At 69.0% G+C, this 55,355-nt stretch carries 60 protein-coding genes and 1 tRNA gene (1 of these 61 running past the window's edge); 46 read left to right on the top strand and 15 right to left on the bottom strand.

Annotated elements, in window-relative coordinates; translation table 11 throughout:
• On the top strand, positions 1–144 hold the 3' end of the coding sequence (locus JL108_RS13925) for a peroxiredoxin (RefSeq protein WP_205198840.1). 318 nt of this gene lie to the left of the window's left edge; only the last 144 of its 462 coding nucleotides appear in the window; its start codon lies beyond the left edge, outside the window; it ends in the stop codon at positions 142–144.
• Between the two features lie 278 nt (positions 145–422).
• Positions 423–496 (top strand) — tRNA-Val (locus JL108_RS13920).
• 114 nt (positions 497–610) lie between these two features.
• On the opposite strand, the gene JL108_RS13915 is transcribed toward JL108_RS13920, so the two are convergent.
• From JL108_RS13915 to JL108_RS13905, 3 genes are all read right to left on the bottom strand, one after another.
• On the bottom strand, positions 611–1,144 hold the full coding sequence (locus JL108_RS13915; RefSeq protein WP_205198839.1) for an AAA family ATPase: 534 nt from the start codon (positions 1,142–1,144) through the stop codon (positions 611–613).
• Positions 1,145–1,228: 84 nt separating this feature from the next.
• Positions 1,229–1,879: an NAD(P)-dependent oxidoreductase gene (locus JL108_RS13910; protein ID WP_205198838.1), complete on the bottom strand. Its 651-nt coding sequence runs from the start codon at positions 1,877–1,879 to the stop codon at positions 1,229–1,231.
• Complete coding sequence (locus JL108_RS13905) at positions 1,876–2,784, bottom strand: EamA family transporter (RefSeq protein WP_307837273.1); 909 nt, start codon at positions 2,782–2,784, stop codon at positions 1,876–1,878. The genes JL108_RS13910 and JL108_RS13905 overlap by 4 nt, the downstream gene beginning before the upstream one ends.
• 78 nt (positions 2,785–2,862) lie before the next feature.
• Here JL108_RS13905 and JL108_RS13900 point away from each other — a divergent pair, with 78 nt between their 5' ends.
• Positions 2,863–3,738 carry a LysR family transcriptional regulator gene (locus tag JL108_RS13900; RefSeq protein ID WP_240191086.1) on the top strand — a complete coding sequence of 292 codons (876 nt, stop codon included), beginning with the start codon at positions 2,863–2,865 and terminating at the stop codon, positions 3,736–3,738.
• 32 nt (positions 3,739–3,770) lie between these two features.
• Entirely contained in the window at positions 3,771–4,157 is a 387-nt protein-coding gene (locus JL108_RS13895) for a VOC family protein (RefSeq protein WP_205198837.1), read from the top strand.
• 7 nt (positions 4,158–4,164) lie between these two features.
• Here JL108_RS13895 and JL108_RS13890 read toward each other — a convergent pair whose 3' ends face one another.
• Positions 4,165–4,923, bottom strand: coding sequence for a class I SAM-dependent methyltransferase (locus tag JL108_RS13890; protein WP_205198836.1), 759 nt, complete (start codon positions 4,921–4,923; stop codon positions 4,165–4,167).
• Between the two features lie 4 nt (positions 4,924–4,927).
• On the bottom strand, positions 4,928–6,013 hold the full coding sequence (locus tag JL108_RS13885; RefSeq protein WP_205198835.1) for a GNAT family N-acetyltransferase: 1,086 nt from the start codon (positions 6,011–6,013) through the stop codon (positions 4,928–4,930).
• A 37-nt stretch (positions 6,014–6,050) separates the two neighbouring features.
• Here JL108_RS13885 and JL108_RS13880 point away from each other — a divergent pair, with 37 nt between their 5' ends.
• Positions 6,051–6,656: a TetR family transcriptional regulator gene (locus JL108_RS13880; protein ID WP_205198834.1), complete on the top strand. Its 606-nt coding sequence runs from the start codon at positions 6,051–6,053 to the stop codon at positions 6,654–6,656.
• Positions 6,657–6,847: 191 nt separating this feature from the next.
• Here the strand turns inward: JL108_RS13880 and katG are convergent, their stop codons facing one another.
• Together katG and JL108_RS13870 are read right to left on the bottom strand one after the other, a co-directional pair.
• Positions 6,848–9,106: a catalase/peroxidase HPI gene (katG, locus tag JL108_RS13875; RefSeq protein ID WP_205198833.1), complete on the bottom strand. Its 2,259-nt coding sequence runs from the start codon at positions 9,104–9,106 to the stop codon at positions 6,848–6,850.
• 45 nt (positions 9,107–9,151) lie between these two features.
• Positions 9,152–9,586 carry a Fur family transcriptional regulator gene (locus JL108_RS13870; protein ID WP_143913390.1) on the bottom strand — a complete coding sequence of 145 codons (435 nt, stop codon included), beginning with the start codon at positions 9,584–9,586 and terminating at the stop codon, positions 9,152–9,154.
• Positions 9,587–9,690: 104 nt separating this feature from the next.
• Between JL108_RS13870 and JL108_RS13865 the strand changes: the two genes are divergently transcribed.
• The 8 genes from JL108_RS13865 to JL108_RS13830 all read left to right on the top strand — a co-directional run bounded on the left by JL108_RS13865 (position 9,691) and on the right by JL108_RS13830 (position 16,379).
• Positions 9,691–10,422 (top strand): SurA N-terminal domain-containing protein, encoded by a 732-nt coding sequence (locus tag JL108_RS13865; RefSeq protein WP_205198832.1) that lies wholly within the window; start codon positions 9,691–9,693, stop codon positions 10,420–10,422.
• 164 nt (positions 10,423–10,586) lie between these two features.
• Positions 10,587–11,594, top strand: a complete 1,008-nt coding sequence (locus JL108_RS13860; RefSeq protein WP_205198831.1) for an ABC transporter substrate-binding protein — start codon at positions 10,587–10,589, stop codon at positions 11,592–11,594.
• A gap of 3 nt (positions 11,595–11,597) precedes the next feature.
• The gene (locus JL108_RS13855) at positions 11,598–12,395 is read left to right on the top strand and encodes an ABC transporter permease (protein WP_205198830.1); all 798 of its coding nucleotides are present in this window, start codon (positions 11,598–11,600) and stop codon (positions 12,393–12,395) included.
• A 1-nt stretch (position 12,396) separates the two neighbouring features.
• Positions 12,397–13,179 (top strand): ABC transporter permease, encoded by a 783-nt coding sequence (locus JL108_RS13850; protein ID WP_205198829.1) that lies wholly within the window; start codon positions 12,397–12,399, stop codon positions 13,177–13,179.
• 13 nt (positions 13,180–13,192) lie between these two features.
• Complete coding sequence (locus tag JL108_RS13845; protein ID WP_205198828.1) at positions 13,193–13,975, top strand: ABC transporter ATP-binding protein; 783 nt, start codon at positions 13,193–13,195, stop codon at positions 13,973–13,975.
• Between the two features lie 9 nt (positions 13,976–13,984).
• Positions 13,985–14,779 (top strand): D-glutamate cyclase family protein, encoded by a 795-nt coding sequence (locus JL108_RS13840; RefSeq protein WP_205198827.1) that lies wholly within the window; start codon positions 13,985–13,987, stop codon positions 14,777–14,779.
• Complete coding sequence (locus tag JL108_RS13835; protein ID WP_205198826.1) at positions 14,779–15,684, top strand: alpha/beta hydrolase; 906 nt, start codon at positions 14,779–14,781, stop codon at positions 15,682–15,684. The genes JL108_RS13840 and JL108_RS13835 overlap by 1 nt, the downstream gene beginning before the upstream one ends.
• The gene (locus tag JL108_RS13830; protein ID WP_205198825.1) at positions 15,681–16,379 is read left to right on the top strand and encodes an SDR family NAD(P)-dependent oxidoreductase; all 699 of its coding nucleotides are present in this window, start codon (positions 15,681–15,683) and stop codon (positions 16,377–16,379) included. Before JL108_RS13835 ends, JL108_RS13830 begins: the two co-directional genes overlap by 4 nt.
• On the opposite strand, the gene JL108_RS13825 is transcribed toward JL108_RS13830, so the two are convergent.
• Genes JL108_RS13825 through JL108_RS13810 form a run of 4 tightly spaced genes read right to left on the bottom strand, consistent with a single transcriptional unit; the run spans position 16,333 to position 19,713 of the window.
• On the bottom strand, positions 16,333–17,058 hold the full coding sequence (locus JL108_RS13825) for an isochorismatase family protein (protein ID WP_205198824.1): 726 nt from the start codon (positions 17,056–17,058) through the stop codon (positions 16,333–16,335). The genes JL108_RS13830 and JL108_RS13825 overlap by 47 nt on opposite strands.
• Before the next feature lie 16 nt (positions 17,059–17,074).
• Complete coding sequence (locus JL108_RS13820; protein ID WP_205198823.1) at positions 17,075–17,830, bottom strand: SDR family NAD(P)-dependent oxidoreductase; 756 nt, start codon at positions 17,828–17,830, stop codon at positions 17,075–17,077.
• Positions 17,827–18,291, bottom strand: a complete 465-nt coding sequence (locus JL108_RS13815; RefSeq protein ID WP_205198822.1) for a nuclear transport factor 2 family protein — start codon at positions 18,289–18,291, stop codon at positions 17,827–17,829. The genes JL108_RS13820 and JL108_RS13815 overlap by 4 nt, the downstream gene beginning before the upstream one ends.
• A 33-nt stretch (positions 18,292–18,324) precedes the next feature.
• Positions 18,325–19,713: an MFS transporter gene (locus JL108_RS13810; protein WP_205198821.1), complete on the bottom strand. Its 1,389-nt coding sequence runs from the start codon at positions 19,711–19,713 to the stop codon at positions 18,325–18,327.
• Between the two features lie 29 nt (positions 19,714–19,742).
• Between JL108_RS13810 and JL108_RS13805 the strand changes: the two genes are divergently transcribed.
• From JL108_RS13805 to JL108_RS13720, 18 genes are all read left to right on the top strand, one after another.
• The gene (locus JL108_RS13805) at positions 19,743–21,068 is read left to right on the top strand and encodes an aromatic ring-hydroxylating dioxygenase subunit alpha (protein WP_205198820.1); all 1,326 of its coding nucleotides are present in this window, start codon (positions 19,743–19,745) and stop codon (positions 21,066–21,068) included.
• The gene (locus JL108_RS13800; protein ID WP_205198819.1) at positions 21,065–21,577 is read left to right on the top strand and encodes a 3-phenylpropionate/cinnamic acid dioxygenase subunit beta; all 513 of its coding nucleotides are present in this window, start codon (positions 21,065–21,067) and stop codon (positions 21,575–21,577) included. Before JL108_RS13805 ends, JL108_RS13800 begins: the two co-directional genes overlap by 4 nt.
• A gap of 79 nt (positions 21,578–21,656) precedes the next feature.
• On the top strand, positions 21,657–22,847 hold the full coding sequence (locus JL108_RS13795; protein WP_205198818.1) for an amidohydrolase family protein: 1,191 nt from the start codon (positions 21,657–21,659) through the stop codon (positions 22,845–22,847).
• 12 nt (positions 22,848–22,859) lie between these two features.
• Positions 22,860–23,435 carry an amino acid synthesis family protein gene (locus JL108_RS13790; RefSeq protein WP_205198817.1) on the top strand — a complete coding sequence of 192 codons (576 nt, stop codon included), beginning with the start codon at positions 22,860–22,862 and terminating at the stop codon, positions 23,433–23,435.
• Positions 23,432–24,103 (top strand): DUF4286 family protein, encoded by a 672-nt coding sequence (locus JL108_RS13785; RefSeq protein WP_205198816.1) that lies wholly within the window; start codon positions 23,432–23,434, stop codon positions 24,101–24,103. Before JL108_RS13790 ends, JL108_RS13785 begins: the two co-directional genes overlap by 4 nt.
• Before the next feature lie 2 nt (positions 24,104–24,105).
• Positions 24,106–25,119 carry a dihydrodipicolinate synthase family protein gene (locus JL108_RS13780; RefSeq protein WP_205198815.1) on the top strand — a complete coding sequence of 338 codons (1,014 nt, stop codon included), beginning with the start codon at positions 24,106–24,108 and terminating at the stop codon, positions 25,117–25,119.
• Positions 25,116–26,111, top strand: coding sequence for an ornithine cyclodeaminase family protein (locus JL108_RS13775; protein ID WP_205198814.1), 996 nt, complete (start codon positions 25,116–25,118; stop codon positions 26,109–26,111). The genes JL108_RS13780 and JL108_RS13775 overlap by 4 nt, the downstream gene beginning before the upstream one ends.
• Entirely contained in the window at positions 26,108–27,568 is a 1,461-nt protein-coding gene (locus JL108_RS13770) for an NAD-dependent succinate-semialdehyde dehydrogenase (RefSeq protein WP_205198813.1), read from the top strand. Before JL108_RS13775 ends, JL108_RS13770 begins: the two co-directional genes overlap by 4 nt.
• Complete coding sequence (locus tag JL108_RS13765) at positions 27,528–28,415, top strand: VOC family protein (RefSeq protein WP_205198812.1); 888 nt, start codon at positions 27,528–27,530, stop codon at positions 28,413–28,415. The genes JL108_RS13770 and JL108_RS13765 overlap by 41 nt, the downstream gene beginning before the upstream one ends.
• Before the next feature lie 503 nt (positions 28,416–28,918).
• On the top strand, positions 28,919–29,626 hold the full coding sequence (locus JL108_RS13760; protein ID WP_205198811.1) for a GntR family transcriptional regulator: 708 nt from the start codon (positions 28,919–28,921) through the stop codon (positions 29,624–29,626).
• 107 nt (positions 29,627–29,733) lie between these two features.
• Positions 29,734–31,443, top strand: coding sequence for a thiamine pyrophosphate-binding protein (locus tag JL108_RS20515; protein WP_205198810.1), 1,710 nt, complete (start codon positions 29,734–29,736; stop codon positions 31,441–31,443).
• 13 nt (positions 31,444–31,456) lie between these two features.
• Entirely contained in the window at positions 31,457–32,977 is a 1,521-nt protein-coding gene (locus JL108_RS13750; protein WP_205198809.1) for an aldehyde dehydrogenase family protein, read from the top strand.
• A 4-nt stretch (positions 32,978–32,981) separates the two neighbouring features.
• Positions 32,982–33,860: an SDR family NAD(P)-dependent oxidoreductase gene (locus tag JL108_RS13745; protein ID WP_205198808.1), complete on the top strand. Its 879-nt coding sequence runs from the start codon at positions 32,982–32,984 to the stop codon at positions 33,858–33,860.
• A 31-nt stretch (positions 33,861–33,891) separates the two neighbouring features.
• A complete protein-coding gene (locus JL108_RS13740) occupies positions 33,892–35,076 on the top strand; it encodes an NAD(P)/FAD-dependent oxidoreductase (RefSeq protein ID WP_205198807.1) in 1,185 nt (394 codons plus the stop codon).
• Positions 35,073–35,939 carry a xanthine dehydrogenase family protein subunit M gene (locus JL108_RS13735; protein WP_205198806.1) on the top strand — a complete coding sequence of 289 codons (867 nt, stop codon included), beginning with the start codon at positions 35,073–35,075 and terminating at the stop codon, positions 35,937–35,939. Before JL108_RS13740 ends, JL108_RS13735 begins: the two co-directional genes overlap by 4 nt.
• Entirely contained in the window at positions 35,923–36,456 is a 534-nt protein-coding gene (locus JL108_RS13730) for a (2Fe-2S)-binding protein (protein WP_205198805.1), read from the top strand. Before JL108_RS13735 ends, JL108_RS13730 begins: the two co-directional genes overlap by 17 nt.
• Entirely contained in the window at positions 36,440–38,818 is a 2,379-nt protein-coding gene (locus JL108_RS13725) for a xanthine dehydrogenase family protein molybdopterin-binding subunit (protein WP_205198804.1), read from the top strand. Before JL108_RS13730 ends, JL108_RS13725 begins: the two co-directional genes overlap by 17 nt.
• A gap of 2 nt (positions 38,819–38,820) precedes the next feature.
• Positions 38,821–39,090: a hypothetical protein gene (locus tag JL108_RS13720; RefSeq protein WP_205198803.1), complete on the top strand. Its 270-nt coding sequence runs from the start codon at positions 38,821–38,823 to the stop codon at positions 39,088–39,090.
• A gap of 74 nt (positions 39,091–39,164) precedes the next feature.
• On the opposite strand, the gene JL108_RS13715 is transcribed toward JL108_RS13720, so the two are convergent.
• Entirely contained in the window at positions 39,165–39,899 is a 735-nt protein-coding gene (locus JL108_RS13715) for an alpha/beta fold hydrolase (RefSeq protein ID WP_205198802.1), read from the bottom strand.
• Between the two features lie 73 nt (positions 39,900–39,972).
• Between JL108_RS13715 and JL108_RS13710 the strand changes: the two genes are divergently transcribed.
• Complete coding sequence (locus JL108_RS13710; protein ID WP_205198801.1) at positions 39,973–40,671, top strand: YafY family protein; 699 nt, start codon at positions 39,973–39,975, stop codon at positions 40,669–40,671.
• Between the two features lie 7 nt (positions 40,672–40,678).
• Here JL108_RS13710 and JL108_RS13705 read toward each other — a convergent pair whose 3' ends face one another.
• Positions 40,679–41,293, bottom strand: coding sequence for a TetR/AcrR family transcriptional regulator (locus JL108_RS13705; RefSeq protein WP_205198800.1), 615 nt, complete (start codon positions 41,291–41,293; stop codon positions 40,679–40,681).
• A gap of 166 nt (positions 41,294–41,459) precedes the next feature.
• Between JL108_RS13705 and JL108_RS13700 the strand changes: the two genes are divergently transcribed.
• From JL108_RS13700 to JL108_RS13635, 14 genes are all read left to right on the top strand, one after another.
• Positions 41,460–42,863, top strand: coding sequence for a UbiD family decarboxylase (locus JL108_RS13700; protein WP_205198799.1), 1,404 nt, complete (start codon positions 41,460–41,462; stop codon positions 42,861–42,863).
• Between the two features lie 17 nt (positions 42,864–42,880).
• Entirely contained in the window at positions 42,881–43,963 is a 1,083-nt protein-coding gene (gene fni / locus JL108_RS13695; RefSeq protein WP_205198798.1) for a type 2 isopentenyl-diphosphate Delta-isomerase, read from the top strand.
• 76 nt (positions 43,964–44,039) lie between these two features.
• Positions 44,040–44,522: a hypothetical protein gene (locus tag JL108_RS13690; RefSeq protein ID WP_205198797.1), complete on the top strand. Its 483-nt coding sequence runs from the start codon at positions 44,040–44,042 to the stop codon at positions 44,520–44,522.
• Positions 44,519–45,115, top strand: coding sequence for a UbiX family flavin prenyltransferase (locus tag JL108_RS13685; RefSeq protein ID WP_205198796.1), 597 nt, complete (start codon positions 44,519–44,521; stop codon positions 45,113–45,115). The genes JL108_RS13690 and JL108_RS13685 overlap by 4 nt, the downstream gene beginning before the upstream one ends.
• Before the next feature lie 120 nt (positions 45,116–45,235).
• Positions 45,236–46,096, top strand: coding sequence for an ABC transporter ATP-binding protein (locus JL108_RS13680; protein ID WP_205198795.1), 861 nt, complete (start codon positions 45,236–45,238; stop codon positions 46,094–46,096).
• Positions 46,093–46,872, top strand: a complete 780-nt coding sequence (locus JL108_RS13675; protein WP_205198794.1) for an ABC transporter permease — start codon at positions 46,093–46,095, stop codon at positions 46,870–46,872. The genes JL108_RS13680 and JL108_RS13675 overlap by 4 nt, the downstream gene beginning before the upstream one ends.
• Positions 46,873–46,874: 2 nt before the next feature.
• Positions 46,875–47,642: an ABC transporter permease gene (locus tag JL108_RS13670; RefSeq protein ID WP_205198793.1), complete on the top strand. Its 768-nt coding sequence runs from the start codon at positions 46,875–46,877 to the stop codon at positions 47,640–47,642.
• Between the two features lie 37 nt (positions 47,643–47,679).
• Positions 47,680–48,741: an ABC transporter substrate-binding protein gene (locus tag JL108_RS13665; RefSeq protein ID WP_205198792.1), complete on the top strand. Its 1,062-nt coding sequence runs from the start codon at positions 47,680–47,682 to the stop codon at positions 48,739–48,741.
• Positions 48,742–48,771: 30 nt separating this feature from the next.
• Complete coding sequence (locus tag JL108_RS13660) at positions 48,772–49,965, top strand: Rieske 2Fe-2S domain-containing protein (RefSeq protein WP_205198791.1); 1,194 nt, start codon at positions 48,772–48,774, stop codon at positions 49,963–49,965.
• The gene (locus JL108_RS13655; RefSeq protein ID WP_205198790.1) at positions 49,962–50,450 is read left to right on the top strand and encodes an aromatic-ring-hydroxylating dioxygenase subunit beta; all 489 of its coding nucleotides are present in this window, start codon (positions 49,962–49,964) and stop codon (positions 50,448–50,450) included. The genes JL108_RS13660 and JL108_RS13655 overlap by 4 nt, the downstream gene beginning before the upstream one ends.
• A gap of 10 nt (positions 50,451–50,460) precedes the next feature.
• Positions 50,461–51,198 (top strand): SDR family NAD(P)-dependent oxidoreductase, encoded by a 738-nt coding sequence (locus tag JL108_RS13650; RefSeq protein WP_205198789.1) that lies wholly within the window; start codon positions 50,461–50,463, stop codon positions 51,196–51,198.
• A 30-nt stretch (positions 51,199–51,228) separates the two neighbouring features.
• The gene (locus tag JL108_RS13645) at positions 51,229–52,104 is read left to right on the top strand and encodes a polysaccharide deacetylase family protein (protein WP_205198788.1); all 876 of its coding nucleotides are present in this window, start codon (positions 51,229–51,231) and stop codon (positions 52,102–52,104) included.
• Positions 52,101–52,346, top strand: a complete 246-nt coding sequence (locus JL108_RS13640; protein WP_240191084.1) for a ferredoxin — start codon at positions 52,101–52,103, stop codon at positions 52,344–52,346. The genes JL108_RS13645 and JL108_RS13640 overlap by 4 nt, the downstream gene beginning before the upstream one ends.
• A gap of 9 nt (positions 52,347–52,355) precedes the next feature.
• Positions 52,356–53,096 carry an SRPBCC family protein gene (locus JL108_RS13635; RefSeq protein WP_205198787.1) on the top strand — a complete coding sequence of 247 codons (741 nt, stop codon included), beginning with the start codon at positions 52,356–52,358 and terminating at the stop codon, positions 53,094–53,096.
• Between the two features lie 15 nt (positions 53,097–53,111).
• Here JL108_RS13635 and JL108_RS13630 read toward each other — a convergent pair whose 3' ends face one another.
• Both JL108_RS13630 and JL108_RS13625 read right to left on the bottom strand, forming a co-directional pair.
• Positions 53,112–54,254, bottom strand: coding sequence for an NAD(P)/FAD-dependent oxidoreductase (locus JL108_RS13630; RefSeq protein ID WP_205198786.1), 1,143 nt, complete (start codon positions 54,252–54,254; stop codon positions 53,112–53,114).
• On the bottom strand, positions 54,238–55,263 hold the full coding sequence (locus JL108_RS13625) for an FAD-dependent monooxygenase (RefSeq protein WP_307837279.1): 1,026 nt from the start codon (positions 55,261–55,263) through the stop codon (positions 54,238–54,240). Before JL108_RS13625 ends, JL108_RS13630 begins: the two co-directional genes overlap by 17 nt.
• Positions 55,264–55,355: the final 92 nt, after the last annotated feature.

Genomic DNA, 55,355 nt, shown 5'->3' with positions numbered 1-55,355 from the left:
TTCAACGAGGATCTCGGGTGCGCCGTGCGCGGCACCTACCTGATCGATGCCGAGGGTGTCGTGCGCTGGAAGGTCGAGAACCAGATCGGCGAGGCCCGCGAGCTGTCGGGCTACCGTGAGGCGGTCGCGTCGCTCGTCGGCTGAGAATCGCCTCAATCTTTGTGAATTCCGCCACCAGAGCGAGCGAACATCTGCTTTGATGGACTGACCGTGCCGCCAGGGACCCGAGACCTTGGCGGCACGGCCTTTTTCCCGGGGCCCGGGCGGTGGCGGTAGCTGATCAACCTCACCTCGCGAGCGGCGGTAGACGGTCAACCCCATGACCGCCTGGTGAGGTTGACCGTCTACCGCCGGTCGCCCCGGCTCGCGGACGACTGCAGGGTGAGGTGCGCTATCGTTGCGACCCGACCGTCAGGTCGCTCGGGCGAATAGCTCAGTTGGTTAGAGCATCCGGTTTACACCCGGAAGGCCGGGGGTTCGAGTCCCTCTTCGCCCACCGAGCGTCAGCGAGGCCCCGCGATCGGCCGGCGCAACTGTGCTCGAGCCCGAGGAGCACCCCACGGACGCGACAGGCAGTTCCGCCTGGTCGGCGTTCAGCCGAGCGCGGTTCTCAGTCCGCTCGGCCGCTCGCTTCGGCCCAGCCCGAGAGGTCGACGATCTGCTCGGCGACATCGAGCGGGGTCATCACATCGGTATCGAGACGGTGAACATCGTCACCCGCGGACCGTTCGAGACGGGCCGCCATCGTAGAACTGCGCTGTACGTGCCGTTCGAGGCTGTCACCGTGCTCGCGTCGCCCGAGTCGTTCGGCAACCGTCGAATCGCTTGCTCGAAGCAGCACCGATGTGACCTCACGTGCGTCGCCCATGGCTTCTGTCAGCGCCGGTACCTGGAGGATCGAGACGGTGTTCGTGTAGATGAGCCGCCGGTACCCCAGATCACGATAGTTCTCCCACATCGCAGCGAGATTCCGCTCGGCGAGGTGATGCTCCCCCGGGGCCGGATGCGCCAGGTCGAGACAGTCTCCCTCGATGACGGCATGCTGCACGTCTCGCTGGGAGAGGAGATCGTGCAGAGCGAATGCTACGGTCGATTTGCCTGCGCCGGAACGCCCGCCGATGAAGATCACATGTGAGCCAGACATACTCGATCGTCTCAGAGGTCTCGTGTCGGCCGGCTGCGTCCATCAACATCACGGCCGGGGCGGTCGCCGACTGACCGACCTGGGTCAGCGAGCGTCCGGTGCGCCCGCGACCGTGAAGTGGCGCTCCCCGCTCGGATGCTCGATCTCGTCCACGAGGGCAGTCGCGAGGTCGGGAACCGTGATGCGGGAGTCGCCGTCCGCGTCGAGGAGTAACGTGGTGCGGCCGCGGCGGTAGCGACCGGTGCGTGCGCCGGGCTCGAGGATCGCGGGTGGACTGAGATAGGTCCACTGCGCCTCCGGGTGACGCTCGCAGACGCGGAACTGGTCGAGACTCGCCGTGGCGATCGTCCTCCACGCCTCCGGCACGTACGCCGGATCGTCGACGACGAGCCGGTCCGGAGACGTCGGCGAGCGCAACGGGGCGGAGCCGCCCACGACGAACACGCGGACGCCGTGGCGTGCGGCGGCATCGAGGATGCGCCGGGTCACGGGCGCGAGCTCGGACTCTTCGCCCGGTGGGAGACGGACGGTGAGCACGGCGACGTCGACGTCGATGAGCAGCGGCCCGATATCGAGGGGGCCGGTGACATCGACGGCGAAGGCCGTCAGCCGCTCCTGACCGAGCGTCTCCATCGGGCGCCGTGAGAGCGCGGTGACCTCGTGGCCGCGGGACAGAGCCTCGGTGACGATGGCGCTGCCAGCCATGCCGGTGGCGCCGAAGATGGTGATTCTCATAGGTCCTTCCTGGTGACAGATGGGGAGAGCTGGCCGGCGACCATCGCGGTGAGGGCAAGGACGAATCCGGCGAGTTGCACGAGAGTGAGCGCCTCGCCGGCGATGACCGCGCCGAGGAGGGCGGCCATGAGCGGCGAGAGCAGCCCGAGCAGGGCGGTGGCGGTGACAGGCAGGCGCCGGATGCCGCTGAACCAGAGGGTGTAGGTGAGCAGCCCCCCGACGAGACCGAGCCATAGATAGCCATAGACGGCCGGCCTGTCGATGTCGGTCGGAACGCCGTCGACGACCATGGCGGGGATGAGCAGGACCAGTCCGGCCGCGGTGAGTTGCCAGCCGGCGAGGCCGATGGCCGATACGCCCTCAGGACGACCCCAGCGTTTCGTGAGGACGACGCCGGTCCCCATCGAGGCGGCGCCGGCGAGGCCGGCGAGGACGCCGATCGGGTCGAGACCGGCTCCCGGCCCGAGGACGACGAGGGCGACACCGGTCATGCCGACCATGCCCCAGGTGACCCGCCAGGACGAGAGCCGTTCCTGGAGGATCGTGACGGCGAGGAAGGCCACCACGATCGGCTGCGCCGCGCCCAGGGTGGCTGCGACCCCTCCCGGCAGATGCTGCGCGGAGAGGAACAGCAGTGGGAAGAAGGCCGCCATGTTCAGCACGCCCAGCACCAGGCTCTTCCACCACCACGAGCCGCGCGGCAAACGACGAGCGACCAGGAGGGCGATCAGTCCGGCCGGCAGCGATCGCATGAGGGCCGCGAACAGCGGATGTCCCTCCGGCAGCAGATGGGTGGTCACGATATACGTCGTGCCCCACACGGCCGGGGAGATCGCGGTCATGACCGTCCAGCCGACGCGCGTGGCCATCGTGTCGGGAGAAGGGGAGGCGGTGGTCGTGCTCACCTGTCCATCGTCGGCCGCGACTATCGATGAGTCCAACACATGTTTTTCATTTGAACGATGAAGAGTCATCATAGAAGGATGGAGCTTCAGCAGCTGCGGTACGTCGTAGCGGTCGCGGAGGAGCACAGCTTCACCCGGGCGGCCGAACGCCATTTCGTGGTGCAGTCGGCGCTCAGCCATCAGATCAAGGCATTGGAGCGAGAGCTCGGGGTGAGGCTGTTCGCGCGCACCAGTCGCAAGGTCGAGCTGACCGCCGCGGGCGAGGCCTTCGTCCCCGGCGCCCGCGCGAGCCTGGAGGCCGCGGAACGTGCCGCCGCCGACGCGGCCGCCGCGACCGGGCAGATCCGTGGCGACCTGACCATCGGCATGATCCCGACCGTGACGGCCGTCGACGTGCCTGCCGCGCTCCGCGAGTTCCGCCGAGCGCATCCGGCCGTCCGGATACGGCTCCGCGGTGGCGGGAGCGACGAGTTCATCGCCGCGGTCGCGGCGGGCGCGATGGACATCGCGATCCTCGGGCTGGCCGATTCGGCGGTGCCGCGCGGGGTCGCCACCCGGGTCCTCGCCCGTGAGCGCCTCGTCGCCGTCGTCGGCACCGGTCATCGGTTCGCGGATCGGCGTCGTCTGGGCCTGACGGATCTCGTCGACGAGACCTTCGTCGACTTCCCCGAGGGAAGCCCGGGCAGGCTGCCGTCGGACCAGGCCTTCGCCGCCGCCGGTCTGCGGCGGGAGGTCGCCTTCGAGGCCATGAGCACGGACCTGATCCTCGATCTCGTCCGGCAGGGCCTCGCCATCACGCTGTTGTCGGAGGCGGTGGTCCCGGCGGGCCGGGGGCTGAGGACCGTGGCCGTCACCGGTGGGCCGACCCGTATCGAGTACCTCGCCTGGAGCGACTTCAATCCGGGGCCGGCCGCGCTGGCGTTCCTCGGGTTCCTGGGCGCCGGCAAGGGGTAGTCCGTCATCGTCGCCGGTGCGACGATGAGGGCATGGAGGTACTGAGCAGTCGGATCTTGCTGCGACCGGTCGACCCCGAGCGCAGTCGCGAGTTCTACCGCGACACCCTCGGGTTGGCGGTGCACCGGGAGTTCGGCCCGCCGGACTCACCGGGCACGGTGTTCTTCTGCGGCAACGGCCTCGTGGAGGTCTCCGGACGTTCGGACGCCTCGGGAGCGTCGACGGCGGAGCTGTGGTTGCAGGTCCGCGATGTCGCCGCGGAGTACGACCGACTCGTCGCGGCGGGGGTGACCGCTCTGCGAGAACCGCGTACCGAGCCGTGGGGACTTATCGAGGCGTGGATCGCCGACCCCGACGGCATCCGGATCGTCCTGGTCGAGGTGCCCGAGGATCACCCGCTGCGCCGCGACCAGCGGTGATCGCCCGTCACGCCGGCCGGCGCGCCTCGATGAGGTGGCGGGTCGAATGGGCGATGAAAGGCCCATCGGTCTGGATGAGGTCGTGCAGCTCGTGCAATCGCTCGCGGTATCTCTCGACGGTGAAGTCGGGCACCCACCAGATCACCTTGCGCAGCAGATAGACCACGGCGGCGACATCGTGGATCTCGATGCGCAGCCTCGCCGTCCTGAGGTCCACGATCTCGAGTCCGGCGTCCGTCGCGGCCGCGGTCTCGTCATCGGGGTGCCGGCCGCGGCGTGCCTCCGGCTGGGGGCCGAGGAAGAACTCGATGAGTTCGAACACGCTGGCCGGGCCCACATGCTGGGCGACGTACATGCCGCCCGGGCGGAGCACGCGCGCGATCTCTCCCCACCAGATCGTGGCCGGATGCCGGCTCGTCACGAGGTCGAAGGCCGCGTCACCGAAGGGGAGTGGCGGCTCATCGGGGTCCGCGACCACGACGACGCCGCGCGGGTGGAGTAGTTGCGTCGCACGAGCGATATTCGGAGGCCAGGACTCGGTGGCCACAGCCGTCGGAGGGAAGCGGGTGGCCTCGGCGAGGACCTCGCCGCCTCCGGTCTGGATGTCCAGCGACGCCGATGCGGTGCCGAGTCGCTCGGAGAGCCGGCGGGCGTAGCGCCACTCCGGTCGCTCCTCCGTGGCATGCCCGTCCAGCCAGTCGAAGTCCCAACCGGACACATCGGCGCTCGCGCCCGCGGCGATCAGCTCGTCGAATCGGTCGGTCATGGTCCTATCCTCGCGGATGGACGTCGTCCGCGAGCAGGCCGTAGACGAGGGTGTCGGTCCACTCGCCCTTGCTCCACCAGTCCTGCCGCAGATGTGCCTCGTGCCGCATTCCGGCGCGTTCGGCCAGTCGGGCCGATGCCCCGTTGCGCGCATCCATCTGGGCCGTCACGCGGTGGACTCCGTAGTGATCGATCGCGAGGTCCAGTACCCGGCGGACCGCCTCGAGCGCGTAGCCCCGGCCGCCGTGATCGGGATCGAGCACCCAGCCGATCTCGGCGATCCCGTGTGCGGCGTCGGTCAGCCAGAGGGCGATATCGCCGATCGGTGAGGACTCGTGCTCGACGGCGAGGGCGAGAGCACCGGCATCGGACTCCAGGCCCGTCCTCGGGAGACGTTCGCTCAGGCGGCGCTCGGCCAGCTGCGGCGTCCACGGCGGGTCGAGCAGGTAGCGCGCGACGTCCGGTCGTTCGTAGATGCGGCGGAGCCAGTCCTCGTCGCCGGCACGGTGGAGACGCAGGACGAGTCGTTCGGTGGTCAGGGGGAGGGCGGGCATCGGCCGTGGCAGCCACCGCTCGTAGTGCACCGCTTCGATGCGCTGTCTGGAGGGGGCGGTGCTCGCCTGGCGCTCGGTCTCGACGAAGCCGGCGCCCTCCAGTACCCGTTGCGAGGCGGTGTTGTCGGTGACGGTCCTCGCGGTCAGTCCACTCAGTCCGCTGCGCCGTGCGAGGTCGATCGCGAGATCGAGTGCGGCGGCAGAGCGTCCGGCTCCCCGCGCGTCCGGTCGCAGCCAGAAGCCGGCCTCGGCGCTGTCCTCGGTCACGTCGAAGATCACCAGGCTGCCGAGGAAGCCGTCGTCTGCGGGGTCGGCGATGGCGAGCACCGCGAGGTCGCCGCGCTCCAGGCCGTCGTGAGCGGCGCCCTCGATCATCGCCCGTGCGGTGGCGGGGGTGTAGTGCGGCTCGGGGAGGTGGGCGTAGCGGCGCACGGTCGGGTCCTCGGCACCCTCGGCGTAAGCCGTGGCATCCTCCGCCCGTAGCGGGCGGAGGCGGACTCGATCGTTCGCGAGGGGGAGGAGCGAGGCATGCAGCATGGGACTAAACTAACATTGTTCGTATAAGGAGGTGTCGATGAGCTACTGGGACCACGTGAGGCCCGTGCGTCGCGCCCGAGCGGTCGCCATCGGCGAGCTGGCCCGCGAGGCCGGCAGGTTGCTGGACGAGGGGGGCGTCGACGCGCTCACCGTCCGTGCGCTGGCCGGCCGGATGGGCGTGGCCCCGGCCAGCCTGTACTCACGCGTCGAGTCGGCCGACGACCTGCTCGACCTCGCCCTCGATCATGCCCTCGCCGATGACGTCGATCTCCAGCGCGCGATGACCGAGGGCGGGCATCGGGGTCTCTATCTCGCGTACTACCGCCATCTGCGGCGTCACCCGTGGGCGCCGCGGGTCATCGGCCTGCGTGCTCCGCGTGGGCCGGCCTATCTGCGTCTCTCCGAGAGATTCTGCGAGCTGCTCGAGGGCGAAGGGGTCGACGATCCACTCACGATGACCTACGCGATGTCGAACTTCGTCATCGGCAGCGCCGCGACCGATCCCATCGTGGAGAGCGAGCGGGACAGCCCGATCGACGTCGACCTCGCTCCCGTCTACGCGCGCTTGCACATGCGCCACGAGGTGGATCCCGAGGCGATCGTCGCGGCCGGACTCCGCGCGCTACGCGATCTCTCGGCGTGACGAAGGATGTGCGTTCAGGGTCGCGGTGGCGACCGCCGAAACACATCCTTCGTGCCGAGGCGCCGGAGGATGTGGTTTCGCGGCTGCTATAGCAGCCCCAGAATCACATTCTTCGTCATCGGCGGGTGTGAGGGCTGAATGCGGAACGCCGCCGGGACGAGGACGTCCCGGCGGCGTTCTACGTGGGTGGCTCAGGCCAGATCGAAGCGATCCAGCTCGGTGACCTTGCGCCAGGCGGCGACGAAGTCGTGCACGAACTTCTCGTGCGCGTCATCGCTCGCGTAGACCTCGGCGAGGGCCCGCAGCTCGGAGTTCGAGCCGAAGACCAGATCGGCGCGGGTGCCGGTGCCGATGAGCTCGCCGGCGGCGTCGCGACCCTCGAAGGCGTGCGAGCCGGAGTCCAGCGGCTTCCACGTCGAGCCGAGATCGAGCAGGTTGACGAAGAAGTCATTCGTCAGCACGCCCGGTCGCTCGGTGAACACGCCGAGCGACGAGCCGTCGTAGGTCGCGCCGAGCGCGCGCAGGCCACCGACCAGCACCGTGGTCTCCGGCGCCGTGAGGGTCAGCAGGTTCGCCCGGTCCAGCAGCAGGTACTCCGCCGGCAGGTTCGCCTTGCCGCCGTCGTAGTTGCGGAAACCGTCGGCGGACGGCTCGAGGTAGGAGAACAGGTCCACATCGGTCTGCTCCTGCGTCGCGTCGACACGCCCGGGGCGGAAGGGCACCGTGGCGTCGACGCCGGCATCCTTCGCCGCCTTCTCGACCGCCGCATTGCCGGCGAGGACGATGAGGTCGGCCAGCGAGACCCGCTTGCCACCGGACTGCTCGGCATTGAACGTCTCCTGGATGTCCTCCAGGGTGCTCAGCACGGTCGCGAGCTGGGCCGGGTTGTTGACATCCCAGTCCTTCTGCGGGGCCAGGCGAATACGCGCGCCGTTGACACCGCCGCGCTTGTCGCTGCCGCGGAAGGTCGACGCCGCCGCCCAGGTGGTCGACACCAGCTGCTGGACGGTCAGATCCGAGGCCAGCACCCGATCCTTCAACGTGCGGGCATCGACCTCGTCGATCAGCTCGTGGTCGACCGCCGGCAGCGGGTCCTGCCAGATGAGGTCCTCGGCCGGCACCTCGGGTCCCAGGTAGCGGGATTTCGGGCCCATGTCGCGGTGGGTCAGCTTGAACCACGCGCGGGCGAAGGCCTCGGCGAAGGCCTGCGGATCCTCGTGGAAGCGTCGCGAGATGGCCTCATAGGCCGGGTCGAAGCGCAATGAGAGGTCGGTGGTGAGCATGCGCGGCTCGCGCTTGCCGTCGGAGTGGGCCATCGGCACCAGGCCGTCGCCCGCGCCGTTCTTGGGACGCCACTGGTGCGCACCCGCGGGGCTCTGGAACAGCTCCCACTCGTAGGCGAACAGGATGTGGAAGAACTCGTTGTCCCAGCGCGTCGGGTGATAGGTCCAGGTCACCTCCAGGCCACTGGTGATCTGATCGTCGCCCTTGCCGGTGCCATGGGTGTTCTTCCATCCCAGACCCTGCTGCTCGATCGGAGCGGCCTCGGGATCGGGGCCGATGTTGTCATCGGGCGCGGCGCCGTGGGTCTTGCCGAAGGTGTGACCGCCGGCGATGAGGGCGACGGTCTCCTCGTCGTTCATGCCCATGCGGGCGAAGGTCTCGCGGATGTCGTGGGCCGCGGCGACCGGGTCCGGCACGCCCTCGGGCCCCTCGGGGTTGACGTAGATGAGGCCCATGTGGGTCGCCGCGAGCGGCTTGTCGAGCTCGCGGTCTCCGCTGAAGCGCTGGTCGCTGCCGAGCCAGGTGGTCTCCGCGCCCCAATAGACATCGTCATCGGGCTCCCAGACGTCGGGGCGACCGCCCGCGTAGCCGAAGGTCTCGAAGCCCATCGACTCCAGGGCGACATTGCCGGCCAGGATCATCAGGTCGCCCCACGACAGCTGCTGGCCGTACTTCTTCTTGACCGGCCACAGCACCCGGCGGGCCTTGTCCAGGCCGACATTGTCCGGCCAGCTGTTCAGCGGAGCGAAGCGCTGCTGGCCGTGGCCGCCGCCCCCGCGACCGTCGCCGAGTCGGTAGGTGCCGGCGCTGTGCCACGCCATGCGGATGATGAGCGGGCCATAGTGGCCGAAGTCGGCCGGCCACCAGTCCTGCGAGGTGGTCAGCGTCTCGTGGATGTCGCGCTTGACCTCGGCGAGGTCGAGCCGGCCGAAGGCCTCGGCGTAGTCGAAGTCGCGGCCGTAGGGATCACGCTCGACCGAGTTCTTGGCGAGGATCTTGATATTCAGCCGGTTGGGCCACCAGTCGTGGTTCGCCTCGCCCTGGGTCGGGTGGGGGAGGGCGTCGTGCATGACGGGGCACGCCCCGGCCGCCTCGGTCTCCTCACCGGTGACCGTGGTGGACTCGGTCTCCTCATCGGTGAGCGGTGGATCGACGTGATCGTTCATCTGGCCTTCCTTATCTGTGACGACGGGATGGATGACAGGGCAAAATCAAGGCTCGCGTGAGCAGTCGGGGCACAGGCCCCAGAAGGTGACCTCGGCGGCGTGTAGTGCGAAGCCGTGGTCATCGGAGGGGGTCAGGCAGGGGGCCTCGCCGACGGCGCAGGCGACATCGTGCACCGAGCCGCAGGCGGTGCAGACGAGGTGATGGTGGTTGTCGCCGGACTGCAGTTCGAACAGGCCCGGATGGCCGGCCGGTTCGATGCGGCGTACGAGGCCCGCCCGGACGAAGTCGCCGAGGGCGTTGTAGACCGATTGCAGGCTGGTGTTCGGGATCGACTCCAGGACGGAGCGGTAGATCTCCTCGGCCCGGGCATGGGGGCGCTCGCCGAGCGCGTCGATGACCGCTCGCCGCGACTGCGTCACGCGCAGGCCGGCGCCGCGGATGGCCTCGGTCGTGGTGGGGGTGCGGTGTGCGGTGGACACGGAGTCACCCTAGCAAGACTTGAATCATTCAAATCAAGCTGGCTCGGGTGTCAGGGGCCGGGTGCTAGTTTCGTCGCGGCAACGTCGACGACAAGGGAGAGCGTGTGTCGAATCGAACCAGGCTGGTGGCGGTGCTGCTGGCCGCCCTGCTCGTGCTGGGTGTCCTGCTCGCGGCGGTGTTGCCGCGCGGTGGGGAGGATGGCGACGAGTCCGGAGACGAGACCTCGGCCCAGTCGGCCGACCTGTCCGGTATCCCCGACGTGGTTGCGGTCGTCAACGACGAGGACATCACCCGCGACGAGTTCGTGGCGATCTACGAGCCGCAGTTCGAGCAGACGGCCGGCCAGGCGGAGATGTCCGGTGAGCCCGTCGATCAGGACCAGCTCAAGCAGGAGACCCTCGACCTGCTCATCGACAACCGTCTGTTGGTGCAGGAAGCCGAGAGTCGTGGCCTGTCCGCCACGGACGAGGAGATCGACGAGCTCCTGACGACCTACGCCACCAACAGCGGCGTCGAGTCTCCCGAGGAGTACCTGGCTCAGCTGGAGGAGCAGCAGGACCTCTCCGCCGACGAGGTGCGCGAGCAGATCGCCGACGGTGTCACCGTCCAGTCGCTCGTCGACGACGAGATCGGCGACGCACCGGCGTCGGAGGAGGAGCTCCGCGAGCTCTACGACCAGGCGGTCGCCGCGCAGGGCGAGGGTGCCGAGCTCCCGCCCTTCGAGGAGGTCCGCGAGCAGCTCGAGGAGCAGGTCCGCAGCCAGAAGCAGCAGGAGACCTATCAGTCCCTCGTGGATGCGGCCCGCGAGGACGCTGATATCGAGACCCATCTCTGATCCACGCGCGTGAGCGCCCCGGATCCCCGCCTAGGGGTCCGGGGCGCTCTGCGTTTCGGCTGGATCAGGGCGGTGTGATTCTGCGGACGAAGCGTTGACAGCGTCAGCGGCGGAAGTGTATACAGTAGTCTATCGACCAGCCGCCCTAGGAAGAGGACCTCCCCATGTCCGGACTGTCTCCCCGCCATCGTTTCCTCCCGAAGAGACTGGGGGGCGCGGCGTCGATCGCCGCGGCGCTGGTACTCATGGCCGCTTGCGGCTCAGGTCCCGCCGATGACGAGGCGGCCGACGGCCCGAGTGAGGCCGAACCCGCCAGCGTCTCGATGGCTGTCGTGCCGGCAGCGACCTTCGCTCCGGTCTTCGTCGGGATCGAGCAGGGCATCTTCGAGAAGCACGGCATCGATCTGGACATCGACGTCGGCGGCCTGGCGCCGACCGTCTTCCCGCGCATCCTCTCCGGGGACGTGGACCTCGGCGCCAACACCTGGGGAACGCTCGTCACCTCGCGCGAACAGGGTCTGCCCCTCGTCGGCATCGCGCCGATCGACCGCGGAGGCGAGACCGCCGAGGACGACTATCAGGCGATCGCCGTCGGCCAAGGCGGTGCCGCCGACCTCACGGAGCTGGAGGGCAAGACGGTCGGTGTCCCCAGCCTGAAGTCCTTCACCGACTCCCAGGTGCGGTCGGTCCTGGAGGAGGCGGGGGTCGATGTGAGCACCGTCAGCTTCGTCGCGCTCCCGTTCCCCGACATGCCGGCGGCGCTCTCCGCCGGTCGCGTCGACGCCGTCGGGGTCGTCGAACCCTTCCTCTCGCAGATCAAACAGCAGGGAGGAACGGCGCTCGTCCCGCTCTCGCGCGGACAGCTCATGGGAGCGATCGCCGCATCGGAGGCCTTCGTACAGGAGAGCCCCGAGGTCGTGAAGGCCTTCCAGGCCGCCTGGCTCGAGACCCTCGAGTACTGCCAGGAGAACGAGCAGGCGGTACGCGACGCTCTCGCCGAAGGTCTGGGATTCCCCGAGGAGGCGGCCGCGTCGATCACCCTCCCCATCTGGATCACGGAGGCGAGTCGCGAGCAGGTCCAGGAGATCGCCGACATGATGCTGGCCGTCGGTGGCATCGATGACGAGGTGGACGCCGCGAGCATGATGACGGCGTTCCCTCTCGAGGACTAGCCGATGTCCGCCCAACTGGCGACCTTCGCCGGACGGCCGGCGGGTGCCAGGGTGCTCGGAGCCGCCGGCGTGGTGATCGCGCTGGTTATCTGGCAGGCGCTGCCGACCCTGGGGATCGTGTCCAGCGACGAGATCCCCGGGGCCGTGCCGGTGCTCCGTCACTTCGGTGAACTGCTCTTCACCGCGGACTTCTGGGGTGCGACCGGCGCCACGCTGGCCGGCGCCGGGCTCGGCTTCCTCCTGGCCACCGTCATCGGCGGGGTGATCGGCACGCTGATGGGATCGAGCCTGCTGGCCTCGCACGCGCTGACCCCCATCGTGGAGTTCCTCCGTCCGGTGCCGGGGGTCGCCTTGATCCCCGTCGCCATCTTGATGTTCGGCCCGGGTCTGACCAGCGATGTGGTGCTGGTGACCTTCGGCTGCGTCTGGGTGATGATCGTGCAGACCTTCTACGGGGTGCGCTCCGTCGACCCCGTGGCGCTGCAGACCGCCCGGTCCTTCGGGCTGTCCACCGGTGCCCGCATCCGCTTCGTGCAGGTGCCGAATGCCTTGCCGTTCATCGCCACCGGTATGCGGATCTCCTCGTCGATCGCGCTGATCATCGCCGTGACGGCCGAGCTGATCTCGGGCAATACCGGCCTCGGCAGCTCGATCGCGTTGATGCAGTCGCTCGGCCGGGTCGAGGACATGTACGCGTACATCATCGCCTCGGGGATCCTGGGGCTGCTCGCCCACACGGTCTTCGCCAGGTTCGAGCGCCGGCTGCTGCACTGGCACCAGTCACAGCGGACGGGGGTCTGAGATGAGGTGGCTGCAGTACAGTCGCGCCGGCAAGATCACCGTCGGCCTGATCGCCTCGGCGCTCTTCGTGTTCGCGATCTGGCTCTACACCGAGTCGAAGTCCGAGACGAGCTATATCTGGCCGAGCTTCGGCGACGTGGGCTCGGCCTTCGCCGACACCTGGCTGTTCGAGAACGTCGGCAGCGACGTCGTGCCGAGCCTGCGGCGGATGTTCACCGGCTTCGCGCTCGCGGTGATCGCCGGGGTCGCGGTCGGATTCATGCTCGGCTCCTCGTCGGTGCTCGACGCGCTGGCGAATCCCGTGGTCAACTTCCTGCGGTCCATTCCCGCCGCCGCCCTGCTTCCCCCGATGATCGTGCTGTTCGGCATCGGCGATCTCACCAAGGTCGCGGTCATCGCCTTCGTGTGCTGCTGGCCGATCATCCTCAACACCCGCGACGGCGTGCGCGAACTGGACTCGACCCTGCTGGCGAGCGCGAGCGTCTACGGGATCAGTGGTGTCCGGCGATTCGTGTTCATCGTGCTGCCGGCGGTGTCGCCGCGGATCTTCGCCGGCATGCGTATCAGCCTGTCGATCGCGATCCTCCTGCTGGTGACCAGCGAGATGGTCGCGAGCACGAACGGCATCGGCTACTTCGTGTTCCTCGCGCAGCAACGATTCGCCGTCGACGCGATGTGGGCCGGTGTCATCCTGCTCGGCCTGCTCGGCGTCGTCCTGAACTTCCTGCTCAGCGCGATCGAACGCAGGGCATTGCGCTGGAACCGATCCGAAGATCCGTCATGAGAGAGGACAGCACGTGCTAGAGGTAGTGGGACTCGGCAAGAGCTTCGGCTCCGGCTCGTCCGCGACGAAAGCCATCGAAAGACTCGACTTCACGGTGTCCGCCGGAGAGTTCGTCGGGATCGTCGGCCCCTCGGGAGCCGGCAAGACGACACTGCTCAAGTGCATGTCGGGCCTGCTCGCGCCGACGACCGGCGAAGTCAGGCTCAATGGCGCCACCGTGACCGGACCGCCCCCGGAGATGGCGGTGGTCTTCCAGGACTACAGCCGTTCGCTCTTCCCCTGGTTCACGGTCCAGCGCAATGTCGAGCTTCCGCTGAAGCACGGTGGCAAGCGCATGGTCGCTGATCCGGTCTCGGCCGCCGCCGAGGCGCTCGAGGCGGTGGGACTGAAGGGCTTCGAGAAGCACTTCCCGTGGCAGTTGTCCGGCGGTATGCAGCAGCGGGTGGCGATCGCCCGTGCGTTGGCCTACCAGTCGGAAGTGCTGTTGATGGACGAGCCCTTCGCGTCGGTCGACGCGCAGACCCGTGCGGAGCTGGAGGACCTCGTGCTGCAGGTCCGTGAACAGTTCGGTGTCACGATCATCCTGGTGACCCACGACATCGACGAGTCCGTGTACATGTCCGATCGGGTGATCGTGCTCAGCCGGCCGCCGTCGACCGTCGAGCAGGTCCTCACGATCGACCTGCCCTGGCCGCGGCATCAGACCACCACCAAGGTCCTTCCCGAGTACGCCAAGCTCCGCACGCAGGTCTACGAGTCGATCATGCAGCCGGGCGACCGGACCGGAACGATCTGAGGGCGCGACATGGAGCTCAGCGACTACCGCGACCAGGTGCGTGCGGGCGAGTGGTCCGGGCCCACGCGCGGTGTGGCCCCGGACCGGGTGCAGTGCAATCTGGTGGTCCTGCCCGCGGCGTGGGCCGAGGGCTTCGAGGGCTGGTGCGCGGAGAATCCCTCGGTCGCCCCGATCCTCGCGCGCGGTGAGCCCGGCGATCCGCGGCTTCCCGTCCTCGGCCCCGATATCGATCTGCGGACCGATCTCCCGCGCTACCGGATCTTCGAGCACGGGGTCTCGACGGGGACCCGCACCGACCTGAGGGAGACCTGGCGCGATGACCTGGTGGCCTTCGCCTTCGGCTGCTCGTTCGCGCTCGAAGAGGTCCTGAAGCGCCACGACGTGCCGCTGCGCGGCGAGGCCCGCGGTTTCGGCGGCGCCATCTACCAGACCACCAGGGCGACGAATCCCGTCGACAGTTTCGGCGGCCCGCTGGTGGTCTCGATGCGTCCGGTGCCGCGGTCGTCGGTGGACCTCGCGATCGAGGTGAGCCGCCGCCATCCGGGGCTCCACGGGGCGCCCGTGCACGTCGGTGATCCCGGTGCGCTGGGCATCGACCTCGACCGGCCGGTGGAGTCCTTCGGCGAGGTCTCGGTGGCCGACGACGAGGTACCGGTGTTCTGGGCCTGCGGCGTCACCACGCAGCGGGTGATGGAACAGGCCCGGCCTGAGTTCGCCGTGACCCATGAGTCCGCTCACATGCTGGTGGCCGATCTCCTCCTCACCGATACCGAGGTGCACCTCGGTAGGAGCGATGTCAGGTGATGCGCGCCGGACACGAGCCGACCTCGGGCCTCTACTACGAGACACTCAACGCCGGCGGGGGCGGAGATCGTCCGCCGTTGCTGATGATCCACGGCGGCGGAGCGACAGGGGCCTGCTTTCGCGGTGACCTCGACGGTGCGCCGGGATGGGCCGATCGGCTGGCGGACCTAGGTTACGAGGTGTGGGTCACCGACTGGCCCGGCTGCGGACGCTCCGGCGGGCGCCACCTGATCGACATCGACTATGCCGACGTGGTGGCGGGCTACCGGAGGCTGTTGCGGGACGTCATCGGTCGTCCGGTCGTCGTGCTCCCGCACTCGATGGGCGGCGCGACCACCTGGCAGCTTGTGGAGCACGAGCGGGACCTGGTCGTAGGCGTGGTCGCGCTCGCCGCCTCGTATCCGGGCAATGTCCCGCCGCGCTCGACCGTGCTGAGCGACGATGGCCGTGTCCTCGTGGCCCGCTTCGAGGAGACCGGCGTGGAGTTCGTCATCGACCGGATGCGCGGCTACATCTACGAGGACGGCTATGTCTACCACCAGGCGATCGCCACCAGCACCCGCTTCGACCGGGATAAGGTCGAGAGGCTGCGGGCCGGTTTCGTCGGGCTGCCCCCGTTGATGCTCCAACAGCGCATCGGCGTGATCCCGGGGCTCCCCGCCGTGACGGACACGTCCGCCTTCGCCGGCCTGCCGATCCGCCTGGTGTCCGGCACCGAGGATCCTGCGCACACGATCGAGACGGAGCGCGCCACCGCCCAGCAGTTCCGCGACTGGGGGGCCGATGCGCGGGTGGTGTCGTTCGGGGACCACGGCATCACGGGGAATGGTCACTTCTTCTTCTTCGAGGAGAATGAGGGGGAGTTGTTGCCGATCGTCGCCGAGCAGATCGCCGACGTGCGATGAGCCCGGTCGCCGTCGTCACCGGCGGGGCGGGAGACATCGGCCGTGGCGTGGTGACGGCGCTCGCCTCGGAGGGATATGCCGTGGCCGTACTCGATCTCGCGGTGAATCCCCGCGCCGATTACTCGGTATGCTGCGATCTGACCGACGAGGCCGCCGTCGCCGCCGCCGTGCGAACAGTCGAGGCCGAGCTCGGGGACCCGGAGCTCCTCGTCTGCGCTGCCGGCATCGTCGGTCGCGGCGCGGTGCGGGAGCTGTCTCTCCCGGCGTGGAGCCGGGTGGTGGACGCGTCGCTGACGGCGGCCTTCCTGGTCACCCGTGAGGTGCTTCCGGCGATGGTGCGCCGTGGCGGCGGCGCGATCGTGATGCTGTCCAGCGGGCTGGCGCGGAAGGGTTCCGCGCGGGGTGCGCCCTATGCCTCGGCCAAGGCCGGTATCGAGGCGCTCACCAAGTCCATCGCGCTGGAGCATGCCGCTGACGGCATCCGATGCAATGCGGTGGCGCCCGGCCCGGTGCGGACGACGATGACCGATGCGAACCCGAACTTCGACGAGGAGACGGCCCTGGCGGCCATCCCGCTGGGCCGGCTGGGAGAGGTCGACGAGGTGGTCGCGCCGATCCTGTTCCTGCTAGGCCCGGGAGCGAGCTACATCACCGGACAGGTGGTGCAGGTGAACGGCGGGATGCTGATGCCGTGAGCTCGGTCGCGGTCAGCACGTCGGCGTACTTCGCGTTCATCTCGAAGAGGTTGACCCCGTGGCTGAGCCGGGACCGGTCGAATACCGCGTCCTCGGCCACGAAGGTCCGATAGCCGTGCGAGTGGGCGTCGATGACCGTGGCCCGTACGCATCCCGAGGTCGTTCCGCCGGCCACGACGATCGAGTCCACCCCGCGACGGATGAGATGGGAGAGCAGGGGAGTGTCGAAGAAGGCGCTCGCCTTCGGCTTGGCGAGGACCACCGCCCCGGCCGGGGGAGCGATCTCCTCGGGGATGTCCTGGGCGCCGGGAAGGTCCATCGGCGATCCGAGGCCCTCCAGGTCGCCCTTCACCGTGCCGCCGTAGGCCTCGGTGCCCCCGGGCAGCCCCGTCGTGTAGACGATGGGCCAGCCGGAGGTGTCGGCGAGGTCGCGTAGGCGCTGGATCGCGGGCATCGCCTTCCAGGCGTGCGGACCGCAGGAGGTCGGATAGTCGGCGATCGCCGCGTCGAGGGACTGCCCTTCGGCGCCGGTGAAGGAGCGCACGACGTCGACGATCACCAGGGCGGGTCGGTCTCCCAGCGGGCGCGGTGCTGCCTTCCAATGACGTGCGCGGTAGGCGCCACCGTCGGCCTCCTCGACGAGCTGCTCCCACCAGCGCGGTGCCGCGGTCGGTCTCATGGGCTTCCTTTCATGGTCAGCCGTCGACACTGAAGCCTCCGTCCACGACGATCGTCTGCCCGGTGACATAGGCCGACGTGGGTGAGGCGAGATAGACGATCGCGCCGGCCACGTCCTCGGGGCGCCCCCAGCGGCCGAGCGGGATGCGTTCGAGGAGCGGCCCGGCGCGTTCGCCGTCGACGAGCGGGCGGGTGAAGGTCGTGTCGATATAGCCGGGGGTGACGGCGTTGACGCGGATGCGATGGGGTGCCCATTCGAGCGCCAGGGCGCGGGTGAGCCCCAGGAGGGCGGTCTTGCTGGCACCGTACGAGGCCGCCTGTCGTACCCCGAGATGGGCGCTGAGCGATGTGATGTTGACGATCGAACCGCCGCCGAGCTCTCGCATGAGCGGCAGCACGGTCGTGGCTCCTGTGGCGGCGGCGCCGAGATTCGTGTCCAGGATCCGCCGCCAGGACTCCTCGGTCAGCTCCTCGGCCGGCGATCGGTCGATGGCGCCGGCATTGTTCACCAGGATCGATGGCGCGCCCAGTTGCCCGGCGAGCTCGGTGATCGCGACCCGTAGCGACTCGGGTTCTGCCACGTCGGCGGCTCGGGCTGCCGTCGGAAGCCCGGTGGCCTCGCCGATCGCCGAGGCGGTGCCGGTCGCCGCTGCCTCGTCGCGCGCGATGATGCCGACCCGGGCGCCGGCTGCGGCCAGGGCGGCCGCGGCCGCGGCGCCGATGCCCCGCGAGGCCCCGGTGACGATGGCGGTGGTCCCGGCCAGCGAGCTCATCGAGGGGATCCTTCGGCGAAGAGGCGGGCCAGCTCCAAAACGTTGCCGGTCGGCACCGCGCCGATCTGCACGAGCGCCTCGAGCGGGTTGATGTGGACGATCTCCGCTTCGAGCAGCCCGTCCTCGGCGAGGGGAAACTCCGCCAGGGCGTGGGTCACGATCTCGTTCCCGGTGGGCGCGAACGTCCCCCAGGCCCCGAGGTGATGGCGCCGGACGACGATCCTGGCGAACACGCGGTCGCCGGCATCGTGGAGGGTGACGCTCTGGTTCACGAGATCGGGGAAGGACGAGAACAGTGCCGTGTAGTGCGCACGCACCGCCTCCTGTCCGCGCAGCAACAGGTCCTGTGTGGGGATCGAGTACCAGCAGTCCTCGGTGAAGGTCGCCATCGTCGCGTCGACGTCCTGGGCGTCTTCGGCCGCGAGATGGGCTCGTACCAGGGCGAGCGCGGCGTTCGTCATAAGTGAATACAGTATACGTTGATGGGGTCTCTGTCACGCGGTCGCATCGCTCGGCGACGGCGCCGGTTGACGTGCGAGCAGGGCGAGCCCCGCCGCGATGACGGCGACGATGCCGCAGACCCCGAAGGCGAGGGAGAATCCGGCGGCGGCACCCCAGGCCGGCGCGGTGATGAGCGCGGCCGCGACCTGGCTGCCGATCGAGCCGCCCACGGTCCGGGCGGCGGTGTTGACGCCCGTGGCCTCGCCGATGCGGTCCGGCGGCGCGTTGAGCGTGACCGTGCTCGCGATCGCGGCCAGCATCAGGTTCAGGCCGATGCCGTGGGAGAGGGCGACCGCGACGATGAGGAGCAGCAGATGATGCCCGGCGGCGATGGCGAGCGCGAAGCCGAGGGCCATCAGGATCGCGCCGGTGACGATCGGCAGGGCGGGACTCCTGCGGCCCATGACCGCGGCCAGATAGCCCGCCACCACGCTGAGCGCGAGGGCCGGCAGCAGGACGAGGCTCGACGTGCTGACATCGCGGCCCAGGCCGGCGGGGTGCTGGACGAACAGCGGTATCAGGAAGCCGTTGCTGTACATCATGAAGCCGAGCAGGATCGCCGTCAGGTGAGCAGGCAGGATCGAGCGTTCGACCAGCATCCTCACGTCGAAGACCGGATCGGATTGGCGACGCGCCTGCCACCACCAGACGACGAGCAGGCCGGCTCCGGCGAGTGACAGGGGAAGCGACGCGCGAAGCCAGCCGACGGCCTGACCCTGGGAGATCGCCAGCAGGAGGCACGTGAAGCCGATGGTCACGGTCAGAGCGCCTCGCCAGTCGAGTCGCCTCCGGCTCAGCGGTTCGTGGAGGCGCCGGGTCGGCCACAGGAAGCCGATGGCACCCACGCTCATCGCGAGACTCACGGTGAAGGTCCATCGCCACGAGCCGGCATCGCTCAGGAACCCGGCGATCACCAGCCCGAGACTGCCGCCGAGCCCGAAGCTCCCGCTGATGAGGCCCACCGCCATCGCCACTCGGGCCCGGGGGAGGACGTCTCGAGCCATGCCGAAGGCGAGCGGGAAGGTGGAGCCGCCGAGTCCCTGGAGGATCCTGGCGAGGAGCAGCAGGGTGAAGTTCTGGGCCGTCATCGCCAGCAGCGAACCGATCGCCGAGAGTGCCAGCACCGCGATCAGCACCCGGGAGCGCCCCACGACATCGCCGACCTGGCCGAGGAGCGGGGTGGACACCGCGGTGCAGAGCAGGAAGGCGCTGACCAGCCAGGCCGCGGCATCGGCGTCCACGCCGATATCGGCCGCCATGTCCGGGAGCATCGGCACCACCATCATCTGGGTGGTCGAGTAGCAGAGGACGGCCAGTCCCAGACCGGTCACGAGACCCCACGGGGTGGTCGTTGCGGGGGTGCGCGATGACGGGGGGTTCACACCGGAGAGTTTAACTGTATTCTGTCTACATGAGCCGTTACGACGTGCAAGGCCGCCATGAGCTGGAGGATCGGATCCGCGAGACCGTGCGCCCGGAGCGCGGGGAGATCCCCATGTTCGTCTATTCCGATCCCGGCGTCTACGAACTGGAGATCGAGCGCATCTTCGGGCGTACCTGGCAGTTCGTGGGACATCTCTCGGAGATCCCGAACCCCGGATCCTTCGTCACGCGGACGATGGGCGAGGAATCGGTCATCGTCGGGCGCGGCGACGACACCATCGTCCGGGTCTTCCTCAATGCCTGCCGGCACCGCGGCATGCGGCTCGCCTGCGAGGACTTCGGCGAGGTCAACATGTGGCGGTGCCCCTACCACGGCTTCACCTACGGCTCGAAGGGCGATTTCCTCGGGACCCTCATGGGCGCGCCCTTCGAACGGGTCGCCTATCCGGAGGGTCTCGACCGTGACGCCCTGCACCTGGTGGAGGCGCGTACTGAGATCTACAAGGGCCTGATCTTTGCCACCTGGGCCAAGGACACCCCGCCGCTGGAGGACTTCCTGGGTGACGCGCGCTGGTACCTCGACCTGATCGTCGGGCGCGCCGAGATGGAGGTGGTCGGCTTCCCCGAGCGCTGGGTGCTCCCGTCCAACTGGCGGCTGCCGTCGGAGAACTTCGCCTCGGACGCGTACCACACCGCGACGGCCCACTCCTTCCTCACCCGACTGGATCTGGTGAAGGGAGTCGACTTCGGGCGCGACGGCTATCACGTCGATCCCGGTGGAGGACACGGACTGGGCGTGGGTGTGCACTTCGACGAGGAGTCGTACTTCCCCTCAGAGCTCGCCGACGAGTACCGGGACAATCTCGACGCCGGACAGTTCGAGACCCTCTCGAGGCTGAAGAACATGCACGGCAATATCTTCCCCAACTTCACCTTCCTCATCCCGAACTTCATCGAGGTCGAGGGTCGCCGCGTCTCGGGGGCGATGCTGCGGATCTGGCAGCCCGCGGGCCCCAACAAGACGCAGGTCTGGTCCTGGCACCTGGTCGAGCGCAATGCCCCGGAGTGGTGGAAGAAGCTCGGGCGCCGGATGTATACCCAGACCTTCAGCTCCTCGGGCATGTTCGACCAGGACGACACCGAGAACTTCGAGATGCAGACCCGCAGCTCGGACGCGGCCCTGTACCGGCGCGAGGAGTTCGTCCTGCACTATGCGATGGGATTGGACGCGCCACCGCTGGAGCCGGGGGAGTTCCCCGGTCCGGGCGATGTCTACGACGGCAAGTTCAGTGAATCGGCCGCCCGCACCTACTACCGGGTGTGGCGCGATCAGCTGCTGGAGGACGCACGATGAGCCGGAGCATGGTCGACCTGGAGACCAGGGTCGCGTTGGAGGACTTCTACATCCACGAGGCGGAGCTGCTCGACGACCGCCGATGGGAGGACTGGCTCGACCTGTTCGCTGACGACATCGAGTACACCGCGCCGATCCGGGTGATGCGCAAGATGCCCGCCTCGGACACGGTCGACGAGCTCGGTCACTTCGACGACACCAAGGCGTCGCTGACCCTGCGGGCCAAGCGGCTGCGCACCGATGTGGCGTGGTGCGAGGATCCGCCGTCGCTGACGCGCCGCTTCATCACCAATGTGCGGGTGGCCGAGGTACACGACTCGGGGGAGATGCTGGCCAAGACCAATATGCTCCTCTATCGCAGCCGTAGCGATATGGGCGCGTACGACCTGATCGTGGGGGAGCGGCAGGATCTGCTCCGGCCCGGCGGTGCGGACTGGCTGATCGCCCGTCGCCGGATCCTGATCGATCAGGCATCGATGTCGACCAAGAACCTGGGCGTCTTCCTCTGAGCCAATCAGCGGGGCGGCTTGCTGCCGCCTCGTTCGGCCAGCTAGTGTATACAGTCAACAGTCACCACGAGGAGGACCGATGAGTCTGGCCATCGTCAACATCGGCCTGAGCCACACCGGGGACGCCGGCGGGACGCCGCTGTCCGGAGACGCGGTCGTGTGCGACGACGGGCTGATCTCCTGGATCGGCGACAGCGCCGATGTCCGGCCCGGCGACCACGAGACCGTGATCGACGCCGCGGGAGTGGGCATGGTGCCCGGCCTGATCGACTCCCACGTGCACTCGACCTTCGGTGACTACACCCCCCGTCAGCAGACGGTCGGCTTCCTGGAGAGCTACGTCCACGGCGGCGTCACCCGGGCGATCAGCGCGAGCGAGGTCCACGTCCCGGGACGTCCCACCGACCCCGAGGGCGTCAAAGCGCTCGCGATCGCCGCACAACGCGCCTTCCGGGACTTCCGTCCCGGAGGCATGACGGTCCACGCCGGGTCGGTGATCCTCGAACCCGGCCTGACCTATGAGGATTTCGCCTACCTGCGCGAACAGGGCGTCTGGCTCGCCAAGGGCGGCTTCGGCGCCGTGTCCGCACCGCGGGACTACGTGCCCCTGGTCCGGGACGCGCGGCGGGCCGGCATCGTCGTGACCTTCCATACCGGGGGCGGCAGCATCCCGGGCACCTTGGAGCGGATCGATGCCGATCTGCTCCTGGAGATGAACCCGAATGTCTCCTTCCACGCCAACGGCGGGCCCACCGCCATGCCGGCCGGGGACAACGAGCGGCTCGTGCGCGAGGGGGAGATGGCGCTGCAGCTGGTCATGGCCGGCAATCTGCGCTCCTCGCTCGACATCTGCCGGCTGGCCCATGAGCACGGACAGACCGGCCGGATCCTCATCGCCAGCGACACTCCGACCGGCACGGGGGTCGTTCCCCTCGCGCTGTGGCATCTGTCGGCCGAGCTCGTCTCGCTCGGCGGCCTCGACGTCGATCAGGCGATCGCGGCGATGACCGGCCAGGTGGCGGACGTGTTCGGACTCGATGCCGGACGTCTGGAGATCGGCCGGCCCGCCGACCTGCTGCTGCTCGACGCGCCGCTGGGGTCGGTCGGTCGCACGTGGGCCGATGCGCTGCGCGCCGGCGACATCCCCGGGGTCTGCGCGGCGGTGACGTCCGGCGTCGTCCGCTTCGACAAGAGCCGCAACACCCCAGCCGCGGCACGATCCATCACCATCCACGGGCAGGTCGCGGCGTCGTCCGCCGGCGGCCACTGAAGAAGGAGTGTTATGAGCAACCTCGAGGTACGAGCGTGGTACACGACGCTGGAGGAGATCCACCACGATGGCGGTGACCGCGTCGACGAACCGCTGCTCAAGGTGGCGGTCACGGCAGTCATCAAGAACCCGTACGCCGGCCGGTACAGCGAGGACCTGAGCGCGCTGCTGGAGCCCAGCGGAGAGCTCGCCGTCGAGCTCGTCGACCGGTGCAAGGCCGCCCTCGGGGGCGTCCAGGCGGAGAGCTGCGGCAAGGGCGCCATCATCGGTCTCGACGGTGAGCAGGAGCACGGGGTCGCCTGCCTCACGACGCCCTTCGGTGATGCGATGCGCAATGGAATCGGAGGTACCGGCTGGGTCACCTCGGCCACCAAGATGGGCACCGCCGGGACCGTCATCGACGTCCCGCTGGCGTACAAGAAGGCCCTGTTCGTGCGGGAGTTCTACGACGCGATCACCGTGTCGATCCCGACCGGACCACGCGCCGACGAGATCGCGGTGATCGCCGCGCTCGGCACCCGCGGCCGGGTGCACCACCGCGTCGGCGGACTCGCGAAGTCCGAGGCCGTGGGAGATGGTCTGCGATGACCAAGGGACTGCTGTTCTCCCAGATGGCGCCGCCCGCGGGCTGGGAGGCCGACTTCGACGACTGGTACAAGAACGAGCACATCCCGCAGCGGATGGCGATCGACGGCTTCTCCCATGCTCTGCGGTATCGCCAGGACGGTGACCCCTGGCACCTGGCCTGCTACTTCCTCGACGACATGGCCGCCCTCGACACCCCCGAGTACGGGCTGCTGAAGTCCGACCCACCGGAGCGCACGGCCCGGATGCTCGACAATGTCAGCGGCTTCACCCGCTACATCACCGACCAGATCGCGGACACGGCCCCGGAGCAGCCATCGGACTGGACCGGCACCGATCACACGCTGTACGTGGTCGCCTTCGCCGTGCCCGAGGAGGACGAGGCCGAGTTCGACGGCTGGTACGACGAGGAGCACACCCCGCTGCTGATGAAGGTGCCGGGCTGGCTCCGCGTCCGCCGTTACCGGGTGCGCCCGGGATTCGCCGGTCCGCCGTGGACGCATCTGGCGCTCCACGAGATCGAGAGCCCTGCCGTCCTGGACGCCCCCGAACGCGCGGCGGCGCGCGATACCCCGCGCCGCGACGCCCTGGCCGCGAAACCGTGGTTCACCAGCGGCCGCTGGGTCTACGACCCGATCTCCCTTGTCCGCGCGACCTCGAAAGGCAACTGAACATGGCACTCCCCTATAGCCGCGGTGAGATCAAGGACCGCGCACGCAATGAGTGGATCGGCGCGTGCAGCGTGACCCTTCCCTCGTTCAACGAGGACTTCTCCGGTCTCAACGAGGCCGGCATCCGCTTCGACATCGCCCGGGCCGCCGAGCTCGGTTTCTGGGGCACGCTGGTCGCCTCGGAGAGCAGCACCACCTTCGAGGAGTACAAGCGTTTCCTCGAGGTGGCCACGGAGGCCGCGCCGGAGGGATTCAAGATCGTCTCCCACCTCAGCTTCGACACTGTCGACCAGGCGGTCGAGATCGGCAAGCTGTCGGAGGACCTGGGTGTGGAGGCGGGCCTGCTGTCTTATCCGCAGAGCTTCCGTCCCAAGAGCGCGGCCGAGGTCGTCGAGCACACGCGCTACGTCACCGACAACACCGACCTGGCGATGATCCTGTTCGCGGCCACCACCTGGGGCTTCAAGCCGCTCGACCCGACCGGCTTCCCGATCGAGGCGCTGGTGGAGATGAGCAAGATCGACACCGCCGCCGCGCTGAAGTACGAGGGCGGCGGCGCCGCTCTCTTCTCCGCCCTGACCCAGGTGGCCGACCTGTGCGGCGACAACCTGCTCGTCGAGTACCCCCAGGAGATGCTGATCCCGGCACAGCAGCGGTTGCTCGGCACCCGTTGGTGGGGCACCAGCGCCTACGAGTCCTTCGGTGACCGGGTCCCCAAGGTGATCGACGCGCTGCTGGCGGACCGCTACGAAGACGCGATGGAGATCTTCTGGAGCTATCAGCCCGCTCGCGAGGCCAAGGGCGCCTTCCACGCGACCTTCGCCGGCGCCGGCCTGATCCACCGCCAGGGGTGGAAGTACCTGAGCTGGCTCAACGGCTTCAACGGCGGTCAGCTGCGGATGCCGACCATGCGGCTGCAGCCCGGCCAGATGAAGGCCCTGCGTGCCGGCCTGGCTGCCTCGGGGTTCGACCTGCCGGCCGACGACGAGGGCTTCTACCAAGGACGGGTCGGATGACCATCCACCTGGACAGCGACGACATCGGCCGGCTGTGCGATGAGCAGATCGCCTTCGACGCGGCCGAGATGGCGCTGAAGGCGCAACGCGCGGGGGAGGAGCAGCTTCCGCCCCGGATCGACGTCAACGTCCCGACCGGCTTCCTGCGGGTGATGCCGGCGGCCCTGGGCGAGTACATGGGCGCCAAGGTCATGACCGTGTCCAGGGGAGTGGGGAACCGCTACCTGCTGCTCGTCTACGTGCAGGAGACCGGTGAGCTGCTGGCGACCCTCGACGCCTCGGAGGTGACGCGTCTGCGGACGGCCGCCACCACCGCGCTCGCGGGCCAGCTGCTCCATCCCGGCGAGGTGACGCGGCTCGGGCTCGTCGGCACGGGCTTCGAGGCGGAGAGCCACCTGCGCGCCTTCACTCGGCTGTGGCCGTTGAACGAGGTCAGGGTGTTCAGCACGTCGGCGGAGCGTCGCACGGAGTTCGCGCGGCGGATGACCGCCGAGCTCGGCATCGACGTGATCGCGGTGGACGACGTGTCCGAGGCCTGTTCGACGGCAACGGTGACCGTGCTGTGCACCAAGGCGACGACCCCGGTGGTCGACGGCTCGGTGTTCGCGCCGGGCGGAGTCGTCCTGTCGATCGGCTCGACGAGGCCGGACCTGCGGGAGCTGGACGTGACCACCTTCGGCCGTGCCCGCGCGGTGGTCGTCGACGACCCGGTTCAGGTCATGGCCGAGTCCGGGGACGTGGTCGCCGCGGTCCACGCGGGGATGATCGGCGCCGAGTCGTTGATCTCGATGGCGCAGTGGTCGCACGACAGCCTCAACGGCGGTGCCGGCCGCGATCTGCTGGTCTTCAAGTCGGTCGGCACCGCCGCACAGGACCTCGCGCTGGGGGCCGTGCTCATCGACAGCGCCCGTGAACAGGGCCTCGGCCGCGAGATCGGCGAGATCACCGAGCTGAAAGGCATGATGAAGACGACTTTGAGGGGCAGCGCATGACCGCGCCGACGACGGTGGACGAGGTGAGCGCGGGTCTGCCGAGCGGCCTGCTGATCGACGGACGATGGGAGCGGGTGGACGAGACCTTCCCCGTCGTCGACCCGGCGACCGAGAAGCCGATCGCGCGGGTCGCGGACGCCTCCGTCGCGCACGGACTGCGCGCGCTCGACTCGATCGTCGACGCGGCACCGGGCTGGGCGGCCACGACCTTCCGCGAGCGGGCCGAGTTACTGCGACGTGCCTTCGACGCGCTCACCGCACGGCGCGAGGAGTTCGCCCGGCTGATCGCCACGGAGATGGGCAAGCCGCTGGAGGAGGCGCGTGGCGAGGTCGACTACGGCGCGGAGTTCCTGCGCTGGTACGCCGAGGAGGTCTCGCGCCCCGAGGGCGACTACCGGCGATCGCCGGATGGCGGTTCGCGGATTCTGGTCTCCCGCCGTCCCATCGGTCCCTGTCTGCTGATCACGCCGTGGAACTTCCCGCTGGCCATGGCGACCCGCAAGGTCGCGGCGGCCCTCGCCGCGGGATGTACGGCCATCCTCAAGCCTGCGCCTCAGACGCCGCTCACCTCGTTGCGGTTCGCGCAGCTCCTCCTCGACGCGGGATTGCCCGCGGGCGTGCTCAACGTGGTCACCACGATGGACGCGCCGGCCGTGTGCGGTGCCCTGCTCGCCGACGGCCGGATCCGCAAGGTCTCGTTCACCGGATCCACCGCGGTGGGCCGCCTCCTCATCGCCCAGTGCGGCCCGCAGGTGGTCCGCCCCTCGATGGAGCTCGGCGGCAATGCGCCCTTCATCGTCGACGAGGATGCGGACCTGGACCGTGCGGTCGAGGGGGCGATGATCGCCAAGATGCGCAATATGGGCCAGGCCTGCACCGCGGCGAACCGCTTCCTCGTGCACCGGCGGGTGGCCGACGAGTTCGGCCGCCGGCTGGCCGAACGGATGCGCGACCTCACCGTCGGACATGGTCTGGACCCGCTGTCGCAGGTCGGGCCGATGATCGACGGGGCGGCATGTGACAAGCTCGCGGGGCTGGTGCGGGACGCGGTCGATCACGGGGCGCGCCTGCTGACGGGCGGCAGTCCGTTGCCGGGCCCGGGGACCTTCTTCGAGCCGACGGTGTTGACCGATGTGTCACCGGGGTCGAGGATGTTCGCCGACGAGATCTTCGGGCCGGTCGCGGGCGTGACCTGTTTCGACGATCTCGATGAGGCGGTCGCGGTCGCCAATGACACCGAGTACGGTCTGGTCGCCTATCTGTACTCGGGTAACACCGAGAAGGCGTTGCGCACCGCCGAACGCCTCGACGTGGGGATGGTGGCGCTCAACCGGGCACTCGTGTCCAATGCGGCTGCCCCGTTCGGCGGGATCAAGCAGTCGGGTCTCGGCCGAGAGGGCGGAAGGGAAGGAATCAATGACTACCTCGATCTCCAGTACGTCGCCATCGACGCCTGAGCGGTCACCGGCCCGCGGCTGGGTCGAACGCATGGTCGTCGCGGTGCCCGATCCTGAGGCGACCGCGGAGTTCCTCGCGTCCGGACTGCACATGGCGATCGTCGAGAAGGACGGCAGCCTGATGGCCAGCTGCGCGGGCGAGTACCACGCGGGCCGCGGCCAGGGAGCTATCCAGCTGGTGACCGGGCCGGAGCTCGGCGTGGAGCGGCTGGTCTTCGCGCTGCCCGACGGAGTCGATCTGGCGGAGCTGGAGCGACACCTGGGCGCGCGGCGGATCAGCGACTCCGCTCTCGAGGTGATCGATCCCGCCAGCGAGGTGCGGGTGACCTTCGAGGTCGCGGCGACACTTCACGTCGACGTCCCCGAGCCCTCGGTGCTGCGACCGAGGCGCATGGGGCATGTCAACCTCATGTCGCCGAAGCCGAGCGACACCGCGGCGTTCTTCACCGAGCGGATCGGACTGCGGCTCTCGGAGTACATCGGCGAGAACCTGTTCTGGATGCGTACGGATACCGAGCACCACAATGTGGCGCTGCGGCCCGGCGGGCCGCGATCGGTGCATCACCTCGGCATGGAGGTCGCCGGCTGGCACTCCTATCAGCCGATCCTCGATCACCTGGACGACCGGGGGTACAAGATCGAGTACGGCCCGGGCCGGCATCGGCCGGGCCGGAGCCTCTTCGTCTACGTGCGGGACCCCTCGTCGGGGCTTCGCCTGGAACTGTTCGCCGACATGGTGCACATCGTCGACCCCGAGGCCGAGCCGATCGGCTGGGAGCCGGGGGACCGGATGACCAAGACGCTGAACACCTGGGGTCCGCTGCCGCCGCAGTCCTTCCTGGACTGAGGTCGCGCCGGTAGGTGATCTCGCTCCGTGACGGCTACGCCCCTGGTGTCACGGCTCCATCGGCACCTGCTCGCTGCGCTCGCGGTGCCTACTCGATCACCGGATGGTCGGTGGTCGAGTAGCCAAAGGCCGTTCACGGCCGACGCGTATCGAGGCCACGTGGGACGGGGTGATCTCGCTCCGTGACGGCTACGCCCCTGGTGTCGCGGCTCCATCGTCGCCTGCTCGCTGCGCTCGCGGTGCCTACTCGATCACCGGATGGTCGGTGGTCGAGTAGCCAAAGGCCGTTCACGGCCGACGCGTATCGAGGCCACGTGGGGTGGGGTGATCTGGCTCTGTGACGGCTACGCCCCTGGTGTCACGGCTCCATCGTCGCTCGTTCCTCGCGAGCTACTCGATCACCGAGATGCCCTGCTTGCTGGCGGACCCTCTGAGACCTGGCTCTCACCCACCACGGGGCGCTGTGATATGGACGAGACGCTGTTTCTATGTATTCTGTTTACATGCCAGAAACACATCCCCTCGCGGCGATCGCCGTCCAGAGAACGCTGACGGATCGGCGGATCACGGCTGACTACATCGCCGACGCACTGCGCCGGGCGATCAACGAGGGCCAGCTCGCGGACGGCGCGGAACTCAATCAGGTGGAGCTCGCCACCCACTTCGGCGTTTCCCGCGTCCCGGTGCGCGAGGCGCTGCGACAGCTTCAGGCTGAGGGGCTGATCGAGTCCCACGCCCACCGGCTCTCCTTCGTGCGGGCGACCGATCCCGCGCGCCTGGCCGAGGTCTTCTCCTTGCGGGCGCTGATCGAGGGGTGGCTGATGGAGCGGGCCGTGCCGCACGTCCAGACGGAGACCATCGCCGCGGCGCGCGAGGTCAACGAGCGGTTGCGCCGGGAGACCGATCACGCCGCCTGGCTGGAGCTCAACCAGGAGTTCCATCAGCTGCTCTTCAATGCCGCGAGCTCGGAGGAGGCGCTGGCTCTGCTGGAGCCCCTGCGGCTGCGTTCCCAGCGGTACAGCCGGCTCTGGTCCAAGGGCGGCGCCGTGCATCGGCCGGTCGACGCCTGCTCGGAACACGACCGGATCCTGGAGCTGGTCGAGGCCGGTGACGCCGCGGGTGCGCGCACGGCGTCCGAGCAGCACGTCATGCACAGCTGCGATGCGGTGGTGGCGGCCGGACGCATGATCCAAGAGGGCCAAGGCAACTAGGCGTGATCTCGGCGGTGCCGTTCGTGCCGCTGAGATGAGGGTGGCGCACGACCACGCGATAAGTGTATACTGTCGCCAATTGCCCTCGACGCGAAGGAGCGTCCACCGTGCCCGATCGCCCGGCCGCGCGCCACGGCTCTGATCTCGTCGTCGATCTCCTGATGGAATCGGGGATCGACCACGTCGCCTTCAATCCTGGCGCGAGCTTTCGGGGGATCCACGACTCCCTCGTGCATACGAGCGAGGCACCGGAGATCACGCTGTGCCTGCACGAGATGATCGCCGTGAGCATGGCACAGGGCTATGCCAAGGCGGCCGGCCGGCCGATGGCGGTCCTGCTGCACAATGTCGTCGGCCTCCAGAACGCCAGCATGGCGATCTACAACGCCTGGTGCGACCGGGTGCCGATGCTGCTGCTCGGAGGCACCGGGCCGAAGTCGACACCCCATCGCCGCCCATGGATCGACTGGATCCACACGGCCTCCGTGCAGGCCAATCTCGTGCGCGACTTCGTCAAGTGGGACGACGAACCCCATGACATCCACAGCGTCGAGGAGTCCTTCGCCCGAGCGATCGCCGCGACCCGCAGCGCGCCGACCGGCCCGGTCTATCTCTGCTATGACGTCGATCTCCAAGAGGATCCGCTGCCCGAGGACCTGTCGGTCGGTGGGGTCGGCCGATATCCGATACCGAGCAGCCCCGCCCCCTCGCCGGAGGATCTGCGGTGGATCGCCGAGCAGCTGCGTGCGGCCCGGCGGCCCGTCATTCTGGCGGGCTACGCCGGAGAGTCGCCCGAGGCCTTCGCCGATCTCGTGACCCTCGCCGAGACGCTCGGCGCCCCGGTGGTGGACACCGGTGTGCGGCACGCCTTCCCGACGACGCATCCGCTGGCCGCCACGCACGTCGAGGACGTGCTGGACGAGGCCGATGTCGTCCTCGCCCTCGACGTCGAGGACATCGACAGCCGGTTGCGAGCGCGCTACGGGGACGCGGGACTCTCGGTCGTCAACGTGTCGCTGGCGAACCTGAAACTGCGCGCGTGGGCCCACGACTATCAGGCGATGGTGCCGGCCGACCGCCAGATCACCGCATCGGCCGACCATGTGGTGTCCGGCCTGCTCCGCACCTTCGAGGACGAGCCGCTGGCCGCCGTGGCGGTGGACGAGCGGATCGCGCGGACGACCGCCCTCACGACGAGGACGCGCGAGGAGGCCCAGCGGGCCGCCCGGTCGGCGACCGCCGACGGATGCGTCCCGCTCGAACGACTGCTGATCGAGCTCGCCGACGCGCTGGCGGGCACCGACTTCGTGCTCGGCGGCGGCACCAACGGCCGGCTGGAGCACCGCTATCTGCCCCTCGACCGCCCACGCCAGTACGCCGGCTGGGGCGCCGGCGGTGGACTCGGCTACGGGGTCGGCGGCGCCTTGGGGGTCGCGCTCGCGCAGCCCGAGGGCACCATCACGGTCGACGTGCAGGCCGACGGCGATCTGCTCTTCCTGCCCCAGGCGCTGTGGACCGCCGCCAACAAGTCGCTGCCGGTCCTCATCGTCGTCAACAACAACCGGCAGTACGGCAACACGGTCGAGCACGCGATGAAGATCGGCGAGGCCCGCGGCCATCAGGAGGACCGGCGCTACGCGGGTGCCGGTCTCGCGGACCCCGCCGTGGACCTCGCGGCGATGGCGCGCTCGTTCGGCGTCTGGGGGGTCGGCCCGATCACCGACCCGGAGTCGCTGGCCGAGCAGCTCGCCGCGGCCGTCGAGGTCGTGCGTTCGGGCAAGCCCGCGTTGATCGACGTAGTAACCCCAGGATTCTAGAGAGAGGCCACCCATGACCGAGGTTGATGTCGCCGACGCGATCACCCGCCACATCGACGGACGCGAGTTCGCGATGCTGATCGGCGGAAAGTTCATCGGCAGTGAGGACCGGCCGGTACGCGAGGTCCACGACCCGTCCACCGGCGCGCAGATCACCACGATTCCGCAGGCATCGGCCGCCGATGTCGATGCCGCGGTCGCCGCCGCGGAGGAGGCGCAGCCGGCCTGGGAGGCCCTCGGGGTCGCGGGCCGCTCGCGCTGTTTCGAGCGATTCGGCGAGCTCGTGCGCGAGAACCGCGAGCAGCTGGCGATGCTCGACGCGATCGACTGCGGCAACCCGGTGACCGCGATGCGCACCGATATCGACATCTGCCAGGCCTATCTGGAGGGCTGGCCCGCCTTCGCGCGGTCCATGACCGGCGATGTCTACCCGGCAAGCCCGGGCAACCTGCACTACTCCGCGCATCGGCCCTACGGCGTCGTGGGACGGATCACCGCGTTCAACCATCCGGCGATGTTCGCGATCACGCGTCCGCTGCCGTCGCTGATCACCGGCAACACCCTGGTGATGAAGCCCTCCGACGAGACCTCGTTGTCGACGCTGGCGCTGGCCGAGCTCTTCGCCGAGGCCTTCCCGGCGGGCGTCGTCAACATCGTGACCGGTGGCGCCGAGGCCGGCGACACGATCGTCACCCACCGGGCGATCAAGCGGCTGGCATTCACCGGATCGGTGCCCACTGGTCTCCTCATCCAGCGCCGTGCGGCCGAGTCGGGCATGGTCAAGCACCTCTCCCTCGAGCTCGGCGGCAAGAACGCGATGGTCGTGTTCCCCGATGTCGACATCGACCTCGCCGTCGAGGGGGCGATCTACGGGATGAACCTGGACGTGTGCCAGGGACAGTCCTGTGGTTCCAACTCGCGGATCATGGTGCACGGCAAGATCTACGACGAGTTCGTCCAGCGGATGGCGGCACGGCTCGCCGAGTACCGGGTCGGGATCGCCTACGACGAACAGACCGATGTCGGCCCTGTGGTCAGCGCGGTGCACCGCGACCGTGTCGCCGGCTACATCGAGTCCGGTATCGCCGAGGGGGCCACGCTCGTGCACGGCGGCGATCGCCCCGCTGGCCTGCCCGCGGGCGGCAATTTCGTCAATCCCGCGCTGTTCGCGGACGTCACGCCGCAGATGAGGATCGGCCGCGAGGAGATCTTCGGGCCGGTGATGTCGGTCTTCCGCTGGGACTCCTATGACGACATGCTCGCCGAGGCCAATGGCCTGGAGCTCGGCCTGACGGCGAGCGTCTGGACCAATGACCTCGCGCTGGCGCACCGGACCGCCGACGCCCTGGACGCCGGCTATGTCTGGGTCAACGACTCGACGCGCCACTACTTCGGCACCCCCTTCGGCGGGACCAAGAACAGTGCGCTCGGTCGCGAGGAGTCCCAGGACGAGTTGTTGAGCTATCTGGAGCACAAGGTCGTGCACACCCGCCTGGGCGATCCGCGCGCGTCGATGACCCGTCTCCTCGGGTGAGCGCGTGAGGTGGCTCGAGGGCGATGTCGCCCTGGTGACCGGCGGTGCCTCCGGTATCGGCCGCGCGGTGGTCGATCGTTACGTGGAGGAGGGGGCGAGAGTCGTCGTCGCGGACATCAGCCCCGAGGGGCTCGCCGAGGTGAAGGACCGCCACGGTGACAGCGTCGCCACGGTGATCACCGATGTCCGCGATTTCGAGCAGAACCGGGCGGCGGTCCGCACCGCCGTCGAGGTCTACGGCCGGCTGGACGTCCTCGTCGCCAATGCGGGCGTGGGCGACGGCTTCGCCGAGGTGGCCGATCTGGATCCGTCGACGATCGACGCCGCTTTCGCCCAGGTCATGGACATCAACGTCAAGGCACTGATCGTGGGAGCCAAGGCGGCGCTGCCCGAGCTGGTCCGGACCCGGGGCTCGATCGTGGTGACCTTGTCGAACTCCTCGTTCTGGCCCGACGGGGGAGGTGTCCTCTATATCGCCAGCAAGCATGCCGCGCTCGGTGCCATGCGTCAGCTGGCCCACGAGTTCGCCCCCCATGTCCGGGTCAACGCCGTGGCTCCGGGGGCGACCCGCACCGATATCTCCCGGCCCGAGGTGCTCGGCGAGGCCGCCAAGGGCCCGCGGACGCCGGCCCACATCGATCCATCGGACAAGGCGTCGGCGGTGGCGAGCACGACCCCGCTGGCGATCTTCGCCGAGCCGGCCGATCACGCCGCCGCCTATGTGCTCGCGGGCTCGCGATCTCAGGCTTCGGCGATGACCGGCACCGTGATCGAGAGCGATGGCGGGCTGGGGGTGCGGGGCCTGCGCCGCACCCGCGGGGGCGATGATCTGCCCGAGCGTCTGCGAGCGAGCGGTGAGGGTTGCCAGGAATCTGTCAACTGAATACAGTATTTCACATGCTGGGAGTAGTCATATGAAGCGCATCGTCGTGGTCGGGGCCTCGCTCGCCGGGATGAGTATCGTCCGCACCCTCCGCGGTGACGGATTCACCGGCGAGCTGATCGTGGTGGGCGAGGAGAGGCATCGCCCCTATGACCGGCCGCCGCTGTCCAAGGAGATCCTCTCCGGGGCCAAACAGGACACGGATCTGGACCTGCCCGTCGCGGACGATCTCGCGATCACCTGGCGGCTGGGCGAGAAGGCCACCTCGCTGGACATCGGTGCGCAACAGGTCGTCGTCGGCGACGAACCGCTGTCCTATGACGGACTGGCGATCGCCACCGGCGTCCGGCCTCGCCCCCTGCCCGGATTCACCGTGGACCAGGAGACCTGCCACCAGCTGCGGACCATCGACGACGCGATCGCCCTGCGGGCCGCCCTGCGCCCCGGTGTCCGCCTGCTCATCGTCGGCGCCGGCTTCATCGGCGTCGAGGTGGCCAGCTCGGCGACCGGGCTCGGCTGCGAGGTGACGATGGTGAGCCTCGATCCGCCCCTGGCGATCGCGGGCGAGGATGTCTCGGGCGTCTGCGACAACCTCCTCGACGAACTGGGCGTACGCCGCCTGATCGGCCGCACGATCGTCGAGAACCGGCCCGGTGCGGCGCGACTCGACGACGGCTCGACCGTCGACTATGACGTCGCCCTCGTCGCGATCGGCAGCCTGCCCAATGTGGAATGGCTGTCCGGCAGCGGACTCGACCTGAGCGACGGCGTGCTGTGCGACGAGACCTGTGCCGTGCTCGTGGACGGGCAGCCGATCGACACCGTGGTGGCCGCGGGAGACGTGGCCCGCTGGCCCCACGGGATGTTCAGCGACCGGCTGCTGCGGATCGAGCACTGGTCGAATGCGGTCGAGCAGGGGGTCGCCGCGGCCCGCCGACTCCTGCACGGCCCTCAGGCCGCAGCGGCCTATGTCGCGGTCCCCAGCTTCTGGTCCGATCACTGCGGCCGGCGGTTGCAGGCCGTGGGACTGCCGTGGGCGGGCGACCGCCGCGAGCTGATCGAAGGCCTGCACGCCGAGATGCGCTTCGCCTCGGCCAGCTATCTCGGCGACCGGCTCGTCGGCGGCCTGACCTATGGCGTGCCGAAGGCGATGGTGCAGCTGCGCCGGCAGCTGCTGGCCCAGCCCGCGCCGCAGGCGGAGGGAGCCGGGCGATGAAGCCGGCCCGGTTCGACTATCACGCGCCCGAGGAGCTGACCGAGGTCATCGGGCTGCTGGCCGAGCCCGATGCACGGGTCATCGCCGGCGGGCAGTCCCTGGTCCCGCTCATGAACTTCCGGATCGCGAGCCCGGCATCCCTGGTCGACCTGCGGCGCGTCGAGCAACTCCACCGGGTGGAGGTCGACGACTCCGGTGAGCTGGTCATCGGCGCCGGTGCCACCCAGTCACGGGTACTGGCCGACCCGCGGGTCGCACGGCACTGGCCGCTGTTGACCCAGGCGCTGCGCCAGGTGGGACATCCGCAGATCCGTCACCGCGGCACCGTCTGCGGCAGCCTCGCCCATCACGATCCGTCCGCGGAACTGCCCGCGGTCGCCCTCGCCCTCGGTGCCCGGCTGGTGGTCGAGGGCGCCGACGGCCGGCGCGAGGTGGCGGCCGAGGACTTCTTCGTCTCCTACTACGAGACCTCGTTGCGCCCGGGCGAGCTGGTCACCGAGGTGCGCTTCCCGGCCGGGAGCCCGGGGGAGCGGCACCGCTTCACCGAGGTCGCCCGCAAGCACGGTGACTTCGCCCTGGTCGGCGCCGCCGCGGTGGCCCGGCGCGCCCCGTCCGGCGCCCTCGAGGGTCTGCGGCTGGTCCTGCTCGGCGTGGCGGACAAGGCCCGTGCCTTTCCCGAGATCTGCCGCCGGCTGATCGACGAGCAGCCGGCGGATCCGGCGCAGATCGTGAACGAGGTGCAGAACATGATCGACCCGATGGACGACAACCGCGCCAGCGCGGCCTACCGCCGCCAGGTCGCGGGCGAGTTGGCGGTCGAAGCCGTCCAGTCGGTGTGGAGGAACAATGACCAGTCGGCATGAGACGGCCCATGGCGGGATCGTGGTGGAACTCGACGTCAACGGAGAACGGGTCTCGGCCGAGGTCGAGCCCCGGTTGCTGTTGAGCGATTTCCTGCGGCACCGATTGCGGCTCACCGGCACCCATGTCGGGTGCGAGCACGGGGTCTGCGGGGCATGCACCGTGCTGGTCGACGGTCTCGCGCAACGCTCCTGCCTGATCTTCGCGGCCCAGGCCGACGGAGCGCGGGTCCGCACGATCGAGGGACTGGCGCCCTCGGACACCGAGCTGCATCCGGTTCAGCGGGCCTTCGCCGAGGCCCACGGTCTGCAATGCGGCTTCTGCACACCCGGTTTCGTGATGTCGACCGTCGCGACGCTCGAGCAGGATCCGGCCGTGAGCGACGAGGACCTCCTCGACGCCCTCTCGGGTCACCTGTGCCGGTGCACCGGGTACCGGGGAATCGTGGAGGCCGCGCACGCGGCCCGCGACCAGGCGGGTGCCGCCGGGGAGGTGACGTCCGATGGCGACCTCGACTGAGCAGGGTTACATCGGGCAGGCGCTGCCGCGGGTCGAGGACGACCGGCTGCTGCGCGGGCGGGGATCCTATGTCGACGATCTGAGCGCCGACGGCGCCTATGAGGTGGCCTTCCTGCGCAGCGAGCAGGCGCATGCCCGGATCGATCGCATCGACACCGGCTTCGCTCGCGCGATGCCCGGGGTGGTCGCCGTCTACGACGGGCGGGATCTCGCCGAGCATCTCGATCCGATGGTCTTCGGTATCGCGCGGATCATTCCCGAGTCGATCACGCGGACCGGCTCCGTCGCGTCACGCGTGCATCCGATGCCCGCCCTGCCGGCCGATCGGCTCACCTATGTCGGACAGCCGTACGTCATGGTGATCGCCCACAGCCGCTACGAGGCCGAGGACGCGCTGGAAGTCATCGACGTCGAGCTGACCCCGCTGCCGGCCCTGATCGATCCGGAGGAGGCGGCGGCGAGGACCGATGTGCTGGTGGAGCCCGACTGGGACGACAACATCGCGATGTCGGTCGACGTCGGCGTCGGCGATGTCGCGGACGCCTTCGAGCGGGCGACCGTCGTGGTCGAGGAGACCTTCCGCTCGCATCGCTATATCGGCTCGCCCATCGAGACCCGCGGGGTCCTCGCGACGATCGACCCGGACGACGCGCTCACGGTACGTGCGTCGACCCAGGTCCCGCACCAGCTGCGTGACTTCCTGGCCGGCGCCCTCGACCATCCGGCGGACAAGATCCGCTGCCTGGCACCCGACGTGGGCGGCGGTTTCGGCGTGAAGGGGTCGATCTACCCCGAGGACCTGCTGGTGCCCTTCGCCGCCCGGCGGCTCCGGCACGGTGTCAAGTGGATCGAGGACCGCAGCGAGCACCTGGCCGCCACGACCCACGGTCGCGAACAGGTGCATCACATCCAGCTCGCGGCAGACGCGGACGGCCGGCTGCTGGGCGTGCGCGATCGCATCGTGCACAACTGCGGGGCGTTCCACACGCTCGGACTGGTGGTGCCGTACAACTCGATCGCCCACCTGCTCGGCCCCTATGTGGTGCCGAATGCGGAGATCTCTCTGCGCGCGGTGGTGACCAACACCGGCGTGGTCGCTCCCTATCGCGGGGCAGGGCGCCCCGAAGCGGTGTTCGCGATGGAACGGGCGATGGACCGCCTGGCCCGCGGCCTCGACCTCGATCCGGCGGAGCTGCGGCGCCGCAATCTCATCGGCCCCGAGCAGATGCCCTATACGACCGGGTTGATCTATCGCGACGGACATCCGCAGGTCTACGACTCCGGCGACTATCCGGAGCTGCTGGCCCAGGCGAGGGCTCTCGTCGACGAGGACGAGGCGCGCTCGCGACAGACCGATCGCCGCCGGGTCGGGATCGGCTACGCGGCCTATATCGAAGGCACCGGCGTCGGTCCCTTCGAGGCGGCGGCCGTGAGCGCGGGCCCGGACGGCGTCATCCGCGTGGCGACCGGTGCGGCCTCGCAGGGGCAGTCACACCGGACCACCTTCGCCCAGATCGCCGCCGACGCGATCGGCGTGGACATCTCCTCCGTCGAGGTCGTCGGCGGCGACACGGCGGCGATCGCGACGGGCTTCGGCACCATCGCGAGCCGGAGCCTGGTCGTCGCCGGCAATGCCGCGGCCCGGGCGGGCCGCGAGCTGCGCGGCCAGATCCTGGAGCTGGCCGGCCACCTGCTGGAGGCCGACCCTGCGGATCTCGAACTCGATCGCGGGGAGGTGACGGTGCGGGGCACGGATCATCGTGCCGGAGTGGGCGAGGTGCTCGCGCTGCTGTCACCCTTCCATCCGCGCCGTCCGTCCGGTCTCGGCCCGCGGATGCACGTGGAGTCGGCACACGTGCCGGGGCCGGTCACCTATGCCGCCGGCGTGCACGTGGCCGTGGTCGAGGTGGACACCGTCACGGGGGCGATCGATCTTCGCCGCTTCGTGATCGCCCACGACTGCGGGCGCATCGTCAACCCGATCGTCGTCGAGGGTCAGATCCTCGGCGGGGTCATGCAGGGGATCGGCGGCGCGCTCTACGAGGAGCTGGCCTACGACGACCAGGGGCAGCTCACCACGGGCAGCTTCCTGGACTATCTGATCCCCACGGCGAGCGAGGCGCCGGTCGATGTGCGCATCGCTCATGTCGACACGCCGAGCTCGTTGAACGGCCTGGGCGTGAAGGGCCTCGGTGAAGGAGGAGCGATCGGCCCGCCGGCGGCGATCGCCAATGCGGTCGAGGACGCCCTGGGCGATCTCGGGGTCGTGGTCCGGCAGTGTCCCCTGACGCCGAGTCGCGTGCTGGGCCTCCTCGCCGAGGCGGGGACCGCAACGAGTGAAGAGGACGGCTTAGCATCATGACCATGGCACAGGAACAGGTCGACGAGGGATACGAGGACGTGGAGCTCACCAGCGAGTTCGCCTCCGTGCGGGTGTCCCGCGATCTGACGGCCAATGGGCCGCGGCTCAGGGTGGAGAACCGGCAGAACGGACGGGTGATCTTCCTCGATCCGCTGGAGCTCGCGACCCTCACCTGGCTGGAACACGGCGACCTCGCTCCCTTCCTGGACCCCAGCAATGTGGGGTGGAGCAGCGATATCGGCCCGGAGGAACCGGCCGGCGAGCTGCCGTAGAGACCTGGAACCGCCTCGGCGACGGAAGGGGGCCGCCGGAAACGGCTGGCCCCCTTCGGGGTTCTCTGTGCGGTTCAGCTGGTTCGCGATGCCGCTGACCGGATGACCTCGGCGAGGTCGCGTGCGCGGCTCCACATCGGCCAGTGGCCGGTCGGGAGGTCGACGACGTCGAGGGTCTCGAGGTTCGCGACCTCGGCGAACAGGGGATGCCCTTCTCGGGCCATATCCAGCACCTGCGAGCTCGGGATCGAGCAGCACACCAGGGTCGTCGGGACCGCGGTGCGGGCGTCATTGGCGAGCTCGACCGGCTGGCGGAGCACGGGGCCGGGCTCGGGTACGGCCCTGGAGCGGAACCGCTCGAGGACATCGGTGCTCAGGCCGTCGAGGCTCGCCTGCTGTGCGAGGACCTCGAAGGGTGGCAGCGGAAGCTCCTCCTCGGGGAAGCCCGGGGCGAAGGCGCTCCTGTTCGCCATCGGGCCGGAGTCGACCCACACCACCCGGTGCACGAGCTCGGGATGGCGATCGAGGGCCATGCTGACGGGAGCGTTCGCCCCGCTGTGAGCGACGAGCGTCGCAGGCTGCTCCTCGGAGACATCGAGTCGAGTGAGAAGGTCGTCGATCGCCTCGGCTTGGTCGTCGAGGGTCCTGGTCGAACGCGCGGGATCGTCGCCGTCGAGGCCGGGCAGCGTGACGGCGACCGCACGCGCGCGGTCGGTCTCCAGATGTTCGAGGACGTCGTCCCATGCCCAGGCGCCCAGCCAGTGGCCGGCGACGAGAACGATGATCGGGCTGTTCGTATCGGTGGTCATGTCCCCACTCTCACGGGGTCGATGGACACGAGTGTGTCACCATTTATGTCGTGAAATCGCCGGGAACCGACCTGTGAAGCGAGCCGAACGGCTCCATGCCCTCTCCGAGACGCTGCGACGCAGCGGCGCGCGGGGAGTCTCCGCCGAACGGCTGGCGAGGGACTTCGAGGTCTCCGTGCGCACCGTCAAGCGAGATCTGGACGCGCTGGAGGCCAGCGGCTTGCCGATCTGGTCCCGCCCCGGCCCGGGCGGTGGATACGGACTGGCGACGAGCGCGTCCCTGCCGCCGGTCAGCCTCTCTCCGGGGCAGGCCGTGGCGCTCATGGCGGCCGTGTCGGCCGCATCCGATGCTCCCTTCGCGGATCTGGCGACGGCGGGCATCCGCAAGATCATGGATGTCCTCGATCCCCGGACCCGAGCGCGTGCCGACGAGTTGGCCCACCGCGTCTGGGTCGACGCGCCTCCCTTTTCTTCGCGCGTCATCCGCTCGGCCTTGGAGGAGGCGATGGCCGAGCAGCGGGTGATCCGCCTTCGCTACATCTCGCGAGGGGGCATCACGACGACCCGCGAGGTCGAGCCCGTGCTGTTCGCCTCCACGAGCGACCAGTGGTACCTCGTCGGATGGTGCCGGCTGCGCGACGCGATGCGATGGTTCACCGTGTCGCGTATCGAGCGGGCCAGTGTCACCAAGACGGCCTGCAGCGGCCACACCGTCGACGAGGCCGGAACACCGCCGGAGAACGCCAGGCCGGTGCACGGCCGCGAGGCGTGAGCCCCGTCTAGGGCTGGTCTCGCGGGGCGTCGCGGGGGAGCACGGCGCGCAGCGCCAGCTCCTGTACGGCGTGGACGAGGGTGTCGACCTCGTCGTCCGGGCGGTGGATCACGCGGTGCGCCGCGCCGTGCATGGCGTGGTAGAGCAGGGCGGCGAGCAGTTCGGGATCCTCGACGTCGAAGTCTCCCGCCTCGGCTCCCTCGGCGATCAGGAGCGCCAGCATCGCGATGTGGCTGTCGGCGTCCTGTCCGTCCCCGTGGCTGCCTGGCCCCTCGTGGAACAGCGCGTCGTGCAGGTTGGCGCGTCCGACCCTGCCCTGGACCGCCTGTTCGAGCCAGTTCGTCAGCCGGCCGGCATGGTCGGTGGCGGGCAGCTCCTCGAGTCGCGCCTCGTGGTCGGCGAGGATCTCGGCGGTCAGCCGGTCGCGCAGCGCCGCGAGGACGTCGTGCTTGGTCTTGAAGTAGAGGTAGAAGGTCCCCTTCGCGATCCCCGCCGCGGAGGTGATGTCCTCGACCGTCAGCTCGGCGGCGCCGCGATCGGAGATGAGCCGTTGGGTCGCGTCGAGGATGCTCGCGCGCCGGCTGTCGGCCGATCGGGTCCGGCTCGTGCGGGTCATGGTCATGGGTCGTCCTCATTCCTCCTCCGCCGGACACGATCATCGTCCGGCGGCATCCTGCCAGTGTCGCAGGCGCAGCGGGTTTTCCTCGCGCCCACCCGGTTGTGCATCAAGTGAATAGTGAATACAGTGTAATGACCGACGGTCAGTCATTACCAACGAGGAGCAGGATATGCCCAAAGATCTGAGGACTTTCATCGAGCAGGTGGAGAAGTACCACCCGTCGTCCTATCTGAGGACGGAGCACGAAGTCGACCCCGAGTACGAGCTCACCGGCGTGCTGCGCAAGCTGCAGGACGAGGGCCGCTTCCCGATGGTCATGTTCGACAACGTCAAGGGCAACGACCTGCGGGTGCTCGGCAACGCTCTCGGTAGCCGTGAGCGCCTCGCGTTGCTGTTCGACACCGACAACGATGGCCTGACGGCCGCCTACGAGCAGAAGCAGGGTCAGCAGATCCCGCCGGAGATCGTCGAGACGGGCCCGGTCAAGGAGGTCATCCAGACCGGTGACGACATCGACGTCACCACGATCGCCAATATCGTGCACTGCGAGGGTGACGGCGGCGAGCACGGCGAGTACATCTCCTCGGGCGTCACGATGGTCAAGGACCCCGACACCGGTGTCTACAACGCCGGCATCTACCGGATCCAGATCATCGGCCCCAATGAGATGCGCCTCGACCCCGGCCAGTACTCCCACATCTGGCACCTGCACAACAAGATGGAGCAGCGCGACGAGCCGCTGGAGATCGCCATCGTCATCGGTCACTACCCGACCATGTACATGGCCTCGCAGTTCCGCGGCGGGCTCGATGACGACGAGATCCACGTGGCCGGCGGCCTGGCCGGCGAGGCCATGCGGATGGTCCCGGCCGAGACCTTGAACATGAACGTCCCGGCGGACGCCGAGATCGTCATCGAGGGCAAGATGCTGCCGAACCGCCGCGAGTGGGAAGGCCCCTTCGGCGAGTTCTCCTGGTACATGGGTCCTGCGCACGATGCCAATGTCGTCGAGATCACCGCGATCACCCGTCGCTCCGATGCCATCTACCAGGACGTGTTCAATGCCCATCCCGAGCACAACCTGATCGGCATGGTCGGTCGCGAGGCGGGCATCCTGTCCAAGCTTCGCGCCGTGGTGCCCACCGTTCAGGCGGTCTCCCTGCCGTTCTCGGCCTGCTGCCGGTTCGCGGCCTATGTCTCCATCAAGAAGGAGTACGACGGCCAGGCCCGCAACGCGGCACTGACGGCGCTGGGAGCCGACCCCTTCGTCAAGCTGTGCATCGTGGTGGACGACGACATCGACCCCTATGACGAGATGCGCGTGATGTGGGCGGTCGCCACCCGGGTGCGCGCCGACAAGGACGTGATCATCATCCCGGAGACGTACACCGTCGAGCTGGACCCGACGGCGTACTCGATCGAGGACGACACGAAGAACGGCGCGTTGAACGCCAAGTGGATCATCGACGCGACCAAGCCCGTCGGCCTCCCCTTCCAGGAGGTGGCCGACGTGCCCGAAGCGGTCTGGCGCAATGTCGACCTCGAGCAGTTCTTCGGCAACACTCCTCGCTGAGTGACGGAGGCCACGTCATGAGTCGTAAAGCAGAGCACATGGATCTGGCGTTGCACGCCGAGGTCGAGCGCATATCCGGGCCGGGATGGGATGAGCTGGACCTGGTGCATGAGGCGCTGCCCGAACTCGACGTGGCCGAGGTCGACCTCAGTGTCGACCTGTTCGGCCGGCGCCTGCGTGCGCCGCTGGTCATCGCCGCGATGACCGGCGGCCACGCCGGCGCGGTCGAGGTCAACGCGACCTTGGCCCGGGCCGCCGAGCGCCACGGGCTGGCGATGGGAGTGGGGAGTCAGCGAGCCGCGCTCGCCGATCCCTCGCTCGTCGACAGCTACGCCATCGTGCGCGAGTGTGCCCCGACCGCGCCGGTCATCGGCAATATCGGCGCCGCGCAGCTGATCGGTCAGGGGGAGGCGCCGGCGCTCTCGATCGACGACCTGCGACGGGCCGTCGACATGGTGGGCGCCGACGCCCTAGCCATCCACCTCAACTTCCTCGAGGAATCGGTGCAACCCGAGGGCGATGCCCACACCAAGGGGTGCGCCGAGGCGATCGGCGCGGTCGCCTCGGCCTTGGAGGTGCCGATCGTCGTCAAGGAGACCGGGGCCGGCATGTCGCGGCGCACCGCCGAGCGGCTGCGGGATCTCGGGGTCGCCGCCCTCGACGTGGGCGGAGCCGGAGGGACGAGTTTCGCGATCGTCGAACGCCTGCGCGCTCGTCAGCAGGGCGACCATGCGTCCTATGCCCTCGGCATGGCGCTGGGGGAGTGGGGGATTCCCACGGCGGCGACGGTGGCGGCCACGGCACCGGTCGGTCTGCCGGTCATCGCCACGGGCGGGGTGCGCGGCGGGCTCGACGCCGCGAAGGCGATCGCCCTCGGGGCGACCGCCGCCGGGGTGGCCCGGCCGCTCCTCGCGGCCGCGGTGGAGGGCGAGCAGCAGCTCGACACCTGGATCGAGGAATTCACCGCGGAGCTGCGGACGGTCATGCTCCTGACGGGCTCTGGCACCACGACGGCCCTTCAGCACCAGCCGTTGGTGGCACACGGCCGCCTACGCGACTGGCTGGGGATGTGGCCGTCGACGGCTCGGGCCTCGCTGTGAGCGAGCGGAGCGAGCGAACGATGGGGTATCTCATGCCGGTCATCGCCTATGCTGCTTTTTCTCAGGCGGTGGCGGCATGAGCACCGAGCGGGAGCCGCGGCTGCCGGACCGGCTGGGCGACGTGCTCGGCCCCCATGCCCCCCTCTGTGAGGGGCTGACCATCCTGTTGCTGACGATCTCCTCCGACGACTATCCGCATCAGGCGATGCTGAGCTGCGGGGAGGTCGTCGCCGTGGACGACGAGCGGCTGGCCCTCGCGGTCTGGCCGACATCGACGGCGGCCCGCAACCTCGCCGAGCGGCCCCGGGCCACGCTGGCGCTCGTCGACGAGGGCACGAGCTGGTGTCTCTTCGCGGAGATCGCCGATGCCGGCACCGTCGTCACGCCGCTCAGCGGCACCTTACGCAGATTCGATGCCACGATCACCCGGGTCACCTCCGACCGAGCGCCCTATGCGGTGCTGGAGTCCGGCGTGACCTTCCAACTGACCGAACCCGAGGCCACCACGGCGCGTTGGCGGGAGCTGCGCGCGGCCATCGTCCAAGGAGGAAGAACATGACCGCACCGGACTCACCGCGCAGGATCGTCGTCGGTCTGAGCGGCTCGAGCGGCCCGCACTACGGCGTGCGCCTGATGGAGGTGCTGCGGGCCCACACCGATCACGAGGTCCATCTCGTGATGTCCAAAGGGGCCAGGGCCACCATCGAGATCGAGATGGGGCGCGACCCCGCCGAGGTCGCCGAGCTCGCCCATGTGGTCCACGACGAGCGCAATCTCGCCGCATCGATCGCGAGCGGCACCTTCGTGACCGATGGCATGGTCATCGCGCCCTGCTCGATCAAGACGATGGCCGCGGTCGCCAACTCGCTCAACGACAATCTCATCGTCCGGGCCGCCGATGTCTGCCTCAAGGAGCGACGGCGGCTCGTGATGCTGGTGCGTGAGACACCCCTGCACGCCGGGCATCTGCGGATGATGACCGATGTGACGAATGCCGGCGGCGTCATCCTCCCGCCGGTGCCGGGTTTCTACCATGACCCGCAGACCATCGACGACCTGATCGACCACACCGTCGTCAAGACCCTGGATCAGTTCGGCATCCACGTGGACATCATCAGGCGATGGAGTGGACCGCCGGTCGACCCGTCCTGAGGCACGTCCCGGAAACTCCGAAGCAGAAACCCCGCGAAAACCGCCCGCCGAGCCATTGACAGAGATACTGTCGACTGAATACAGTTGCCAAAATCAGCGACCCGAGGAGGTTGTCCCCGCATGGCTGAAGCCACCCTGAGCACAGGACGTCCCGGAGGGCGCCGAGGCGTCAGACCGCGGTCGCTCGAAGCCGCGTCCGCCGCCGGCCCCGCCACCATCACCGCCCGCCACGTGACCAAGACCTTCGGCCACGGCTCGATCCAGGTGACCGCCCTCGACGATGTCAGCATCGACGTGGAGGAAGGAAGCTTCGTCTCGCTGCTGGGTCCCTCGGGCTGCGGGAAGTCGACGATGATGCGCCTCATCGCCGGGCTCCAGGAGCCCACCGAGGGGAGCCTCGAGATCGGCAACGTCACCCCCGATGACCGGCGCCGGCTGCGCGACTTCGGCATCGTCTTCCAATCGCCGGTGCTCTTCGACTGGCGCACCGTCGAAGAGAACGTCATGCTCCCGCTGCAGATCATGCGATGGCCCAAGGCCCGGCGCCGCGAGCGCGCCCAGGAGCTCATCGAGCTCGTCGGGCTCAAGGACTTCGCCAAGCGCTACCCCTGGCAGCTCTCGGGAGGCATGCAGCAGCGCGTGGCCATCGCCAGGGCACTGACCTTCGAGCCGCCGCTGCTGCTCATGGACGAGCCCTTCGGCGCCCTCGACATGATGACCCGTGAGCGGATGCAGACCGAGCTGCTCTCGATCTGGGCCAAGAGCGCGAAGTCGACGGTCGTCTTCATCACCCACTCGATCTCGGAGGCCGTGCTGCTCTCGGACCGCATCGTGGTCATGAGCGCCCGCCCGGGCCGCGTGCTGAAGGTCATCGACGTCGACCTCGAACGGCCGCGCACCGAGGAGACGAGAGAGATCCCGCGCTACGGCGAGATCATCTCGTCGATCCGGCATCTGCTGTTCAGTCAGGAACAGCCGTGAGCATCAAGGTAGCGCGTCTGGTCGCCGGCGTGATCGGCGTCCTCTTGGTCTGGTCGGCGCTCGCGGCGGTCGTCCAGTCCGGGGACGATCCGCTGGCCCAAGCCAAGTTGCCATTCCCCCACCAGCTGGTCGAGCTCATCATCGAGCAGCGCGAGGCATTGGTCGAGGCCTCTTGGCTGACCCTGCAGCAGGCCTTGATCGGCTTCGTCATCGGCTCACTGGTCGGTGCGCTGTTCGCGGTCATCGTGGCGCAGGCGACCTGGATGGAGGCGGGATTCATTCCGTTGCTGCTGGCGGCACAGATGGTGCCGATGATCGCGCTCGTCCCGGTCATGCAGAACATCTTCCGTAACGACGACCTCGTCCGCATCTTCATCTCGGCGTTCATCACCTTCTTCTCGGTCACCGTGGCGGTGGCTCGAGGCATGAAGACCGTCCGGCCCGAGGCCTACGAGCTGGCGGCCTCCTACAACGCGAGCAGAGTGGATCTGCTGCGCCGCGTGCAGCTGCCCTCCGCGGTGCCCATGCTGTTCACCGGCCTGCGAGTCGCCGCTCCGCTCAGCATCGTGGGCTCGGTCCTGGTGGACTTCGCCGGAGCCCAGTCGGGCCTGGGCTACATCATGGTCGCGGCGATCACGATCGGTTCGAACGGATCGATGATCGTGTGGGCGGCGATGCTGATCCTGCTCGCGCTCGGCTTCCTGCTGACGCTGGGGGTCACCTTGCTCGAACGCCTGGTCGCGCCGTGGCAGCTGGCGAAGACGGAGGGGAACTGACAATGACGACCGAACGCGTCCGCAATATCGCCGCCCCGGTGATCATCCTGGCCATCTTCCTCGGCTTGTGGCAGGCAGGCTTCTTCAATGCGGTGTTCTCCGTGGAGGAGTTCGCCATCCCGCGTCCGAGCTCCATCGTGACCGCCGCCGCCGAGGGCAGCACCGCGCTGTGGGGGGCGTTCTCCGAGACGGGACGGGCCGTGATCCTCGGCTGGATGCTGGGCAACGCGCTCGGTTTCGGCCTCGCGCTGTTGCTCCTGACCCTGCCGCCGGACCTGATGCGGCGGCTCGGCGGCTTCTTCGGGTCGTTCCAGGCCCTTCCCGTCGTCGCGATCGCCCCGATCGTCGCCCTGTGGATGGGCTCGAGCATGTGGTTCAAGGTAGGGACGGTCGTGGTGATGGTCTTCCCTCAGATGCTGACCTACGCCTTGCGCGGCCTCAACGCGGTGGACCCGACGGTGCTGGAACTCGCGAAGTCCTATGACACATCCGGCTGGCAGGTGTTCCGTCTCTTCCGGCTTCCCCTCGCCCTCAGCTTCGTCTTCACCTCGCTGAGGTACTCGGTCGTGCTCGCGCTGATCGGCGTGGTCGTCTGCGAGATCCTCCGCTCGGCCGACGGGCTCGGCTATCACATCCACGATGCCCTCCAGGCCTTCAACGCCCCCGAGGCGTGGGCTGCCGTGGTGATCCTCGCGCTCCTGGGCGTCATCAGCTATTCATCACTGCTCCTCATCGAACGCCTCCTCACGCCCTGGGCCTTCCGGCGCTGAGTCCCGTCGACACATCCCACACAAGGAGATCACTCTCATGAAGAACTATCGGAAGTTGGTACCGGGCCTGGCGGCCGTCGCAGTGGCGGCGTCGCTGGCGGCCTGCGGCGGGGGAAATGACGATGCGAATGCGGCCGGCGCCTCCGGCGACGGAAGCTGTGAGGGTGGCCAGCTGAGCTATCAGCTCAGTTTCGTGCCCAACCCTCAGCAGACCGGATTCCTCTACGCCTACGACAAGGGGTACTTCGAGGATCAGGGCATCGACGTGGAGATGAAGGAAGGCGGTCCGACTGTCAACCCCGCTCTTCAGGTGGCGCAGGCCAATGTCGACGTGGCCGAGCTGCCCTTGGGCGACGCGTTGAACGCGGTGTCCAACGGAGCGGAGATCTCGCTCGTCGCGCAGATCTCCCAGCAGATCCCGTTGCGCTACATCAGCTGGAAGGAAGTCCCGCTGTCGACCCCGGAGGACCTGCGGGGCACCACCATCGGCGTCCAGCAGGCTGGCAACCTCGCCCCGCCCATCCGGGTGATGGCCGGCGAGGCCGGAATCCCGCACGACGAGATCCAGATCGAGCAGATCGCCTTCGACGTGTCAGATTTCATCGCCAAGAAGGTCGATGTGTTCCCGCTGCGCACCTATGCGCATATCGCGATGCTGGAAGAGCAGGGCGTGAACTACCCCGATGACGTGAACGTGCTGAACCCGATCGACTTCGGCGCCGACCTGCCCGAGGACGGCGTCTATGTGAACAACTCCTACCTGGACGACAACGCCGATGTCGTCGCCTGCCTGCTCCGCGGTCTCAAAGCCGGCTGGGAGGACGCGGCGGAGAATCCCGACGAGGCGAAGGCGATCGTCGAGGAGTACGCGCCCGCCGCCGCCTTCACGCCCGAGGCCATCGACATCGACGTCGACGAGGCGCTCGTCCACGCGCTGCAGAACGGCGCGGGCGAGGACGTCGACGCGCTGACCACTGATATGGATTATCTACGTCAAGGCACGGAGAGCCTGCAAGATGTCGACGAGGTCCCCGGCGATGTGAGCATCGACGACCTCGTGGATCTCGGCCCGCTCGAGCAGGCGACCTCGAAGGACTGACATGTGGCGGAGCGACCGAAGGAGAGACCGATGAGTGCGACGGACCTGGAACCCGGCGAGCTGATCACCGACGACTGGCGGATCCACGGCTCGGTGTACACCAGCCAGGCGGTGTTCGCGGCCGAACTGGAGCGGGTCTTCCGCACCGGCTGGCTGTACGTGGCCCATGAGAGCCAACTGCGCAATCCCGGCGACTACATCACCACCCGCGCCGGGCTGCAGCCGGTGATCGTCTCGCGGGGCGGTGACACGGGCGAGATCTCGGTGATGCTCAATCGGTGCCGCCACCGCGGAGCGACGGTCTGCCAGGCCGACGAGGGGAATGCGAACTTCTTCCGCTGCGCCTATCACGGCTGGACCTACTCGAACACCGGCGAGCTGCGCGGCGTGACCTATGACCAGGCCTATGAGGATCTGGACAAGTCCTCCCTCGGCCTGATCCGGCTGCCGAGGGTCGAGAGCCACGCCGGCTTCATCTTCGCCAGCTTCGCCGCCGAGGGCCCTTCGCTGGCCGAGTTCCTCGGTCACGCCGCGCCCTACCTGGACCTGATCGCCCAACAGGGTCCCGAGGGGATCCGCATCGATGCCGGCTATCACCACATCGGCTACGACGGCAACTGGAAGCTCCAGGTCGAGAACACCATCGACAACTATCACTTCGGCTTCGTCCATCGGAGCTTCCTGGAGGTGCTGGCCGATCGCGTCGGCCAGGTGCCGCCGATCGTCCGCAATATCCTCACCAACGACGAATGGCGCACCATCGACCTCGGCAACGGCCATTCGGTGCACGAATTCGGTGACCCGAAGACGGGCAACAACCAGGGACAGCTGGGCGACCTGCCCTTCAACCTCATCGTCTTCCCGAATCTGTGCTTCGTGGGGGCGCAGCTGCGCCACGTGCTGCCGCTCTCGGCGAACCGCACGGAGGTGCGGCTCTATCCGATGCTCCACCAGGGGGAGTCCGATGAGTACAACGCCGAGATCCTGCGCGTCCACGAGGGCTTCTACGGTCCTGCGGGCATGGGCGGCAGCGATGACGTCGAGATCGCCTTCGAGCGGGTCACGGCCGGCATGCAGGCCACCGAGCACGACTGGCTCATCATGAGCCGGGGCCTGCATCGCGAGGAGCAGATGCCCGACGGGCGGGTGGTCGGACGGGCCGATGACGAGGTCCCGCAGCGGGCCTTCTACCGCCAGTGGCAGCGCTCGATGGGGGCGTCATGACGGCGATGGAGAGGGATCTGCAGGAGATGACCGCGACCGTCGCCGAATTCCTCTATCACGAGGCGGCACTCCTCGACGAAGGCGATCTCGAGGGCTGGCTGGAGCTGTACGACGAGTCGGCGATCTACTCGATCCCCCAGTCGGCGAACGACCACGTGCACAAGGTCAGCATCGTCTACGACGATCATCGCCGACTGGTCGAGCGAGTCATCCGCCTGCGCAGCGGATTCGCCTACTCGCAGGAGCCCGCCTCGACCACGGTGCATCTGATCGGCAATGTCCGCATCGCCGGGGAGCACGAGGCGGGCCTGCGGGTCGCGTCGAGCATGCTCATCACGGAGGTACGGCGCGGACGCCAGAACCTCTACGCGGGCCTGGTCGAGCACGTGCTGCGCCCCGAGGGCGACTCCTTCCGGATCCTCAGGAAAGAGATCCGGCTGGCCAACTGCGATCTGCCCCTGGGCAATCTCACCTTCCTGATGTGATCGAGGACCGATGAGCAGATCACGAGGACTGGAAGGGCACGGCCTCCTCGTCGTGGGAGGAGCGTCCGGGATCGGCCTGGCGGCGGCTCGGGCCGCCGTGGAGGACGGTGCCCGCGTCGTCATCGCCGATATCGACACAACCGTCATCGACGAGAGCGATCGGCTCTCGGCCGTGCGATGCGATGCGACGGATGCCGCCTCCGTGCGGGACGCGGTCGCGGCGACGGTGGATCGGCTGGGCCGCCTGGACGGGGTGATCACGACCGTCGGCGGGGCGCATCTCGCGCCGGTCGAGGAGATCGACGACGCGATCTGGCAGCGCGAGCTGGACTTCAACCTGACTTCTGCCTGGCTGGTGGCCCGCGAGGCGCTCGCCGTCATGCGTCCGCAGGGATCCGGGGCCATCGTCCTGACCAGCAGCGGACAGGCGCTCATGGGGGCGGTCGATCGTGCCGGGTACGCGGCGGCCAAGGCCGGGGTGATCTCGCTGACGCGCTCGCTGGCGGCGTCGGCGGCCGAGTACGGGGTGCGGGTCAACTGCATCGCCCCGGGGCCCACGGACACGCCGCGGTTCCGGGCGATGAACGGGGGCGACGAGGGGGTCGAGCAGGTGCGTGCCGCGATGCCCTTGAAGGAGATCCCCCGCCCCGAGGACTGCGCCGATATGGCGGTGTACCTGATATCTCCGGCGGCCCGCGCGATCACGGGGCAGACCGTGCACGTCAACGGCGGACTGTTGATGCCATGAACGTCAAGGTGACGACGAAAGGTGAATTCCATGCAGCGTGAGCCCTACGACTACTCGCCGATCATCTCGCGACCCGCGCTGTCCCTGCCCGGGGGCGCTCGGGTGGCGGTGTGGTTCGGACTCAATGTCGAGTACTACCGGTTCGGCAGCCCGTCGATGAGCCTGGCGCCGTTCACCAGCGAGCTGGTGCCCGACCCGCTCAATCACGGGTGGCGCGACTACGGGCCCCGGGTCGGGGTCTGGCGGCTCTCGGAGATCTTCGCCGCGCACGGCATCACGCCGAGCGCCATCACCAATACCGAGGTCTTCGACCACTACCCGGAGATCGTCGAGCACGGCAAGGAGCGCGGATGGGCCTTCGTCGCCCACGGCCGTTCCAATTCCGAGTGGCATGTCGGCATGGACCGCGAGCAGGAGCGCGAGCGGCTCAGCGAGATCGTGCGTCGCTTCGAGACCTCGGTGGGACGGACCCCGCGGGGCTGGCTCGGGCCGGCGCTCACGGCGACCGCGCAGACGGTCGATCTGCTCGCCGAGCTCGGCTTCGACTACACCCTGGACTGGGCCAACGACGATCAGCCCTATGCCATGAACGTCGAGAAGGGGCGGCTGCTGTCCGTGCCCTATAGCAGCGAGGTGAACGACATCCCGGCCTTCGTTCTGCATCACCAGACCGGCGAGCAGTTCGCGCAGTCGATCGTCGACCAGTTCGACGTGCTGTATGCCGAAGGCGCCGACAGCGCCCGGGTCATGGGCGTGGGCGTCCACCCCTTCCTCGTCGGGCAGCCCTTCCGGGCCAAGCACTTCGCGGAGGCGCTCGCGCACATCGCCGGCCATGACGACGTCTGGCTGGCGACCAGCGACGAGATCGCCGAGTGGTACGCCACGACGCAGCCGGAGACGGCATGACCACCCCGATCACACCACCCGATTCGATGACGAAAGGAACCGGCGAGATGAAGGTGACCCTCGACCGAGGAATCTGCAATGGCTACGGCAACTGCGTGATCGAGGCCCCCGAGGTCTTCGATCTCGACGACGACGGGCTGGGCGTGGTGCTGGACGAGCATCCGCCCGAGGACCAGCGCGAGGCGGTCGATGCCGCGGCGCGCACGTGCCCGGTGCAGGCGATCGTCGTCGCCGACGACTGAGGCGCGCCGATGAAGCTCACGCACTCCTTCACGGTCCCCGTGCCGCCCGACGAGGCGTGGACCACCCTGCTCGACATCGAGTCCACCGCCTCGTGCCTGCCCGGAGCCTCGGTCGAGTCGATCTCCGGCGACGACGTGAACGGCTCGGTCTCGGTCAAGGTCGGTCCGATCGGCTTCACCTACAGCGGGACGGCGACCTTCGTGGAGAAAGACCCGGTCGCTCGCCGCATCGTGCTCGATGCCCGCAGCCGGGACGCGCGTGGCGGCAGCACGGCCAATGCCACCGTCACGGCGACCTTGCATCCGGCCGGTGCCGATGCCACGAAGGTCCAGGTCGATACCGATCTCGACATCACCGGGAAGCCTGCTCAGTTCGGCAGCGGCGTCATCACCGAGGTCGGCAACCGGATCATCGGCCAGTTCGCCGAACGGCTCGCGGAGAGGATCAGTGAGCGGGGCACGGGGGGCGGGCCCCGGTCCGCCGAGCAGCCGCGAGCCGCTGCCGCGGCGGCTGGCTCCGGTGCCGGGACGGGAACGGGGGACCAGGGTCGTGATCGTCCCGCGGAGGACACCCAGGCCGACGCCATGTCGGCCTTCGCTCTCATCGGGCCCGTCCTCGCGCGTCGGGCCGCGCCCGCCCTCCTCGGCATCGGGGCGGGGATCCTCATCGGATGGCTGGCCCGCGGCTCGGGAGGCCGCGGTCACCGGGCGCGATGCTGCTGTTGCGCGCCCTGCTGCTCCGCGCGATGAGCAGCCGCGGCCGGATCAGAGCGGAGTGACGTCGAGGGTGGTGGCCGCCAGGCCGCGGTCCGCGATCAGCATCCGATCCCGGATCTGCGGCACCGAGCGCATCGCCCACAGCGCACCCGGCCGCAGGAATCGCACGGGGCGGGGCCAGGACCGGGTCACGCGATCGTAGCGTCGCGCCCAGCGCTGGGTCGTGTCGGCGAGTGGGCGGACGGCCGCCTCCCAGGCCGGCAGCGCATCCTCGACCGAGGCCGCCTGGGTCACCACGGCCACCAGCGCCCGGGCGTTCATGACGGTCAGCCCCGCCCCCTGGCCCAGTGTCGGTGGCATGCCGTGTGCCGCGTCGCCGAGGATCGCCGCCCGGCCACGGTGCCAGCTCGAGGCGTGGGCGACCAGGTAGTTGGAGGTGATCGGCTCCTGTTCGCCCATCAGCTCGAAGAGCCGTCCGAGCCGGGGGAAGGCCGCCGTCCAGCTCGACATGTCCCGGGGAGCGGCGGCGGCACCGCGATCGTTCTCGGGAAAGACCTGGAAGGCATAGGTGAGGTCCTCGCGGCACGGTGCGGTGGCGACGCGATAGCGACCGGACCAGTGCTCGATCATGTCCGGGCTGGTGGAGATCTCCCGGGTCGGCAGCATGTAGCGGTGGATCACCGTGGGGAGCCGGCGCACGGTCGACGCGATGCCGAGCCCGTCGCGTAGCCGGGAATGCACGCCGTCGGCCGCCACGACCAGGTCGGCGTCGAGTCGTCGGCCGCCGGCGAGCACGAGCGCACCGGCGGGATCGACCGATCGGACCGTGGAATCGAGCACGATCTCCGCCCCGGCGGCGACGGCACTGTCGTAGAGCGATTGGATGAGCGCCTGCCGCGGCAGGGCGAGGAGCCGTCCCGATCCGTTGAGCGGACGTGTGCCGAGCACCCGCCCGTCCCGCGCCATCGTGATGCTCCGCCGGAGCCCGACGGCCTCCGCGTCGATCCGCGCGAACATGCCCGCCTCGTCGAGGACCTCGATCGCGTTGTTCTTCAGGAAGATCCCCGTCCCGGCCTCGCGGATCTCCGGGGCGCGCTCGTGCACGCGGACACTCCAGCCGCTCGTGGCGAGCATCGTCGCGAGGCTGAGCCCGCCGATGCCTCCGCCGGCGATCTCAGCGTGTCGGCTCATGGGCGAGGTCCTCCTGGGCCGGTGCCAGCGGCGTGGTGGTGGCGTCGTATCCGTAGAGCCAGTCGACCGGGCTCTCGTTCGTCCGCGCGAAGGCGTTCCCGGCGGAGAGAGACTGCATCTGCGCGGTGCGCTCCATCCGGGTGCTCTGGAAGCGTTGGAAGGCCCGGGCCCAGTCGCCGGGTCCGGCCTCGTCGAGGCAGCGGACCAGGACCGCGGCGTCCTCGACGGCCATCGCCGCTCCCTGGCCCATGTGCGGGAGCATCGGGTGGGCCGCGTCGCCCATCACCACGACATCGCCATCACTCCAGCGGGGGAGCGGATCGCGGTCGGCGAGAGCCCACTTGTGCAGGTCGCCGATGCCGTCCATCAACCGGTGGACGGTCGGGTGGAAGTGCTCGAAGGCCGACCGGAGGGTCGTGAGGTCGCCGCGGGCGGACCACGACTCCACGTCGAAGTCGGGTTCGGGGGTGGTGGCCATCAGGTAGAGCTCGTCGCGTGCCGCGGTGATGTAATACGCGATGACGTGCCGGTCCTGGCCCCACCACTTGGTGTTGTCGTCGATGCCCTCGCCGGGGATGCCGGGGAACGCGGCGCGGTAGCCGACCCGGCCGGAGTACCGGAGTTCCTGGGGGCCGACGACCAGTTCGCGCACGGTGGAGTGGATGCCGTCGGCGCCGATGACCGCGTCGGCGTGCTCGCGGGATCCGTCGGCGAAGGCCAGCTCGATGCCCGCGCCGCCGGGATGCAGGCCGACGAGTCGTTTACCCAGCCGGATCGGGGTGCGGGACAGCGCGGTACGGAGCGTGTCGTGGACGTCGCCGCGATGGAGCAGCAGATAGGGCGCTCCGTAGCGTGTCTCCGCCTCCGCGCCGAGGGGCATCCGATGGGTGATCTCGCCGGTCTCCGCGGTGCGGTGCACGAAGTCCCGGGGCTGGCAGGCCGTCGCCCGGAGTCGTGCGTCCAGGCCGAGGCCGCGCAGCACCCGGAGGGCATTGGGGCTCTGCTGGATCCCGGCGCCGATGCGGGAGAACCGGGTCGGGGGGGGGGGGGGCGGGGCGCCGGCACCCCCCCCCCCCCCCCAGGCGGGGGCGGGGGGGCCGG

Source organism: Aeromicrobium sp. YIM 150415 (assembly GCF_016918125.1).
Classification (GTDB): Bacteria; Actinomycetota; Actinomycetes; order Propionibacteriales; family Nocardioidaceae; genus Aeromicrobium; species Aeromicrobium piscarium.
Note: the sequence above shows the minus strand (reverse complement) of the source record. Positions and strands in the feature narration are given on the sequence as shown.

Bases quoted from the DNA above. Each gene is read 5' to 3' on its own strand.
- JL108_RS13910 (WP_205198838.1), bottom strand. From the start codon at position 1,879: ATGAGAATCACCATCTTCGGCGCCACCGGCATGGCTGGCAGCGCCATC.
- JL108_RS13630 (WP_205198786.1), bottom strand. From the start codon at position 54,254: ATGAGCCGACACGCTGAGATCGCCGGCGGAGGCATCGGCGGGCTCAGC.
- JL108_RS13760 (WP_205198811.1), top strand. From the start codon at position 28,919: ATGCCAGAAACACATCCCCTCGCGGCGATCGCCGTCCAGAGAACGCTG.
- JL108_RS13775 (WP_205198814.1), top strand. From the start codon at position 25,116: ATGACCATCCACCTGGACAGCGACGACATCGGCCGGCTGTGCGATGAG.
- JL108_RS13890 (WP_205198836.1), bottom strand. From the start codon at position 4,923: ATGACCGACCGATTCGACGAGCTGATCGCCGCGGGCGCGAGCGCCGAT.
- JL108_RS13780 (WP_205198815.1), top strand. From the start codon at position 24,106: ATGGCACTCCCCTATAGCCGCGGTGAGATCAAGGACCGCGCACGCAAT.
- JL108_RS13725 (WP_205198804.1), top strand. From the start codon at position 36,440: ATGGCGACCTCGACTGAGCAGGGTTACATCGGGCAGGCGCTGCCGCGG.
- JL108_RS13880 (WP_205198834.1), top strand. From the start codon at position 6,051: ATGAGCTACTGGGACCACGTGAGGCCCGTGCGTCGCGCCCGAGCGGTC.
- JL108_RS13660 (WP_205198791.1), top strand. From the start codon at position 48,772: ATGAGTGCGACGGACCTGGAACCCGGCGAGCTGATCACCGACGACTGG.
- JL108_RS13700 (WP_205198799.1), top strand. From the start codon at position 41,460: ATGCCCAAAGATCTGAGGACTTTCATCGAGCAGGTGGAGAAGTACCAC.
- JL108_RS13750 (WP_205198809.1), top strand. From the start codon at position 31,457: ATGACCGAGGTTGATGTCGCCGACGCGATCACCCGCCACATCGACGGA.
- JL108_RS13655 (WP_205198790.1), top strand. From the start codon at position 49,962: ATGACGGCGATGGAGAGGGATCTGCAGGAGATGACCGCGACCGTCGCC.
- JL108_RS13770 (WP_205198813.1), top strand. From the start codon at position 26,108: ATGACCGCGCCGACGACGGTGGACGAGGTGAGCGCGGGTCTGCCGAGC.
- JL108_RS13835 (WP_205198826.1), top strand. From the start codon at position 14,779: ATGCGCGCCGGACACGAGCCGACCTCGGGCCTCTACTACGAGACACTC.
- JL108_RS13720 (WP_205198803.1), top strand. From the start codon at position 38,821: ATGGCACAGGAACAGGTCGACGAGGGATACGAGGACGTGGAGCTCACC.
- fni (WP_205198798.1), top strand. From the start codon at position 42,881: ATGAGTCGTAAAGCAGAGCACATGGATCTGGCGTTGCACGCCGAGGTC.
- JL108_RS13830 (WP_205198825.1), top strand. From the start codon at position 15,681: ATGAGCCCGGTCGCCGTCGTCACCGGCGGGGCGGGAGACATCGGCCGT.
- JL108_RS13785 (WP_205198816.1), top strand. From the start codon at position 23,432: ATGACCAAGGGACTGCTGTTCTCCCAGATGGCGCCGCCCGCGGGCTGG.
- JL108_RS13705 (WP_205198800.1), bottom strand. From the start codon at position 41,293: ATGACCATGACCCGCACGAGCCGGACCCGATCGGCCGACAGCCGGCGC.
- JL108_RS13640 (WP_240191084.1), top strand. From the start codon at position 52,101: ATGACCACCCCGATCACACCACCCGATTCGATGACGAAAGGAACCGGC.
- JL108_RS13850 (WP_205198829.1), top strand. From the start codon at position 12,397: ATGAGGTGGCTGCAGTACAGTCGCGCCGGCAAGATCACCGTCGGCCTG.
- JL108_RS13680 (WP_205198795.1), top strand. From the start codon at position 45,236: ATGGCTGAAGCCACCCTGAGCACAGGACGTCCCGGAGGGCGCCGAGGC.
- katG (WP_205198833.1), bottom strand. From the start codon at position 9,106: ATGAACGATCACGTCGATCCACCGCTCACCGATGAGGAGACCGAGTCC.
- JL108_RS13730 (WP_205198805.1), top strand. From the start codon at position 35,923: ATGACCAGTCGGCATGAGACGGCCCATGGCGGGATCGTGGTGGAACTC.
- JL108_RS13840 (WP_205198827.1), top strand. From the start codon at position 13,985: ATGGAGCTCAGCGACTACCGCGACCAGGTGCGTGCGGGCGAGTGGTCC.
- JL108_RS13800 (WP_205198819.1), top strand. From the start codon at position 21,065: ATGAGCCGGAGCATGGTCGACCTGGAGACCAGGGTCGCGTTGGAGGAC.
- JL108_RS13915 (WP_205198839.1), bottom strand. From the start codon at position 1,144: ATGTCTGGCTCACATGTGATCTTCATCGGCGGGCGTTCCGGCGCAGGC.
- JL108_RS13650 (WP_205198789.1), top strand. From the start codon at position 50,461: ATGAGCAGATCACGAGGACTGGAAGGGCACGGCCTCCTCGTCGTGGGA.
- JL108_RS13790 (WP_205198817.1), top strand. From the start codon at position 22,860: ATGAGCAACCTCGAGGTACGAGCGTGGTACACGACGCTGGAGGAGATC.
- JL108_RS13670 (WP_205198793.1), top strand. From the start codon at position 46,875: ATGACGACCGAACGCGTCCGCAATATCGCCGCCCCGGTGATCATCCTG.
- JL108_RS13765 (WP_205198812.1), top strand. From the start codon at position 27,528: ATGACTACCTCGATCTCCAGTACGTCGCCATCGACGCCTGAGCGGTCA.
- JL108_RS13635 (WP_205198787.1), top strand. From the start codon at position 52,356: ATGAAGCTCACGCACTCCTTCACGGTCCCCGTGCCGCCCGACGAGGCG.
- JL108_RS13740 (WP_205198807.1), top strand. From the start codon at position 33,892: ATGAAGCGCATCGTCGTGGTCGGGGCCTCGCTCGCCGGGATGAGTATC.
- JL108_RS13795 (WP_205198818.1), top strand. From the start codon at position 21,657: ATGAGTCTGGCCATCGTCAACATCGGCCTGAGCCACACCGGGGACGCC.
- JL108_RS13895 (WP_205198837.1), top strand. From the start codon at position 3,771: ATGGAGGTACTGAGCAGTCGGATCTTGCTGCGACCGGTCGACCCCGAG.
- JL108_RS13825 (WP_205198824.1), bottom strand. From the start codon at position 17,058: ATGAGACCGACCGCGGCACCGCGCTGGTGGGAGCAGCTCGTCGAGGAG.
- JL108_RS13855 (WP_205198830.1), top strand. From the start codon at position 11,598: ATGTCCGCCCAACTGGCGACCTTCGCCGGACGGCCGGCGGGTGCCAGG.
- JL108_RS13715 (WP_205198802.1), bottom strand. From the start codon at position 39,899: ATGACCACCGATACGAACAGCCCGATCATCGTTCTCGTCGCCGGCCAC.
- JL108_RS13860 (WP_205198831.1), top strand. From the start codon at position 10,587: ATGTCCGGACTGTCTCCCCGCCATCGTTTCCTCCCGAAGAGACTGGGG.
- JL108_RS13900 (WP_240191086.1), top strand. From the start codon at position 2,863: ATGGAGCTTCAGCAGCTGCGGTACGTCGTAGCGGTCGCGGAGGAGCAC.
- JL108_RS13690 (WP_205198797.1), top strand. From the start codon at position 44,040: ATGAGCACCGAGCGGGAGCCGCGGCTGCCGGACCGGCTGGGCGACGTG.
- JL108_RS13665 (WP_205198792.1), top strand. From the start codon at position 47,680: ATGAAGAACTATCGGAAGTTGGTACCGGGCCTGGCGGCCGTCGCAGTG.
- JL108_RS13645 (WP_205198788.1), top strand. From the start codon at position 51,229: ATGCAGCGTGAGCCCTACGACTACTCGCCGATCATCTCGCGACCCGCG.
- JL108_RS13805 (WP_205198820.1), top strand. From the start codon at position 19,743: ATGAGCCGTTACGACGTGCAAGGCCGCCATGAGCTGGAGGATCGGATC.
- JL108_RS13885 (WP_205198835.1), bottom strand. From the start codon at position 6,013: ATGCTGCATGCCTCGCTCCTCCCCCTCGCGAACGATCGAGTCCGCCTC.
- JL108_RS13815 (WP_205198822.1), bottom strand. From the start codon at position 18,291: ATGACGAACGCCGCGCTCGCCCTGGTACGAGCCCATCTCGCGGCCGAA.
- JL108_RS13820 (WP_205198823.1), bottom strand. From the start codon at position 17,830: ATGAGCTCGCTGGCCGGGACCACCGCCATCGTCACCGGGGCCTCGCGG.
- JL108_RS13685 (WP_205198796.1), top strand. From the start codon at position 44,519: ATGACCGCACCGGACTCACCGCGCAGGATCGTCGTCGGTCTGAGCGGC.
- JL108_RS13735 (WP_205198806.1), top strand. From the start codon at position 35,073: ATGAAGCCGGCCCGGTTCGACTATCACGCGCCCGAGGAGCTGACCGAG.